A 56,764-nucleotide genomic window follows, 5' to 3' on the forward strand; every position below is an offset into this window, starting at 1 on the left:
GCGTCCGATACTTCATCTGCAACACTCCTTCTGCTCACGCAGGTTTTAGTGTGTTGCATCGACCGGTTGAATCCGCCACCCAAAGCGGAAATCCGAGGGGTCAAATCCAACTGCACAAAGCAGACATTGGATTGGGCGCGTTTAAGATGCTGGCGACCAAAGTCTTACCGCAGATAAGCTCCAACCGTTACCTGTGCAAGCAATCTCGATGCGCTTTATCCCTTACGCTGCTTGTACAAGCTCCAAAATGCCAATGCGGGTATCAGCAACCATTGCAATATGGGCGACAGACCGATTCCCCATAGCGTTGGCATCAACGGCGAATATGCCCACGCACGCGTTACAACGGTGTTGTTCCATTCACTGAATACCGTGTAGGACGCCCCAATAGCGGCAGCCACAAGCGCAACCTTCAAGTACCGTTCTTGCGGCCAACCTTTTCCCCCAAGCAAAACCAGAGCGACGGCGAGAGAGACCGTCGCGATGAGCACATCTCCCAGAGTGCAGTGCACCACCGCAAAGGCGATGGATGCGGGCGGGCTCTCACCCCACAGGGTATACAGGGGGAGCTGCAAAGTTTCCCAGACCAGGTTCAGCGCTGCTACCCGGGTGATGTAGCGAAGAAAGACCTTTCCTCGGACGAAAGAAGGCGACAGCGGAGTTTGATCACTCATGTTGATAAGGGTCAATATCGAAATCGCTGCAGTAAATACAGTACAGATATCGCAAAAGTTACTTTGTACTTAACATTCAACCCATGAAGGCTCTCTTCAGCCATCGGCACACACGATACACCGCTATCGTGATGCTGTTCGTATGGCTGATGACTTTGGGTATCGGTATTGCCAATGCGTGCTGGGTAAGCAACACCCACGGCCACGGCGGTTCAGCGCAAAACGTGCAAACGACTTCTCACTCCGAGGCAGACGAACACGCGCCAGAGAAGGCAATTTGCATCAAGGTGTGCGCTGCGGAACAAACCATTGCCATCAAAGTCAAGCCGCTCGATAGCGTCGCTGACGTGCATTTGGCTCCGCTTGCGTGGGCAACAGCTCTCACAATTGCAGTTGTCGATCTAAATGATCGAACTGCCCCCTTGGCAGTTGCCACCTGGCGCGAACCGCCAGTATCTATCCGCTTCCTGCGGCTCACCATTTAAATCATTTCTGTCAGGCAGTGTCCCAGCGCACAGACGTTGGGGAACTTGCCTGTTCCATTGGTTCTGACGTCTTGATTGGCTCTGTCGGAATGTCTTCCCATACCGCCTCGTTTCGTAACTCGTTTAATGGAGTTTTCTATGACCACGCTTCGCCACACCGTTTTTGCTATTGCAATAGCCGCGGCATCCTTCGGCACCTTTGCACAGACCGACGCAGAACACACACAACACCATGCGCCCACACAGGCCAAGAAAGCCATCAAAGCGCCAGCTACCAAATCACCATCCGTGCCCAATGAAGCCATGGTCGCGATGGATGGAAAGATCAAGGCCATGCGCGAGATGCACGAAAAAATGACGACCGCCAGGACGCCTGATGAGCGCAAAGCGCTGATGGCTGATCACATGAAAGTCATGCAAGACGGCATGTCCATGATGGAAAAAATGGACTCCATGGGCGATATGAAAGGTATGGCCTCTCAGGGGTCAGATGCCAAAAAAAATGGAATTTCCATGGACATGATGGAACACCACGACGCGATGCAAAAGCGCATGGAAATGATGACTACCATGATGAAAATGATGATGGATCGATTGCCAGCCTATTCGGCACAGTAGTCCGCTATACCAGCCTGCAAACCGCAGCGTGAAGCTAAGCAGAGGAGTTTCCAATGAACGATAGCCATGTGAATGGACATGCCTTCGACAACTCTGCGGCAAACCATTCATACTCGGATGCAGAGTTGAAGGATCCTGTATGCGGAATGGTCGTCACTGCGCGGTCCCTTCACCATTCAGAGCACATGGGGCGCAATTTCTTCTTTTGTGGGCCCAAGTGCAAAGCCAAGTTTGACGCCAGTCCGATGCAGTATATGGGCGAGCCAATCAGTAAGCCAGCGGCACCACCAGCCTCGGCTGGCACGGTGTACACCTGTCCCATGCATCCTGAGATACGGCAGGATCACCCAGGAAACTGCCCCAAATGCGGGATGACGCTGGAACCTGTGATGCCCGCCTTGGAGGAGGAAGAGAATCCGGAACTGCTGGATTTCCAGCATCGCTTTTGGGGGACGCTACCGCTCACCGGTATTGTTTTCGTGCTGGCCATGTTTGGTCATCGATTGCAGTGGATGGACATGGCGGTACAGAGCTGGGTGGAGTTCGCACTGGCCACTCCCATCGTGGTCTGGGCTGGGTGGCCGTTTTTCACTCGGGGTGCCCAATCCATCGTCAATCGCAGTCCCAACATGTGGACCTTGATAGGCCTTGGCACTGGTGCCGCGTATGTTTACAGCGTGGTGGCGACCGTTGCTCCGGGTGTATTTCCAGAGTCTTTTGTGTCCATGGGCCGTGTCGCGGTGTACTTCGAAGCGGCAGCCGTCATCATTTCCTTGACCCTGTTGGGGCAAATGCTGGAGCTCAAGGCACGATCCCAGACTTCTGCGGCCATCAAATCACTGCTCGGCCTGGCGCCAAAAACAGCGCGGCGTATCAAGCCAGATGGTAACGAAGAAGACATTGAACTGACCCATGTCCACCTGGGGGATCTGCTGAGGGTACGCCCAGGCGAGAAGGTTCCCGTAGATGGCGTGGTCACAGAGGGTAGCAGTTCGGTGGACGAATCCATGCTGACTGGTGAGCCACTGCCAGTGACCAAGCGGGTGGGAGACAAGGTCATCGGCGCGACCATCAACTCCAGCGGCGCCCTAGTCATGAAATCAGAAAAAGTCGGATCAGAGACCGTGCTGTCCCAAATCGTGCAGATGGTGGCCCAGGCTCAGCGGTCCAGAGCGCCTATGCAACGCATGGCGGATGTCGTGGCGGGCTACTTTGTGGTCGCGGTGGTCAGCATTGCCATACTGACCCTTCTTGGTTGGGGCCTGTTTGGCCCTGAGCCCAGCTGGGTATACGGCCTGATCAATGCGGTAGCGGTATTGATCATTGCCTGCCCATGCGCGCTCGGGCTGGCTACCCCCATGTCCATCATGGTGGCTACTGGCAAAGGAGCGACACGGGGGGTGCTCTTTCGTGATGCGGCCGCAATTGAGAACTTGCGCAAGGTGGACACCCTCATCATCGACAAGACAGGCACTTTGACCGAAGGGCGTCCCACATTTGAGAAGGCGATTCCAGGCGACGGTTTTGACGCTGACGAGATTCTGCGTTTGGCGGCCAGCTTGGACCAAGGTAGTGAGCATCCTTTGGCCGTGGCCATTGTGTCTGCGGCACGTGAGCGCAAGCTGGTGCTGGACAAGCCAGAGAACTTTGAATCGGGATCCGGCATTGGCGTTCAAGGCCAGGTAGGGGGACGCCACCTGGTACTGGGCAATACGGCGCTCATGCAACAGATCAGCGTCTCCGTGGACGCCCTGAAATCCCAAGCCGAAGCCTTGCGTGCAGAAGGCGCCAGCGTCATGCACCTGGCCATTGACGGCAAATTGGCCGGTCTGCTGGCCGTTTCTGATCCGATCAAGGCCAGCACGATGGAAGCTTTGACCGCACTCAAAGCGTCTGGCCTGCGCATCGTGATGGCGACGGGTGATGGCATCACCACGGCTAAGGCCGTTGGCGCCAAGCTAGGAATCGAGGAAGTGCATGGCGAAGTCAAACCCCAGGACAAACTGACCTTGGTGGAGCAATTGCAGAAGGAAGGCCGAATCGTCGCCATGGCTGGTGACGGAATCAATGACGCACCTGCGCTGGCAAAAGCTAACGTAGGCATTGCCATGGGAACAGGCACTGATGTGGCGATGAACAGCGCCCAGGTCACCCTGGTGAAGGGGGACTTGCGTGGCATTTCCATCGCACTGGCGCTGTCCAACGCCACCGTGGGCAATATGAAGCAAAACCTGATGTTTGCCTTTTTGTACAACGCTTTAGGAATTCCGGTGGCAGCAGGGCTGCTCTACCCATTTACTGGTTGGCTGTTGTCGCCCATGATTGCCGCATTGGCCATGAGCTTCAGTTCAGCATCCGTCATTGGTAATGCGTTGCGTTTGCGCGGCAAAGCGTTATAGCTATCGAAAGCTGCAGTACTTGGACAACTCAAACTAAGCAGGAGCTGCTCATACCGGTCATTCGCCGATGACAGGTTCTGGCCCAGAGTTGCCAGGCAGTCACCATTGACGGCGGTATAAGTAATTTTCATGAAGGGTCCAGAATAGAGGCGCTCTTCGTCAGACTCAAGCTGGACGGCTAGCTTCAACTCGCGCGTCTGGAAACGCGCAGTAGGCTTAGCTCACCGGTCCCAGAGAGAACAAATCAACGAAGTGCGGCCTTGCCCTTGGTGTGAGCGAGAGCCAACGCTTTGTCTGTAAGGACAAAATCCACACTGTCGGAAAGGCGTTCAATAGCGAGCTCAATAAAGCGGCGAACGCGGGCGGGTTGCGCCGTGCGGCTACCGTAGTAGAGGTAGAGGCTGTAGGCATCACTGACGTGATCGACTAGCAGAGGCACCAGTCGCCCTGTGCGAATATGAGGAGCGGCGGTTGGTCCAGCCAGTTGGCCAATCACCGCACCAGCAAGAACGGTGCGCAGTTCGAAGTCTTCGTCGTTGGTGGAGAAGGCTGGTGTGACGTGCTGGTCCTGCACGCTTTCGCCTATCCGCACGCGCCAAGGCGCGATACGACCGTCCCCACTGCTGCGAAATGAGCTGCAGCGATGCTTGCTGAGATCGTGCAGACTTTGCGGAATGCCGTACTTGCGCAGATAGACGGGGCTGGCGCAAATGATCAGCTGAAGTGGGAATAAGCGGCGAGCGATCAGTCCCTCCTGGGGCGCATGTCCGAGCCGGAAGCCTACATCCACGCGATCCTCAACCCAGTTGCCCACGCGATCATCGAGTTGAACGTCCGGTTGAACCTCCGGATAAAGCCGACCGTACTCGTCGAGCACGGTTCCAATGATCGGCTGCAACACGGTACGTGGACCAACAATGCGTAGCGGTCCCGCAATCGTCTCTTTGCTTTGCCGAGCGTCCTGGAGGGCCTGCTGCAACCTCATCAGTGAAGGTTGCGCAGCTTCCAGAAAACGCTGACCTTCCTCGGTCAGGGCCATGCTGCGTGTAGTGCGGTGAAACAGGCGGCCCCCCAGATGGGACTCCAACTGGCCCAAGGCCTTGCTCGCGGCCTGTGGCGAGATTTGCTGCATTTCGGCCGCCTTGGTCAGGCTGCCCAGCTCCGCAGTTCGTACGAATGTAGTGATGGAACGCAGCTCATTGATCACATTCGCCTCCCGATATTTACATCATTTGGTTGTAAGTAATTCAGCAGTTTACACACTAGTAGGTTGACTATTCTTTGCATAAAGTTCGGCCCATCGACGCACCCCCGTGCAACTCCATGACACAAAGGACATTCAGATGGACAACTTCAATTTCTACAATCCGACCAAAATTGAGTTCGGCAAGGACAAGGAAAAACGGATCGGTGAGATCCTGGCCGAGTACGGTGTCAAGAAGGTGCTACTGGTTTACGGCAGTGAGCGCATCAAACACGACGGCTTGTTCGCAACGGTGACGAAGAGCCTTGGCGACAGGGCCATCGCGTTCGTCGAATTGGGGGGCATCGTTAGCAACCCGGTGATCTCCAAGGTCCGGGAGGCCATTGCACAAGCTCGCGAGCAGCAGGTCGACGCTGTTCTTAGTGTCGGTGGTGGTTCGGTGCTGGACAGCGCCAAGGCGATTGCTGCGGGCGCCCTCTATGACGGTGAGGTCTGGGATCTGTTCGTTGGCAAAAGTCAGATCAATGCGGCGCTTCCCGTGTTCGCGATCCTCACGCTGGCGGCAACTGGAAGTGAGATGAATCCGGGCGCGGTTGTCACGAACGAAGTGACAAAGGAAAAGTTCGCAATCAATTCGGTACACACCTTCCCCAAGGTGTCTATCGTCAACCCCGCACTGATGCAAACCGTGTCACGCGACTACCTCGTGTATTCGGCTGCCGACATCATTGCGCACTCGATCGAAGGCTACTTCACTGCCACTGTTCAACCGAAGATCCAGTCGCGACTTGTGGAGTCCGTTATCTCCACCGTGATTGAATCTACCGAAGCGCTGCTGGCAGACCCGCACCACTACGACGCGCGGGCTGAGTTCGCCTGGGCCGCCACGCTGGCGCTCAACGGCATCACCTATGCCGGGACTGCCGGGTTTGGCTATCCCAACCACATGATCGAGCACTCGCTTTCAGCCCTTTTTAATGTGCCGCATGGTGCGGGTCTATCGGTGGTGATGCCGGCCTGGATGAAGTGGTTCCATGCGCGCAACCCGGCGCAATTCCAACGCTTCGCTCAGCAGGTCTTTGGCCTTAAGACGGCCGAGGAAGGCATTTCCGCATTGGAGACATGGTTTGACAAGATCGGTACGCCAACCCGCCTGTCACAACTGGGCATCACTCAAGCCGACCTGCCTGCCATCTTGGAAAACCTCAAAGGCAACGCACAGTGGTTCGGACTTGCTGAAAGCTACACCCCAGCCGTGCTGATGGACATTCTGAACCGTGCCCTCTAAGGCAAACACCCGCCATCAAATCCAAAGAAATTTCATGAGCAAAGAAGTAATCGTCATTATTGGCGCCGGTGGTATCGGCGTCTCTATCGCCCGCCGTCAAGGCTTTGGCCGCACCGTGTTGTTGGCTGACTTCAACGAAACAACGCTAAGCAGTGCTGCGCAATCCATGCGAGAGGCCGGTTATGCCGTCCAAACGCAACCGGTGGATGTCACCTCGCGCGCTTCAGTCAAGGCCTTGGCGGCCAGGGCCAAAGAGCTCGGTAGTGTCGCTCAGGTGATTAACACAGCCGGTCTGTCGCCCAACATGGCACCTGTCGAAGATGTATTGAAAGTCGATCTGTACGGTTCAGCCGTGGTGTTTGATGAGTTTGAAAACGTCATCGCTCCTGGTGGCTCCGGCCTGATCATCTCCAGCATGGCTGGACATATGATGCCCGCGCTACCGCCTGAGCAGGATGCGGCGTTGATGCATACGCCCACCGAAGAATTGCTGGCCCTGCCATTCCTGCAAGCAAACGTTATCCCCAATACGGTGGTTGCCTACATGATCGCCAAGCGTGCCAACCATTTGCGCGTGCAAGCTTCTGCAATCAGTTGGGGCAAGCGGGGGGCAAGGGTCAACTCGATAAGCCCAGGCATCGTGGTCACGCCTTTGGCGTTGCACGAACTCAACTCGGAAATCGGTGGCATGTACCGCGCAATGGTCGACTCTTCACCGGCCAAACGTATGGCTCCGCCAGATGAAATTGCCGCTGCCGCGGCCTTCCTCCTTGGACTCGAGGCCTCGTTCATCACGGGCAGTGACTTGTTGATCGACGGTGGGGTCATCGCAGCGATGAAGACCGGCCAGCTCGCCACACCCGATTGATTCTCTATAAAAGGGCTGAGTGAGTCGCTGCGGCATTCACCTTCCTTCAATCGTCACCAGGAACGGTATCCATGACCCGCATTTTGATTCTCGGTGCCAACGGCCAACTTGCGCGCCACACCACAGCTGTCTTCCTCCAACAGGAGGATGTTGAACTCACGCTTTACCTGCGTCGCTCCCATCGCCTGAGCAATCCCGCTCCCAAGCGGGTGTCCATCGTAGATGGCGATGTGCTGGACCAAGATGCTTTGGCCGCCGCAATGCGCGGGCAGGACGTGGTCTATGCCAACCTCTCGGGTGACATGGCTGCGCAAGCGAAAACCATCATCGCAGCGATGTACGCGACCGGCTTGAAGCGACTGATTTTCATCAGCTCCATGGGTATTTACGGCGAGGTGCCGGGGGAGCGCTATCGCAGTGTGCTTGATCCGTACCGAGACTCAGCGGCACTTGTCGAAGCGTCGAACTTAGACTACACGATCTTGCGTCCGGGCTGGTTCACGCATGACAGGTCCATACGTTATCAAATCACCCAAAAAGGCGAACCTTTTCAGGGTCACGACGTGTCACTAAATAGTTTGTCTGACCTCATCGTAAAACTCGCGAGGGAGCCTAATTTTCAAGCCCGTCGCAGTCTGGGAGTCAGCCAACAATGACTACCTCCATTCGTACTGCAGGGTCTCGCAACGGGGTAGTTCTCGCCATCATCATGGCAAGCTACCTAATGCTTGTCATCGACATATCCATCGTACTCACCGGTTTGCCCAAGATCCAGCTTGCACTGGGCTTTACGCCGGCCGGTCTGTCATGGATCCAGAACGCATACACACTCGCATTCGGTGGCCTCTTGCTGATCGGCGCCCGTGCCGGCGACATCCTGGGCCGCCGCCGCATGTTCATCACAGGCCTTGGTATCTTCACCCTAGCTTCCTTGGCGATTGGTGCTGCCCAATCGCCAACCTGGATGATCACCTTTCGCGCCGTGCAGGGATTTGGTGCCGCAGTGCTCGCTCCGTCCACGCTGGCATTGATTTCCACCCATTTCGAGGAAGGGCATGAACGCAACCGGGCCCTGGCTTGGTACGCGGCAGCAGCTGGCATTGGTGCCACATTGGGCTTGGTGCTGGGTGGCCTGCTGACGGACCTGATCTCCTGGCGCGCCGGATTCTTGATCAATCTCCCTATCGGTGCGATGCTGATTGCAGGCACACTGCGCCACATCAAAGAGACAGCGCGTCAGGTTGGGCGATTTGACCTTGCTGGTGCGTTCACCTCCACCCTGGGAATGTGCTCCCTGGTTTTCGGCATTGTCGAAGCGGCGGAGGTTGGCTGGAGTGCCCCACTGACGCAAGCAACCATATTTGCGGGTCTGGCCTTGCTGGCTGTGTTCGTGTGGATTGAACGGCACGCGAAACAGCCCCTGTTGCCACTTGGACTGCTTACCAACGCACGACGCAACGGCGCCTACGCGGCACGGTTGCTGTTTCTCTCTGGCATGGCGGGATTCTGGTTTTTTATTGCGCAGTACCTGCAGGGTGCCTTGGGCTTTTCTCCCATGCAAGCTGGCTTGGCATTCATACCGGTGACGGTGCCGCAGTTTCTGGCCTCAGTGAGCGTGCCGCGCGTTTCCCAGCGCATAGGGCAGCGGCCCATGCTGCTCAGTGGATTGGCGATGTGCGTGCTGGGTTTAGCCATCCTCAGCTTTACCGCTGAGCAGACGTCCTACCTTGGTGGCGTGGTACTTCCCATGCTGCTGATCGGATTTGGCCAAGGCTGGGTGCTGGCACCACTTACTGTCGCGGGTGTTGCAGGGGTTGAGAGCCACAACGCTGGCGCTGCGTCGGGCATTGTCAATGTGGCACACCAGCTGGGAGCATCGTTGGGGCTAGCGGTTCTGGTCTTGGTGTATGCCGGCGGTCACGCCCCGGTGTTTGACGCGATGGGCATGGCTCGGCACACCGGGACAACGATGGGTGCTGCGGCGTTGTTATTGTCCATGGCTTTTCTTGTATCGGCCCGCACGATCCGCTTTGACGTAATTCGCCCATAAGCCAGTGCGGCGTTGAGTACTGCACTCGATATCCGTGCAGTATTGCCACTTTTCGAGCACCCAATGAATGCAAATTCACCCGAAGAGGGATGACTGACGGTCTTTGGTCAGCATTCCTCTCTTGCAGGATTCTTTGCAATCATTGCCTAATCCTGCTCAAGTGGCCTTGTACCAGGTGACGTTTGCATCAGAGTTGCCTATGCTTCGCCACATGTTGAAGTCTAGTGAATTGCGTCACGGTCTTGCTCCAAAGGATGAGCAGCTGCAAGTCACCGTCATGCGTGCCGAATTAGGCGCCTTGATTCGACGACTGACACCTGGCGGGGGAGTGTTTAAAGCCAAATATGCGCGCTTGACGCTGGGGAACGTACCTCATGTGGATCATCCAATCCGCATGGTCTATGAGCCCTCTTTGTGCGTCATTGCTCAAGGCATGAAACAGGTATTGCTTGGTGAGGACGTCTATGTTTGCGATCCACAACGCTACCTCGTGTTTGCCCAAAACCTGCCTGTGACGGGGCACGTATTGGGGGCCACGCCTGAGACACCACATTTGGCAATGCGCCTGGATTTCGACGTCAAAGACATCGCGGCCCTAGCGCTGAAAATGGATATCCCCTCCAAGCAAGGAGCACCGAGATCGGCTCGTGGCATTTTTACGGAAGACCTCTCTGTTTCTCTACTCGGACCACTTTTGCGCTTGCTCAAGCTGCAGGAAACACCAGAAGACATAGAGCATCTGGTGCCTTTGGTCGTGCAGGAGATCCTATATCGGTTGCTGAAATCCACAGATGGATGGAGATTGGCACAACTAGCCATGGCAGATAGTCATAGCCATCGTGTAGCGCAGGCCATCAGCTTGGTTCACAAGAGATTCAGAGAGCATCTGCGCATGGAAGAGCTAGCGAATGAAGTCAGTTGGAGTGTCTCGGCTTTGCACCACCATTTCAAGAGTGTCACAGCCATAAGCCCGCTGCAATACCAAAAGCAACTTCGTCTGCAGGAAGCCCGGCGAATCATGCTTAGTGAGCATGTTGATGCAGCGACCGCAGGACATCAGGTTGGTTATGAAAGTCAGTCCCAATTCAATCGCGAATACAGCCGATTCTTCGGTGAACCACCAGTGCGCGATATCAAACGCCTGCGGGAAATCCAGGCAAATACCGTCCAAGTACTGAGTACGGAAAAAACACGCATGGTCTGAGGGCGCCGGACCACAACTTTCTCAACGGATTCATTGTGGAGGCCATGGCAAATGGCCCCCAGGAAGGCGATCGTCCGTGGGCTTGATCCAGTGTCACCAAACAGATTGCAAGGATCGGAGTAAATCAAATGCAAAAACGACAACTCGGAGAAATCTGCCTTGAAGGCTCGGCGCACAGTTACTCCAGCAGTCCTCGGCCATATGCAACGCATCAGTTCAGTAATTACGGCTGGTGCCGCCATGCAAGCGCTGGCTTTGGTAACCGTATTGGTGTTTGTCAAGCACAAGCCGTTGTCGAAATGAACCTCACGCATCGCTTCTACTTTTACCGGGAGAAGTCGCGATGAACCAATAACCACTTCGCATCAAGTCGCCCACTGTTCAACCCAGAACCTTCGGCGCTAGAGAGATGCTAGCCATACACCTCAAATGTTCCAAGGGATAACGCCACACAGCTCCAAATTCGACATCTCCACTCATAGAAAAGACTGAACCATGAAATTGTTAACTACCGCATTCATTCTGGCAGCAAGCTTGACTGCCCATACATTCTCGACTGCAGAAAGTGCTCCCGCACCGACAGGTGAACAGATCACATTCCATGCGGACGAATCCTATCCCGAGAGTTTCGACTGGTCATACCGTCAGAAGGCTTTCTTTGTCGGTTCTCTTCGCAAGGGGGAAATTGGCAAAGTGACCATGGATGGGGCATACACCCCGTTTGCGAGCGATCCCTTAATGTTTGGATCCGGGGGTATCAAATACGACAAAAAGCGCAACATAGTTTGGGCAGCACTTTGCGACATCGGTGTTGCCACGAAAAGTACGCCAGCAATCCAGGGCAAGGTCGGTGCGATTATTGGCTTTGACGCCACCACGGGCAAGCGTAAGTATTTCGTTGATCTGGCCAAATTGGACAACGGTGCTCACTGTGCAAACGATCTGGCCTTTGACCCAGCCGGCAACATCTATGTCACAGACAGTTTCTCACCTGCGGTCTATGTGATCGATCGGAACATGAGGGCACGCGAACTGGTCCATAGCGAGCAATTCACAGGCAAGGACTTCAACCTCAATGGGATCGTGTATCACCCCGGTGGTTTCCTCCTGGTCGGGAAACACAATTCCGGCGAAGTATTCCGCATTTCGCTCAAGCCCAAGGTGGAAGTTCAGGCTGTGCAGCTCAACTCTGCAATTCCTGGTGCCGATGGCTTTGCGTTGGTCGACTGCGACACCATCGTCGTAGCACAAAACGCCGGTAATGATCGCGCAGTCAGTTTGAAGTCGAAAGATGGCTGGAAATCTGCGGAAGTGGTTGAGCTCGCAAAGAGCGGGGCGACGTTCCCTACTGCGGTGACTGTTGCCGGAAGCAAGGTGTACATGTTGAGCAATCGAGTTGATACCCTGTTTGACCCCAAGGCACAGAAGGTGAGCGACTACCTGCTGCAGCGCTTACCCGCAGCGCCGCAAGCGGCCAAGTAGAACTGGTTCATACGTAGCGATCAAGCGACCACAAGGGGCCTCCCTCCATGGAAACCTTCGAATGGATCATCGTGCTTCTCCTGGCGGTGGCAACACTTGCTGAGCTGGCGCGGCGATTTGATATACCTTACCCCACGTTGCTCGCACTTGGTGGTGCGGCGCTCGCGATCCTTCCTGGGGGCCAAAATGGAATCTGGATCCAGAGTTGGCTTTGGCCTTGTTTGTCGCTCCGGTGCTGCTGGACGCCGCCTACGACACCTCGCCCCGCGACTTACGCCAAAACTGGCGTCCTATCGCGGGGCTTGTAGTGGTGGCCGTCGGAACCACGGTGATTGGTGTTGCGCTGGTCTGTCGTTGGCTTGTACCTGATATGCCTTTGGCGGTGGCGATCGCCTTGGGAGCAATTGTTGCGCCGCCCGACGCTGCAGCATCCATGGCCGTGATGCGTCAGGTTGGCCTGCCGCATAGCGTACTCGCTATCCTGGAAGGTGAAAGCTTGCTGAACGACGCCAGCGCGCTGCTGATTTATCGTCTGGCGCTGATGTCCATGGTAGTTGGGCCTCTAGGAGCTGGAGACTATCTGCCAGTCTTTCTGTTGACTGTCTTTGGCAGTGTTTTTGTAGGGGTAGGCCTTGGATTTGTGTTGCGGCCATTGTTGAGTGCATCCCGGCACGTGCCAACCTCTCTGATCGTGCAGTTCGCCTTCACTTTTGGCGTATGGATTGCCGCAGAAAAAATTGGCTTGTCAGGCATCCTGACCATGGTCGCGTTTGCCATCACTTTGGCCCGTGGTGGTGGACCACGAATACCAGCTCACATGCGCGTTCCAATCTTTGCGTTTTGGGAGTCAGTGGTCTTCCTGTTGAACGCGCTAGCATTTGTGCTGATTGGTATGCAGCTACGCCCGATTTGGGAGCGTCTTGGCGATGCAACGACACGTACCGAGGCTTTGATTATTGCAACAGCGGTACTCATTGTTGTAGTCACCACGCGGTTCCTATGGGTCCTAGGGTACGGGATGTTTTCGAAACTGAAAATGTTTCAACGAGGAATAGTACGGCAAGCCTCATGGCGTGCGGCTATGGTTGTATCTTGGGCTGGAATGCGAGGCATTGTGACGCTTGCTGCAGCGTTTGCCATACCGGAAACACTACCAAACGGCCAGCCATTCCCATACCGGGATCTGGTTTTGCTGTGCGCTTTTGCGGTTGTATTTGGAACCCTGGTGCTTCAAGGACTCACGATGAAGCCGATCATCCGAAAACTGGCTTTTGCTGCCGATGACTCGCTGCATCGAGAGGTGCGTGCCGCACGTGGACTCGTTTACCAGGCTTTGCTGGATTCAATTCGATATGAGTCTTCGCATCACGCACAGGTGCTGAAGATGGAATACCAAGCAGTTATTGATCATGCAGCCGGTAGTAATCAAACGACTCCTTTGACGGAGGTTCCAGGTGGCCCTCTGCGCAGACGAGCTCTGGAGTCTGCTCGCGAGCGGGCCATTGAACTGCGCAATCGGGAGGTTATTGGAGAGCAGGCGTACCGTGTATTGATGCAGGAAATCGATATGTCAGAGATCTCTGCGGGTGGAAGCACGTCAGCATGAGCCACAAATTCAAACGAGGTTTCCTCAAATTCGCTGGCAGGTATATCCACCCAAGAAAGAATTCGAAATGCTGGAGATTGGAATGACAGAGCGGCTGATCATTGAGATGTATCGGCAAATGCACCGAGCTATGGTTTCTGCTGACATTCAAGTGCTCTCAACCTTGCTGGCTGATGACTTCCGACTCATCCACATGACCGGATATGACCAGTCGCGAAAAGAGTGGTTGGAACATATCAACGCTCGAAAATGCGTTATTTCAGTTCTTACGAACTGAAGGTCAACGTGAAGATGCAGGGGGAAGAGGCTCAATTGGTTGGCCAAAACTTTGTAAGAGCGAGCATATGGGGCGCACAAGGAACTTGGCCGTTGCAAATGGAGATAAAGGTCGTTCTGGTGGTCGACGTTTGGCAAATGAAAACCGCGCACGCCAGTACTTTTTTCGTTTAACGTTCCTTCGTTTTTAAATGATCACTATGAATATTTTGGTAAAAAATCGGTAGATCATTTCGAGCCATTTGCGGATGCAGATCCGCCATAGATTGCCCCCCATGCTTCTGGACGCGTTGCGACTTCAGACTTGGCGTAGTGTTCGGTTGTTCTCCCCGCTGAAATCGGAGATCACCGCGATTTCTTCACAACCGGAAAAAATCAGGCAGCTCCTTGATTTTCCCTACGGCGTGCGCAAACAAGTGCGAGAGGGGCGGAAACTCCGGCGTGATCACTGATCGTGTTGCCGCCGACCGAAAACTGCCCCCCAGGTGGTCCATATTGGATCGGCGCCGACATGCTGGATGCGCACAAGCGCCACGGACCGCTAGCAATTCAATCGACAAGGGAGTAACCGTGCTCCTTGTATGAATTCAATGGCTCCATCTCAACGATGGAGGTGCTGAGTGCATGCACTTGCAAGAAAATTTCGCGGAAGAGTTTCGCTTCTGATGCGCGGACTCGTGGAGAGACGATGCCATCGCCAGAGAGCGGTCATTCACCAACGACTACTCCTGGCCCGCAACTGCCTGATTTGCTTTGCCTCTTTGATCAGCCGAGCTCATCACTGCCTCTTGATTCCGATGAAAACTCTACTGCTTGTAGTCTTCACCAAGACAGCCCGCACTGATTGCTGTAGCTTTACCATCCGCTTCGTGAACTTTCTTCGGCGCAACGAACGGGGCATTAATTCCCAGTGCAGAGTTTCGAAGCCATTGGCTTCCCTTTTTTATAATCGTTACGTTGCCCCCGTCCGCGCACTTAGCTCTGACGTAACCTCCTGAGATCCCCCCGGGGGCTTTGTCGAAGATGGTGAAATTTCCTTTCCGAGCACCTAAGACTTTTTGAAGGGTTGTCAGCCCCTCAAGCTCAGAGCAGAACTCATTTTGGCGACTCGTTGGTGGACTAGGACGGTCAACTGGCCACAGAACAAAACAGACATAGTCGCGAGTCCCCTGCCTCGAAATTACGGGATCCCAAATTCTTTCGTACTCCATGTTCGGAGCACATAGGACATCTGATTCGCCCATGACTTCTAGCACCTCGAGAACAGTTTTATCTTTCCGGCGCGTGGCAAGTCTCTCAGCTCGCTCTAGACCATCGCAAGTGCCCGCCATAGGCTTCAAAAGATGTACTGGTTGACTAGACTCATCAGCAGCCTGAACTTGGAGACCTATCGCTAGAAGTGCCAGCGCAAGAATCGACCCACTCCAGATCGGTCCTCTATCAATACTTCTACTGAGCCTTTTCCAAGTAAGCCTGAAACCCATCCGCACCTCCTGATATTTCCGAACTTGGAAAGTTTGACTGCGCTGTAGTTTAGAAGTTATTTCCCCACAGCAGTCATCCGTCAACGACAGGAACTGGCCCAAACCTGATGCCGCTACCACCCTCAAAGCCCACAATTGGCGGAGTGATATCTGACTCTACTGCCAGACCGCGCCTTTCTGGGGCGTAGACGTGCCGCAAGTAGCACCCCATTTACTTCTCACGTCAGGTCACTCACTGCACAATGCCTCGATGATCTCAGCCAAGACACTCCGACAAGAAAATAACCAACAATGGGTCCAACTAGCAATTGCTTTCTATTCACTAGCTCACAACGACGAAAGACTCTGGAGAGAGTTGCCAGCGTTTCTGCACGAAACCGATGTTGGGATGATCTGTGAGGAATACTTCAAATCCAGAGACGACCAGTTGATCTTCAAAGCAGGCGAACTGCTGGCAGGAAAGCACTGGTTTACGGTGCTGGGACGGTCGCTATAAGGCAGTGTCCCGCTAGTTGGATCGTCAAACGACGGCTTCTAAATTGCAGCGGGATTTTTTCGCGAAACCAGGAGCCAGGAGTAGGATCAAATTCAAGTGCCGAAAGAAGTCATTCATAAATGCCAGCTTCTGGCCCTCACCCGCCCAGCAGTTTTTGAAGGGAGGGAAGTAGCTCGCGATAGCGGTTCACAAATCCATTGTTGCCGGAATGTCTAGAGGCTCGTGCAACGAAGAAGAGTTCGTTTCGTAACTCTGATAGCGAAGAGCGTCGCTGCTCGCGAGCTGCGGTGGCTGCGGCCTGAAATGAGCCGAATTCTTCGTAGCCGTTGAACGACATCGCAAACGCGAAGACAGCCTCTTCGTCGTCCGGACTTGGCAAGTCAGCCAACTTCAAGGTTGCTGTCTCTGACATTTAGTCACCTCTCATAGCCTACCGCCTGAAAGCAGACATTGTCCATTGACTGCAACTGGCCCACAGCCGAAGTCTGGCCTCCAGGCACGTCTGCTGACCTCAGCCAATTTGGCGTGGGCTTGCTTGCGGATTAATAAACCCGCAGCACCTCAAATTGCTGTCGGATTGGAGCGACCTGTATCCAAACCTCATCACCCTCACATTTACCCAGCATGGCCCTGCCCAAAGGGGCTTCGCTGCTGATGACCTGAACGAGCTGAGCGCCGCTGACCAACTTCATGCTGCCCCCATCCGGCCCGAGAAAGAGCAGTTGCTGCTTGTCATCGGAATCGACTAGGCAGACCAGCGCGCCGAGCTGTATACCTTTGCTAGCGTCGTAGGGGCGCGGGCGAAATTGGCGCCAATTGGCCATCGCCTGGCGGATGCCTTCGGCGCGCCGAGCCTGGCCGGTAGCCAGGTAGGCGGCCTCGAGTCCCAATGTGTCGTATTTGTTTTCGGCAATGTTTTCTTCGTGAGTCGCCGTTTCATGGGCCGCACGCACTGCCTGTTCGGCTTGCAGCAGATCTTCAGCGAGCCGCTCCAGCACCTGCTGCTGCAGCAAGAATTTATCCATGATGAAAGGTAGGCATCTCGAGAAGCGCGGGGCAGGTGTTGGTTATGAAGTGCTTTACCAGCCTTAGACGCTTCCGTTGGCTTCAGGCAAACTTCAGCTAGGCGGCTGCGTATCCCGCGGTGCGACAGTTGGGAGCGATTGTCTTCCAGAAAGCATTCACTGGCCAACTTCCGCAAGTGGCCCAAGACGGGCGCTATTCGATAGTTCAACATCCGTTTTACGGGTGCCGGTCCGCGATATGCGGGATGGTCAGGCGGAGCAAGAATTTGATAAAAACAGGCTCTAGCCCTCGTGGAATATGCGCGAGTAGCTCCTGAATCAGGAGCATTCTATTAGCCACATCACGCCAACAACACGGCCCCACTGCTTCCGCACATCCCCCGCATCTCCAAATGCTCCCGAGCGGCAATCCATCTCCACACGCCGTCCCAACGCCCGCCCTGCCATTGGGTCTGGCCCCAGCCGGTGCGCGATGCCGCAGACCCGCGGCGCTGATGAAACGCGCGCGTCAGGCTTTTTTCACAAACTCTGACTTGAGCTGCATCGCGCCAAAACCGTCAATCTTGCAGTCGATGTCGTGATCACCTTCGACCAGACGGATGTTCTTGACCTTGGTGCCGACCTTGATGGCGCTGGAAGATCCTTTGACCTTCAGGTCTTTGACGAGCACCACGGTGTCGCCGTCCTGCAGCACATTGCCGTTGGCGTCTTTCCAGACACGGGCCACCTCCTGCTGGACGGTGGCGCCAAGGCTCCATTCGTGGGCACACTCGGGGCAGACCAACACGGCGCCATCTTCATAGGTGTAGGCCGATTGGCACTGGGGGCACGGGGGCAAGGCGTTCAAGGTATTCTTTCAATGGCGCATGGACGCCTGTTTGAGAGCTTCCATCAGGAGGTCTGGCGAACCACCCTCGGACAGGTGCTGCTTGTACCAGACGCTCAAGATCGTGCTCACCACCGGACCGGGGTTGTGCTTGACCTTGGTGAAGTCCCAATCGTTGAGCTTGCAGATGCGCTCGACCAGATCCATATCAAGGTCGATGGCGTCGTCCGCGCAACGGCGCAGCTTCAGGTCTTCAAACATGGCGCCGTCGGGCAGCTTGAGCTTGAGGGTGGTGTCGTTGGGAGGGGCGACCATGGGGCTTATTCCATCCGGGTGATGCGGTTCGGCTTGAAGCCCAGGTCCGCCGCCTTGCCCTTGCGGCCACGCGCGGCGCGGGCGTTGTTCAGGCTGCGGATTTCCAGGGTTTCGTCGCGCTCCTTGCCGCCGCGGCCAATGCCGTCGATGCGGATGCTGCGGGTGTAGGCGGCAGCACCGGCCAGGGTGTCTTTGGCTTCCAGGTCGATCAGCATCAGGCCGCGGCCACCCTTCTCCATGGTCTTGAGTTCGGTGATCTCAAACGTGAGGATGCGCCCACCGGTGGACGCGCAGGCTACGTGGGTGGCAGGCGCCACCACCGTTGCAGGCGTGCCCGCCACCGTGACCTTGCCTTGCGCACCGGCTACAACGGACGGAGCGCACAGGGTTTCGCCCTCGCCCACTCCCACAAAGGCCTTACCGGCTTTTTGGCGGGAGGTCATGTTTTCCACCCCGGCGATAAAGCCGTAGCCGCCACTGCTGGACAGCAGCAACTGTGCGCTGGCGGGCCCGGCAAAGTAATACAGGATTTGCGTGCCGCTCTCCAGCTCCAGCAGCGTGGTGACCGGCTGGCCGTCGCCCCGCCCGCCGGGCAAGGCAGACACCGGCACGGTGTAGATGCGCCCGTTGGAACCGAACACCAGCAGCGTGTCCACCGTGCGGCATTCAAACGTGCCGTACAGGCCGTCACCCGCCTTGAAGGCGAAGGTGGAGGCCTCGTGGCCATGGCCGGTGCGGGCCCGCACCCAGCCTTTTTCGGACACCACCACAGTCACCGGCTCGTCCACCACCTTCACTTCAGCCACGGCCTTTTTCTCGGTCTGGATCAGGGTGCGGCGCGGGTCGGCAAACACTTTGGCGTCCGCCTCAATCTCTTTGACCATGAGGCGGCGCAACGCAGCGGGGCTGCCCAGAATTTCTTCCAGCTTGCCCTGTTCGGTGCGCAGCTCGGACAGCTCTTGCTCGATCTTGATGGCTTCCAGCCGCGCCAGTTGGCGCAGGCGGATTTCGAGGATGTCTTCGGCTTGGCGATCGCTCAGCTTGAAGCGGGCCATCAGCGCGGCCTTGGGCTCATCCGACTGGCGGATGATGGCGATGACTTCGTCGATGTTCAGCAGAACGGTCTGGCGGCCTTCCAGAATATGGATGCGGTCCAGCACCTTGCCCAGGCGGTGACGGCTACGCTTCTCGATGGTGGTCTGGCGGAAGCTGATCCACTCGGTCAGCATCTGCCGCAGCGATTTTTGCGTGGGCCGGCCATCCAGCCCCACCATGGTGAGGTTGATGGGCGAAGACGTTTCCAGGCTGGTGTGGGCCAAGAGCGCGGTGATCAGCTCTTGCTGCTCCACGGTGCGGGTCTTGGGCTCGAACACCAGGCGCACCAAGGCGTCTTTGTTCGATTCATCACGCACCACGTCCAGCACGTTCAAGATGCTGGCCTTGAGCTGGGTTTGCTCCTGACTCAGAGCCTTCTTGCCGGCCTTGACCTTGGGGTTGGTGAGTTCTTCAATTTCTTCCAGCACACGCTGGCTGCTCACGCCGGGCGGCAGCTCGGTCACCACCAGCTGCCACTGGCCGCGCGCCAGGTCTTCAATCTTCCAGCGCGCGCGCACCTTGAGGCTGCCACGGCCGGTGCGGTAGGCATCGGCAATGTCCTGGGCGGGGCTGATGATCTGGCCACCGCCGGGGAAGTCAGGGCCGGGGATCAGCGTATAGAGCTCGGCGTCTGCCAGCGCGGGCGTCTTGATCAGCGCCACGCAGGCGTCGGCAATCTCGCGCAGGTTGTGGCTGGGGATTTCGGTGGCCAAGCCGACCGCAATGCCACTGGCACCGTTCAACAGGCTGAACGGCAGGCGGGCCGGCAACTGGCAGGGCTCTTCGGTGGAGCCATCGTAGTTGGGCTGGAAGTCCACCGTGCCCATGTCGATCTCGTCGAGCAGCAGGCTGGTGATCTTGGCCAGGCGGGCCTCGGTGTAACGCATGGCCGCGGCGCCGTCGCCGTCACGGCTGCCGAAGTTCCCCTGGCCGTCCACCAGCGGGTAACGCTGCGAGAAATCTTGCGCCATGCGCACCAGCGCGTCATACGCCGACTGGTCGCCATGCGGGTGGAAGCGGCCCAGCACGTCGCCCACCACACGGGCGCTTTTGACGGGCTTGGCGCCCACATTGCCGTTGGTGCCACCAAAGCCCAGGCCCATGCGCGACATGCTGTACAGAATGCGGCGCTGCACGGGCTTGAGGCCGTCGCACACATCGGGCAGTGCACGCCCCTTGACGACGGAAAGTGCGTACTCCAGATAGGCGCGCTGCGCGTAGGTGGCCAGGTTGAGTTCGCTGTCATCGCCGGGGGCGGCGGGTTCGGGGATCAGATCGAGCGTGGTTTGGTCAGTCATGTTTCGTCAGTCAGCTATCGGGGTCTGCGGCACGGGCTGGCCCTGCAAGGGCGCCACCATATTGCCGCGGCCTGCAGCGCCGCCCAAGGCCATGGCCTGGGCAGCGCCGGGCGCTCTTAGTACATAGGGATCACGGGCGCCGGCCAGCACGTAGCCTTCGCCATAGGTGGCTTTCACACGGCCAGACGCCGTCTTGTTCACCTGGGCCACGGGCACGGGTTTGAGGGCGGCATACAGCTCGCCAACGGTGGCCACGTAGTTTTGGGTTTCTTTGTAGTTGGGCACCTTGTTGCCCGCGCGCTGCACCGCACCCTCGCCCGCGTTGTACGAGGCCAGCGCCAAGTCCAGCTTGCCGGGGAACATGTCGATCAGCAGGCGCAGGTAACGTGTGCCCAGGTTGATATTGGTCTTGGGGTCGGTCAGCTTGGACTCCACCGATCGCCGGCGATCGCCATCCACGCCAAAGCGGCGCGCAGTGTCGGGCATCACCTGCATGAGACCGACGGCGCCCTTGGGGGACACGGCCTCGGCGTCAAAGCCGGACTCCGTGGCCACCAGGGCCTGCAACAGCTCATAGTCCACGCGGTAACGCGCCGCTGCGTCTTTGAGCAACGGCTGGATCTTGCGATAGCGCGGCGAGGATTCGAAAAACTCGGCCAGCTTGGGGTTGACCTCAGGTGCGGCAGCCACTGCAGGTTCGGCCGTGCCCGGTGCCGTGGACTGCAAGGGCGCCCGATAAAACTGGCTGTAGCGCGCGTCCACCTGCTCGGCCGCAAAGTGGCTGTGGCCCTGCTCATCGACCCACACCCAAACGTCCGCTTGGGCATAAAAAGAGGCCATAGCCCCCGTCAACAGTGCGCAAGCAGCTACTATTTTCATAGCAATCAGACGTCGATCTCGACCGAGTCGCCGTGCAGCTCCATCAGCTCACGGCGCGCCGCGGCCTCGCCTTTGCCCATCAGCTTGGTGATCAGCGATTCGGTCGCGCCAAAGTCAATCGCGCCCAGCGCCACCGGTAGCAGGCGGCGGGTGTCGGGGTTGAGCGTGGTGTCCCACAGCTGTTCAGCATTCATCTCGCCCAGGCCTTTGAAGCGGCTGATGGACCAGGCGCCTTCGCGCACGCCTTCCTTGCGCAGCTTGTCCAGAATGGCCACCAGTTCACCTTCGTCTAGCGCATAGGCTTTGCTGGCGGGCTTTTTGCCACGGGCCGGTGCATCCACGCGGAACAGAGGCGGACGTGCCACAAACACGTGGCCCGTCTCGATGAGCTTGGGAAAATGGCGGAAGAACAGCGTGAGCAGCAGCACCTGGATGTGCGAGCCGTCCACGTCCGCATCACTCAGGATGCAGACCTTGCCATAGCGCAGGCCGCTCAGGTCGGGCGTGTCGTTGGGGCCATGCGGGTCCACTCCAATGGCGACCGAGATGTCGTGGATTTCGGTGTTGGCAAACAGGCGGTCGCGGTCCACCTCCCAGGTGTTGAGCACCTTGCCGCGCAGCGGCAGGATGGCTTGGTTTTCCTTGTCGCGGCCCATCTTGGCGCTGCCGCCGGCGGAGTCGCCTTCGACCAGAAACACTTCGTTGTAGGCAATGTCGCGGCTTTCGCAATCGGTGAGCTTGCCGGGCAACACGGCCACGCCGCTGCTCTTGCGTTTCTCGACCTTCTGGCCCGCTTTTTGCCGCGTCTGTGCGGCCTTGATGGCCAGCTCGGCCAGTTTTTTGCCGTAGTCCACATGCTGGTTCAGCCACAGCTCCAGCGTGGGGCGCACGAAGCTGCTGACCAGGCGCACCGCATCACGCGAGTTCAGGCGCTCCTTGATCTGGCCCTGGAACTGCGGGTCCAGAACCTTGGCACTCAGCACATAGCTGGCCCGGGCAAACACGTCTTCGGGCATCAGCTTCACGCCCTTGGGCAGCAGGCTGTGCAGTTCGATAAAGCTTTTGACCGCGGTGAACAGGCCATCGCGCAGGCCGCTCTCGTGCGTGCCACCGGCGCTGGTCGGGATCAGGTTGACATAACTCTCGCGCACCGGCTGGCCTTCTTCGGTAAAGGCCACGCACCAGCTGGCGCCCTCGCCTTCGGCGAAGTTGTCGCTCTGGCTGTCGGCAAAGCCCTCACCATCAAACATGGGGATGACCGGGTCGGCGGTGAGCGTCTGGCCCAGATAGTCTTTGAGGCCACCTTTGTAGAGCCAGTTTTGGCTCTCTTTGCTCTTTTCATTCACCAGCGTCACGCTGACGCCGGGCATCAGCACCGCCTTGCTGCGCAGCAGGTGAGTCAGCTCGCCCATGGGCAGTACGGCAGATTCGAAATATTTGGCATCGGGCCAGACACGCACCGTGGTGCCCTGCTTGCGGTCGCCCTCGCCGGCCTTGCGGATCTCCAGCGCCTCGGTCACGTCGCCGCCCTCAAACGCCAGACGGGCGACCGAGCCTTCGCGGTAGCTGGTGGCCTCCAGGCGCTTGCCCAGCGCGTTGGTCACACTCACGCCCACGCCGTGCAAGCCGCCGGAGAAGCTGTAGGCGCCGCCCTTGCCCTTGTCGAACTTGCCACCCGCGTGCAGGCGGGTGAACACCAGCTCGATCACGGGTGCTTTTTCTTCGGGGTGCATGCCAAACGGGATGCCGCGGCCATCGTCTTCCACGCTGACGGAGCCATCGGCATGCAGGGTGACTTTGATTTTTTTGCCGTGACCGGCCAGTGCCTCGTCGGCGGCATTGTCCAGCACTTCCTGGATGATGTGCAGCGGGTTGTCCGTGCGGGTGTACATGCCCGGGCGCTGTTTCACGGGCTCCAGGCCCTTGAGCACGCGGATCGACGATTCGGAATATTCGGGGGTGGGTTTCACTGCCATAGTGGGCGGATTGTAGTGGGCGCTGAGAAAACAACTGTATGCATATACAGAATACACCAGCATATGGGTTGCCAAGTTTGTCACAGCTGCTGCAGCAAGACCATGGCAAACGGGCTACATTTCAACGATGACTTCCTCCCACAAACCACTCTCCATCGTCCAGATCCTGGCCTGCGGAGCCACCATCGTCACCCTGTCCATGGGCATACGCCACGGCTTTGGCCTGTGGCTGCAGCCCATCACCCAAGCCCAGGGCTGGACACGCGAGACCTTTGCCTTCGCCATAGCCATCCAGAACCTGGTGTGGGGCCTGTCGGGCATATTTGCCGGCATGGCGGCCGACCGCTTTGGCGCCTTTCGCGTGATTGTGGGCGGCGCGGTGCTGTACGCACTGGGCTTGGTCGGCATGGCCTACGCCAACACGCCGCTGCTATTTTCGCTGTCCAGCGGCGTGCTGATCGGCATGGCGCAGGCCGGTACCACCTATGCGGTCATTTATGGCGTGATCGGGCGCAATGTGTCGCTGGAGAAGCGCTCCTGGGCCATGGGCGTGGCCGCGGCAGCGGGGTCATTTGGGCAGTTTTTGATGGTGCCGACCGAAGGATTCCTGATCGGCAGCCTGGGCTGGCAGGAGGCGCTGGTGGTGCTGGGCGCCGCCGCGTTGCTGATGATCCCGCTGGCCTGGGGGCTGCGGGAGCCCGGCTTTGGCGGAGCCACTGCGCCCAAGCGCGATCAATCCATTGGGCAAGCGCTGCGTGAAGCGTTCAAATACCCGAGCTTTCAGTTGCTGATGGCGGGCTACTTTGTTTGCGGCTTCCAGGTCGTGTTCATTGGCGTGCACATGCCCAGCTACCTCAAAGACAAGGGCCTGTCGCCCCAGGTGGCGAGCTACGCACTGGCGCTGATCGGCCTGTTCAATGTGTTTGGCACCTATGCCGCGGGTGTGTTGGGCCAGAAGATGGCCAAGAAAAACATCCTGGCGTTTATCTACCTGGCCCGCGCCGTGGCCATCAGTGTGTTTTTGCTGGTGCCGCTGTCTCCCGCCAGTGTCTACGTGTTTGCATCGGTCATGGGGCTGCTGTGGTTGTCCACCATCCCGCCCACCAATGCCACGGTGGCACAGATTTTTGGCGTCGCCCATCTGTCCATGTTGGGTGGTTTTGTGTTCTTCAGCCACCAGATTGGCTCTTTCATGGGCGTCTGGCTGGGCGGCTACCTCTATGACAAAACCGGCAGCTACGACATCGTCTGGTACATCGCCATTGCCTTGGGCGTGCTGGCCGCGCTGGTGAACCTGCCAGTGCGCGAAGCGCCCATCCAGCGCACGGCGCTGGCACACTGACGTGGTAACCCGCAACCGCCTGTTCATCTGGAGTGCCGTGGTCGCGGCGCTGCTGGGTGTGTTTTACCTGTACACCCAACCCGACTTTCTGGTCCAGCTGGCCAACCAGGTCTGGGCCTGTTTTTGATCACCCCCCCCAATGACCGATAGCCTGAACACCACCATCATCACGGGCGCCTCCGATGGCATTGGCGCCGAAATGGCGCGCCAGTTGGCCCGCCACCACGGGGGCAAAGCCGCGCTGGTGCTGGCGGCGCGCAACGTGGAGCTGCTCCACGCCGTAGCCGCCCAATGCCAAGCACTGGGCGCGCAAACCCTGGTCGTGCCCACGGATGTGTCCATAGAAGCCCAGTGCCGCGCCTTGGTGGACCAGACCATGCAGCGTTTTGGCCGGGTGGATGCACTGATCAACAACGCCGGCATCTCGGCGCAGGCCCTATTCAGCGATGTAAAGGCCGAAGACCTGAGCTGGTTCGAGCAGCTCATGCGCATCAACCTCTGGGGCAGTGTGTGGTGTACCCATGCCGCCCTGCCCCACCTCAAGGCCAGCCAGGGCCATATCGTGGCCGTGTCGTCGCTGGCCGGGCTGGTGGGCGTGCCAGGCCGCACTGCCTACAGCGCCTCCAAATTCGCCATGACCGGTTTCTTTGAGGCCCTGCGCACCGAGTTGCGCGGTGCGGGCGTGAGCGTCACCACCGCCTACCCCGGCGTGGTGCTGACGAATATCCGAAGCCGCGGCCTCAATGCTGCAGGCCAGGCCGCGGGGTCCAGCGGACTGAAAGAGGACGACGCGATGACAGTGGAGGAATGCGCGCGGCTGATTTTGGAAGGGATGGCCAAACGCGAACGAGAAGTGGTGATGACCACCAAGGGCAAGCTGGGCCGCTTCATCAAACTGCTGCTCCCCGGTGTGGTGGAAAAGATGGCACTGGCGGCACTCAAAGACCACGTCAAACCGCAATGAGCGCCAACGATACCGCCCACGGCAGCGGCGCCGCCTCTGCCTGGGTGCAGCGCTGGAGCCATTTGCTGCCCCCAGAAGCTCGCGTGCTGGATGTGGCCTGCGGTGTAGGTCGGCACTTGGCATGGTTTGCCCGGCGCGGCCATGCGGTCACAGGTATTGACCTGGACACCACCCAGGCGGCCCAGCGTGTACCGACAGCCACACTGGTCACCGCAGATGTTGAAAATGCGCCTTGGCCCCTGCTGCACGATGGCACCCCGCAGGCGTTTGGCGCCGTGGTGGTGACCAACTACCTGTGGCGCCCCCTGTTTCCCACCCTGCTGGACAGCGTGGCTCCCGGCGGAGTGTTACTGTATGAGACCTTTGCTGCTGGCAATGAAACCGTAGGGCGCCCCGGTCGCCCGGATTTTCTGCTGCGGCCCGGCGAACTCTTGGACGTGTGCGCAGCTTGGCATGTGGTCGCGTTTGAGCAGGGTTACCTGGACAATCCCGCCCGCTTTGTGCAGCGCATTGCCGCCTTACGTATCTTTACCCACCCGGACACTGGGGCTGTGTCGGCCCGACACGCACTCTAGTTAAAATGCCCGTTTACTGAATCCACCACACACCATGAACGCTTCCAAAGGTCCAATCAGGGGCAGCATCGTAGCCCTCATCACCCCGATGCTCGACGACGGCTCCGTGGACTACCCCGCGCTGCGCAAACTGATTGATTGGCACATTGCCGAAGGCACCGATTGCATCGGTGTGGTGGGTACCACCGGTGAGTCGCCCACGGTCAGTGTGGACGAGCATTGCGAAATCATCCGCGTGTCGGTCGAACAGGCCGCGGGCCGCGTACCCATCATGGCCGGTTGCGGCGGCAACTCCACCCGCGAGGCGATTGCCTTGGCCAGGTTTGCCAAAGGCGTGGGCGCCGATTGCCAGCTGCAGGTAGTGCCCTACTACAACAAGCCCACCCAAGAAGGCCAGTTCCAGCACTTCAAGGCCATTGCCGAAGCCACCGGTGATCTGCCCATCGTGCTCTACAACGTGCCCGGCCGCTCGGTCGCTGATATGGCACACGACACGGTGCTTCGCCTGGCTGAGGTGCCCGGCATTGTGGGCATCAAGGAAGCCACCGGCAATATCGAGCGCGCCCAGTGGTTGATCAAGGATGCCCCCAAACACTTCTCCATTTACAGCGGTGATGACCCTACCGCCGTAGCACTGATGCTGTGCGGTGGCCACGGCAACGTGAGCGTGACGGCCAACGTGGCCCCACGCCTGATGCATGAGCTGTGTGTGGCCGCCATGGCGGGCAACGTGACCCGTGCCATGGAGATTCAGCTGCAGCTGCTGCCACTGCACAAAGCCCTGTTTGTGGAGTCCAACCCCATCCCCGTGAAATGGGCGGTATCCCGCATGGGTCTGAGCAAGCAGGCGTTGCGCCTGCCCTTAACACCATTAACCGCGGCCAGTCAGCCCGTGCTCGAACGCGCGCTGAAGACCTGCGGATTGATCTGAGCTTTTACGCCACTGGAACCCTCTGTGAATTTCACCTCCAAAGCTGCCTTGATTGGCATCACCCTGGCCCTGGGCGCATGCGGCTCCCTGGAATCGGACAAGGTGGACTACCGGTCCACCGGCAAAGCACCTTCGCTGGACATCCCGCCAGACCTGACCCAACTCTCCAAAGACACCCGCTACACCGTGGTGGATGGAGCGATTTCTGCGTCAGGCTACCAAGCCAATCAGGCCGCAAATAACAAGGTTCCCGTGGCCACGTTGAGCGTGGGCGATGTTCGCATCGAACGTGCAGGCAACCAGCGCTGGCTGGTGGTGAACCGCCCGGCCGACAAGCTGTGGGAGCCAGTGAAAGACTTCTGGCAAGAGAACGGATTCTTGCTCGCGATGGACCAGAGCAATCTGGGCATCATGGAAACCGACTGGGCCGAAAACCGCGCCAAGATTCCGCAAGACGTCATCCGCGCCACCTTGGGCAAATTGCTGGATTCCCTGTACTCCACCGGCGAGCGGGACAAGTTCCGCACCCGCCTGGAACGTGATGCCAACGGCAACACAGAGATCTTCATCAGCCACCGCGGCATGGTCGAGGTTTACACCACCACCGGCGAAAAACAAACCATGTGGCAACCCCGCGCGGCCGACCCCGAGCTGGAAGCCGAGTTTCTGCGCCGCCTGATGGTGAAGTTGGGTGTCTCCCAAGAGCAATCCAAAGCCTTGGTGACCGCCAGCGCCCCCAAGGCTATTGCCGCCGTGACCACGGTGAACGGCCAACCGGCAGTCAAACTGGAAGAAGGTTTTGACCGCGCTTGGCGCCGCGTCGGTCTGGCACTGGACCGCACCGGTTTCACGGTGGAAGACCGTGACCGCAAGCAGGGCATTTACTTTGTCCGCTACGTGAGCACCACCTCCGAAAACTCGGAGCCCGGTTTCTTCAGCAAGCTGTTCAGCGGCTCCAGCAAAGGCACAGAGCCCACCAAGTACCAGATCGCCGTGCGCAGCACTGGCGAATCATCCAACGTGCTGGTGCTGAATACGAACGGACAAGCCGAAACTTCTGCCATCGCGCAGCGTATCGTGAAGGTACTGGCTGACGACATCAAGTAACACACTGCTGTATGTGGGGTCACGCCCACACGGTGCAGACGAAAAAAAACCACCTTGCGGTGGTTTTTTTTCGTCTGCAAGCAGATTACTGCTTGGCTGGCTCGGAAGCGGCAGCTGCGGGAGCAGCAGCAGGAGCTTCAGCAGCAGGAGCAGCAGCTGGTGCGGGAGCAGCAGCAGGAGCTTCAACGGCAGGAGCAGCAGCAGGAGCCTCTTCTTTTTTACCGCAAGCAGCCAGGGCAGCAGCAGCGATCAAAGCTGCCAAAACGAGAGATTTGTTCATTTTTAAGTTCAAAAGTGAGTTAACGAAACAATTTCCGGAAATTGCCTAGGTGGCAAGCCACCCAGCCCTGGCAAAAGCATTCGATCTCTTTCCCCAGAGCTCAAAATTATACAAGACCCAAAACAGTGCATAGGGGTAAACCCTTTTTATACACTCACAAACCCAAAATAGTGCTCGGAAACCCCGGAGAGCTCTGGCGTCGGCACTCCTCCAGTTCCTCTTTCAACAGCACGCGGCGTTGCGGTTCATACCCCGCAACACCGGTGCTGCGTTCCACGTCCAGGCGCCGCATGACCCAGTGCGGACTCCACAACGCGCTGGGAAATTCCGAAGCATCCAACTGTTTGCACACGCGGCATTCCACCAGGTGGTCCCACGTATTGCGCCATTGCACAAAGCGTGCGTGGTGGCGCTGCACCTCGTCAAACCGTTGCGCCAACAGCACCAGCCGACGGCCACTGCCAGACCAGGCATTCAGGGACTCGACCACGGCTTTCTCGCGCAGGGGCCAATCGAGAAAACTCGCATCGCTCCACACCATCTGCGACCAACCCTCCCGCGCAGCACACGCCAGCGCTTCGCGTACCAGTTGCGCAAATGCGGCAAGCCCCGCAAAACTCCCTTCGAAGAGAGGCGTGGAGGGCTGTGGCAACTCAGTCATCGGGATACAACCAGCCAACAGCGCACCAGTCATCCATCAGTGCACGTGCCCCAGCACTCAGGCGCTTGACATCTGCTGCGCCCAGGCAGCGCGTGTCAGCCAGTGCGCGCATGAGCTGTGCATCCTTGCCACCAGCGTTGAAGCTTTCGCCATTGATGAATACATGGTCAGCGTCATACAGCATGCGGGTCTTGCGGTCCAGGCGCACAGCGCCCTGCACCTCCGGCTCACCGCCATCAAACCAGACATTGGCCTTGGGCTCGCTCAGGTACTCGCCCACCGCGCGGGCGACGGCCTTGGGGTCCCGCAGGGCATCCTGCAAAGCGACATGGGCAAACTCCAGCAATGCCGCGGGCATGGCGGCACTGCGCTCCACGGCCTCCTGTTTGGGGTCACGGTACAAGCCGGGGCCCAGCTCATCCACCGCTTGTTCGGCCAGCCGCTGCAAAATTTCTTGCGCCAACTCAGCGCGATCCGGTGATCGAAACCCAATCGAGTAGGTCATGCACTCGCCCTCGGCAATGCCGTCGTGTGCGTACTTGGGCGGGAGGTACAGCATGTCACCGGGCTCCAGCACAAACTCTTCTTCGGGCTCAAAGTTCGCCAGGATCTTGAGTGGCATGTCGGGTTGCAGACTCAGATCCTTCTGGCGACCAATGCGCCAGCGCCGGCGGCCATGGGCTTGCAGCAAGAACACGTCGTAGCTGTCAAAGTGCGGCCCTACTCCGCCACCATCGGTGGCATAGCTGATCATCAGGTCATCCAGGCGCGCATCGGGCACAAAGCGGAACTGGTTCATCAGGGCGTGGAGGCGCTCGTCGTGCAGATCCACACCCTGTACCAGCATGGTCCAGCCGGCTTGTTTGAAGGGTGGCAATGCCTTGCGTGCAAACGGCCCGTGTTTGAAACGCCAGCCGGCACCGCCCTTGACAGAGGCCTGCACCACCAGCCGCGACTCCACGTCTTCTTGGGCCGCCAAATCCAGCAGCTCAGCCCGGTCCAGCAGCGGCGCAAAGCCCGGAATCGCCTGCCGGATCACCAGCGGCTTTTTCTGCCAGTGGCGTTGCATAAAGGTTTTTGGCGAGAGTCCGCCCAGCAGTTGCAATGGTTCTTGGATGTTCATGGGACAATTCTCCTATGGAAATCACACCGCAATGCGTCGTTGCCCTCACCTGGACGCTGAAAGACACTTTGGGCGAAGAACTGGACGTTTTGGACGATCCGGTGGAGTTTTTGTTGGGCGGCAACGACCTGTTGCCCCCGATTGAAGCCGCCCTGCAAGGCCATGTGGCGGGCGCCAAGCTGGACTTGCAAATTGAACCCGAGCAGGCCTTTGGCGACTTCAACGACCAACTGCTGTTTCTGGAACCACGCACCCTGTTTCCCGCAGAGTTGCAAGAAGGCCTAACCATGGAAGGCCACGCCCTGCCTACGGGCTGCAACCCGGATGCCCCCAAAGACGCGCTCTACACGATCACCGACATTTATCCCGAACACGTGGTGCTGGACGGCAACCACCCGCTGGCGGGTATCGCCATTCGCATCAGCCTCAAGGTGGAATCCGTGCGCGAAGCGACTGAAGAAGAAATCGGCCGCGGCACCGCCGGCACCGGCTTCTTCCGTATTCAGCCGGTCCACGCGTCTGCCCCCGGCAACGACACGCTGCACTAAAGCGGCGTTGGTATAGCTACGGCTCAGGCCTTGCCTGTGGAGCCGTAGCCGCCTTCGCCACGCTGCGAGGCCGGGAATTCAGTCACCACATTGAACTGCGCCTGCACCACTGGCACGATCATGAGCTGTGCAATGCGCTCCATGGGCTGGATGGTGAACTCCACGGCACTGCGGTTCCAGGCACTCACCATGAGCTGGCCCTGGTAGTCGCTGTCGATCAACCCCACCAGATTACCCAGAACGATGCCGTGTTTGTGGCCCAGGCCCGAGCGCGGCAGGATAAGCGCCGCATAGGCGGGGTCTTCCAGGTAAATGGCCATGCCGGTAGGCACCAGTTGCCAGGCATTGGGCGCCAGGGTCAGCGGAGCGTCCAGGCAGGCCCGCAAATCCAGTCCCGCGCTGCCGGGCGTGGCATACGTAGGCAGGTTCTCATTCAGGCGGCTGTCGAGGATCTTGACGTCAATTTTCATGGGATAGCTTCAATGGGTGGCACGTTGGCGCTTGGCAATTTCGGCAACCAGTTGCCGGGCCAAGGCCAGTTTGGAGTTGCGGGGGAGTTCTTGCGCACCCTGGGCATCTACCAGCAGCAACGCGTTGTCGTCTTGCCCAAAGGTGGCGGGACCGATGTTACCGACCAGCAGTGGCACCCCCTTGCGCGCGCGTTTGGCCGTCGCGTGTGCTAGCAGGTCATGACTTTCGGCAGCAAAGCCCACGCAGAACAAGGCGCCATTGGTGGCGCGTGGTGAATGGGCAATGTCTGCCAGGATGTCCGGGTTTTCGACAAAGCCCAGCACGGGCGTGTTGCCGGAGCCGTCTTTCTTGATCTTCTGGTCTGACGCCTGCGCGGGACGCCAATCGGCAACGGCTGCAGTTGCTATAAAAATAGTAGCTGCTTGTGCATATTCCACGCTGGCTACATGCATATTTTGTGCAGATTTCACATCCACACGCTGCACACCTCGCGGTGTGGACAGGGATACGGGACCGGCTACCAGGGTGACCTCTGCGCCCGCTTCGTGAGCCGCGCGAGCGATGGCAAAACCCATCTTGCCGCTGGACAGGTTGGTGATGCCACGCACCGGGTCAATCGCCTCGAAGGTGGGACCCGCGGTGACCAGCACGCGCTGGCCGGCCAGCACCTTGGGCTGAAAAAAGGCAATCACGTCTTCCAGCAGTTCCTGCGGCTCCAGCATGCGGCCATCACCGGTTTCACCACAGGCCTGAAAGCCGCTGCCCACGCCCAGCAAGGTCGCACCGTCAGCCTGCAGCTGCGCCAGGTTGCGCTGCGTGGCGGGGTGCGCCCACATTTCGCGGTTCATGGCGGGTGCAATCAATAGCGGCACGGATTCGATGGGACGGGCCAGGCACATCAGGCTCAGCAAATCGTCGGCGCGGCCATGCAGAAGTTTGGCCATGAAGTCGGCACTGCACGGGGCAATCAGGATGGCATCGGCCTCGCGACTCAGGTTGATGTGGGGCATGTTGTTGCGCTCCCGCGCGTCCCACTGCGAGTCGTACACGGGGCGGTTGCTGAGCGCCTGCATGGTCACCGGCGTGATGAACTGCGCGGCCGCCTCGGTCATCACCACTTGCACGGTGGCGCCCTGCTTGATCAACGCACGGCAGAGTTCGGCCGCCTTGTAGCAGGCGATGCCGCCGGTGAGCCCCAGAACGATGTGTTTGCCAGATAAATCCATGGAGTGCCTCTAGAGCCGAGGACCGCAATGTAGCAGACGCCTATAATCTCGCTTTACCACCTCATCGAACCCATAGGTTCGCCCCTGACATGACCAAATTTGTCTTCGTCACCGGCGGTGTGGTGTCTTCCCTTGGCAAGGGAATCGCCTCAGCCTCCTTAGCTGCGATTCTGGAATCGCGGGGCCTGACAGTCACCCTCATCAAGCTTGACCCCTACCTCAACGTAGACCCCGGCACCATGTCACCACTGCAGCACGGCGAGGTGTTTGTCACCGACGACGGCGCAGAAACCGATCTGGACTTGGGCCACTACGAGCGTTTCATCGAAACGCGCATGCGCAAGACCAACAACTTCACCACCGGCCAGATCTACAAGAGCGTGCTCGACAAAGAGCGCCGCGGTGACTACCTGGGCAAGACCGTGCAGGTCATTCCCCACGTCACCAACGAAATCCAGGAGTTTGTGAAGCGCGGCGCGCGCTTTGGCGAGCCGGATGCGGTGGATGTGGCGATTGTGGAAATCGGTGGCACCGTAGGTGACATCGAGTCCCTGCCCTTCCTTGAAGCGGTGCGCCAAATGAGCCTCAAGCTCGGCCCCAACAACAGCGCCTTTGTGCACTTGAGCTACCTGCCCTGGATTGCAGCAGCGGGTGAGTTGAAGACCAAACCCACCCAACACACCGCCAAGCAACTGCGTGAAATCGGCATTCAAGCCGATGCGTTGTTGTGCCGCGCTGACCGCCCGATCCCCGACGAAGAGCGCGCCAAGATCTCGCTGTTCTCCAACGTGCCTGAGTGGGGCGTGATCTCCATGTGGGACGTGGACACCATCTACAAGGTGCCGCGCATGCTGCACGAGCAGGGTTTGGATGGCCTGATCTGCGACAAGCTGCGCCTGAACACGCCCCCCGCCAACCTCAAGCGCTGGGACGAACTGGTCTACGAGACGGAGCACCCCAAGGGCGAAGTCACCATCGCCATGGTGGGCAAATATGTGGACCTGACGGACAGCTACAAATCGGTCAACGAAGCGCTGCGCCACGCCGGCATGAAAAACCATGTACGTGTGAAGATCGAACACGTGGATTCCGAAACGATTGACACCGCTAGCGTGAACCAGTTGGCCAAGTACGACGCCATTCTGGTGCCCGGCGGCTTCGGCAAGCGCGGTATTGAAGGCAAGATCAGCACCGCCCGCTTTGCCCGCGAAAACAAGGTCCCCTACCTGGGCATCTGCCTGGGCATGCAGGTCGCCACCATCGAGTTCGCCCGCAACGTGGCCGGCCTCGCCGACGCCAACAGCACCGAGTTCGAACCCGCCAGCCCCAACCCCGTGATCGCGCTGATCACCGAGTGGAAGGATGCAGACGGCACCATCAAGACGCGTGACGCCAACTCCGACCTGGGCGGGACCATGCGCCTGGGCGCACAAAGCTCCGATGTCGCCAAGGGCACGCTGGCCCACAAGATTTACGGCAACGTGGTGACCGAGCGCCACCGCCACCGCTACGAAGCCAACGTGAACTACCTGGACCAGCTGCGCGAAGCTGGCTTGGTGATTTCTGCACTGACCCAGCGCGAGCAACTCACGGAAATTGTGGAGTTGCCACAAACCGTGCATCCCTGGTTTGTCGGTGTGCAGTTCCACCCAGAATTCAAGTCTACGCCATGGAACGGCCATCCACTGTTCAATGCCTTCATCAAGGCTGCGGTGGACCACCAGTCCGAAGGCAAAAGTTTGAAAGCGGTCGCCTGATATGGAACTCTGTGGATTTGATATTGGCCTGGAGCACCGCTTCTTCCTGATCGCGGGCACCTGCTCCATCGAAGGCCTGGAAATGTCCATCGAAGTGGCGGGCCAGCTCAAGGAAGCCTGTACTGCCTTGGGCATCCCCCTGATCTACAAAGGCTCCTTCGACAAGGCCAACCGCTCCTCCGGCACCAGCAAACGCGGCGTCGGCCTGGACGCCGGACTGAAAATCCTGGACGAGGTACGCCGCCAGTTGCAATTGCCCATCCTGACGGATGTGCATGACGAATCCCATGTGGCCGAAGTCGCCAGTGTGGTGGACGTACTGCAGACCCCCGCCTTTCTGTGCCGCCAGACCGACTTCATCCGCGCCGTGGCGCAAAGCGGAAAACCGGTGAATATCAAAAAGGGCCAGTTCCTCGCCCCCTGGGACATGAAGAACGTGATCGACAAGGCCCGTGCTGCCGCCGAAGAGGCCGGGCTCTCAGCCGACCGCTTCCTGGCCTGCGAGCGCGGCGTGAGCTTTGGCTACAACAACCTCGTGGCCGACATGACCAGCCTGGCCGAGATGCGCAAGTCGGGAGCACCTGTCGTGTTCGACGTGACCCACTCGGTGCAAAAGCCCGGAGGTCTGGGTGGCAGCAGTGGTGGCGCGCGCGAGATGGTCCCCGTGCTGGCACGGGCCGGCGTGGCCGCGGGCGTGGCCGGGCTCTTCATGGAAACCCATCCCCGCCCCGCCGAAGCGTGGTCCGATGGTCCCAACGCCGTACCGTTGCGCCACATGAAGGCACTGCTGGAAACTTTGGTGGCACTCGATTCCGTAACCAAAAAAACCGCCTTGCTGGAAAACAATTTCCAGTGATCGTGGGCATGATGCCGTGTGCCGTTTTTGTTTGTGTGTTTTTGAACTTGAAAGAAACCAATGAGCGCAATTGTTGATATCGTCGGTCGCGAAATTCTGGACTCCCGCGGCAACCCCACCGTAGAGTGCGACGTGTTGCTGGAGTCGGGCACCATGGGTCGTGCAGCCGTGCCCTCTGGCGCATCCACCGGTTCGCGCGAGGCCATTGAGCTGCGCGACGGCGACAAGAAGCGTTACCTGGGCAAGGGCGTTCTGAAGGCTGTTGAACACATCAACACTGAAATCTCCGAAGCCGTGTTGGGCCTCGATGCCTCCGAACAAGCTTTCCTGGACAAGACCCTGATTGACCTGGACGGCACCGAGAACAAAAGCCGCTTGGGCGCCAACGCAATGTTGGCCGTGTCCATGGCCGTCGCCCGTGCAGCGGCCGAAGAAGCCGGCCTCCCCCTGTACCGTTACTTCGGCGGCATGGGCAGTGTGCAAATGCCCGTGCCCATGATGAACGTCATGAACGGAGGTGAGCACGCGAACAACAACCTCGACCTGCAAGAGTTGATGATCATCCCCGTGGGCGCGCCCAGCTTCCGCGAAGCCCTGCGCTGGGGTGCCGAAGTGTTCCACGCACTGAAAAAGATTCTGCATGACCAAGGTATCAGCACCGCCGTGGGTGATGAAGGTGGCTTTGCGCCCAACGTGGCCAACCACGAAGCTGCCATTCAAATGATCCTGCAAGCGATCGACAAGGCTGGCTATGTGGCCGGCGAACAAATCGCTTTGGGCCTGGACTGCGCCGCTTCCGAGTTCTACAAGGATGGCAAGTACGAGCTGGAAGGTGAAGGCCTGAGTCTGACTGCCCAAGAGTGGACCGACATGCTGGCGACTTGGGTCGACAAATACCCCATCATCTCCATTGAAGACGGCATGGCCGAAGGCGACTGGGATGGCTGGAAGGTCTTGACCGACCGCTTGGGCGCCAAAGTGCAAATCGTGGGTGACGATTTGTTCGTGACCAATACCAAGATCCTGAAAGAAGGTATCGACAAGGGCATTGCCAACTCGATCCTGATCAAGATCAACCAGATCGGTACGCTGTCTGAAACCTTCGCCGCCATTGAAATGGCCAAGCGTGCCGGTTACACCGCCGTGATCAGCCACCGTTCGGGCGAAACCGAAGACTCCACCATCTCCGACATCGCGGTGGGCACCAACGCTGGTCAAATCAAGACCGGCTCCTTGAGCCGCTCCGACCGCATGGCCAAGTACAACCAGCTGCTGCGCATCGAAGAGGACTTGGGTGATGTGGCGGTGTACCCCGGCCGCGCCGCGTTCTATAACCTGAAGTAAATGGCCCCCACGCTCACCTACTTCGTGTCCTTTGCTGCCCCCCACGGGGGCAGCGTTGCGCCTTGGGGCGGCCCGGCGGCGCAACCCGCCGCACGGAGTTGAGCATGGCCAATCGCCTTGTTCCCGCTGCATTGATCGCCTTGCTGGTGATCTTGCACGGGCAACTGTGGTTCGGGCGGGGCAGTGTGCCCAATGTGTCCAGATTGGCGGCACAGTTGGATGCACAAAAGCAGCACAACACCCAGGCCACCCAAGCCAATGAACGTTTGGCGGCTGAAATCAGTGACCTGCGCGAAGGTCTGGAAATCGTGGAAGAGAAAGCCCGCGCCGAGCTTGGCATGGTCAAGGTCAACGAAATTTACGTGCAGATCGCACGCTAACTTCGGCGTTCCTACATGAAGATTGGTATTGTGGGCGCCGAGTGCAGCGGCAAATCCACGCTGTCCCACGCGCTTCACACCGCGCTGCAACCCCGCTACGGCTCCGTCGAACTCATCCCGGAATATCTGCGCACGTGGAGCGCACAGCACGGACGCCCACCACAAGCCCACGAACAATCGCACGTCGCCGACACACAAGCTGCGCGCATTGCACAGGCCCGGGCTGCCTGCGTGGTGGCAGACACAACCCCCCTTGTCACCGCTGTGTACAGCGACATGCTATTCCAGGACAACAGCCTGTACGCCGCCGCAATCGCGCTTCAGCGCAGCCTCGACGTCACCCTGCTGGCATGCCTTGATTTGCCATGGGTAGCCGATGGCATCCAGCGCGACGGCGTGGCCATGCAACGGCGTGTGGATGCCCGGTTGCGCGAAGTGCTGCTCGCACAACGGCTGCCGTTTGCCACGGTCTACGGCCTGGGTCCGCTGCGATTACAGGCAGCACTGCAAGCCATCACGCATGCCGACGCCAGGCAACGCGCACAGCTGCCAAGCACTGCGGGCCCCGCATGGGTCTGGGTATGCGACACCTGCTCCGATGCGGACTGCGAGCACCGACTGTTCAGCCGGCTCACACCAACGACCTCAGTGCGCGTCTGAACCACCGTCTACACGCTGCACGGGATCGGTGAACAGCTGCGCTGCATCGATCGGGTCAAAGCGGTGCTGGGCCCCGCAGAACTCACAGGACACTTCAATGTCTGCGCGCTCCGACAAGATGCTCTCCACTTCCTCACGTCCCAGGCTAACGATCATTTTGGCCACGCGTTCGCGGCTGCAACTGCAAACAAAACGGGGGGCAGTCTCACCCACCAGTGGCTCGAAGCGCGTGACCTGCTCTTCCCAGAACAGGCGGCGCAAAATTGTGTCCACATCCAGCGTCAACAGCTCCTCACGTTTGAGGCTGGCCGCCAGGGTGGCAATACGGTTGTAGTGCTCGTTGAGGCCAATCGCATCCTCGTTCTCCTTGGACACCATGCTGCCTGACAAATTGCTCTCGCCTTGCATGGGCAGACGCTGGATCAACAGGCCTGCGGCAACCTTGTCATCTGCGGCCAGCACCAGGGTAGTGTCGAGCTGCTCACTCTGCAGCATGTAATGTTCCAGCACCGCGCTGAGTTTTTCAATCGGGCGGCCATGGTCATCAAACAGCGGTACCACGCCCTGGTAAGGCTGCTGCCCTGGGAACTTGGTCTTGGGGTCCAGCGTGATGGCACAGCGCCCCTGGTTACTCACATTCACCATCTGACTCAGCGACAAATCGGCAGCCACGTCACCCGCCACCGTAGCCGTCGCGCGCAGCTTCAAGTCGGATTGAACTTCCACCACGGCCACCTGCACAGGACCATCCCCAAAGATCTGCAGCACCAGGGCACCGTCGAACTTGATGTTGGACTGCATCAGCACCGCTGCGGCCGTCATTTCTCCCAACATGTTTTGCACTGGTGCGGGGTAGGCGCCTGTGTGGGAGTTGGACGCACGGCGGCGTAGAACTTCCACCCAGGCGTCAGTCAAGCGCACCACGGCGCCACGTACCGGCAATCCATCAAACAAAAACTTGTGCAACTCCGACATGCACGTCTCCCTTCAAGCCAGCCCATGCAGGGCCAGCGGTTAAGCAATCTTTTTCAATCCGTTTTTGAAGCGGCGCGCATTCTCGATGTAATGCAGCGCACTCAGGCGCAAGCCGGCCTGCTGTTCCGCAGACAACTCCCGCACCACTTTGGCCGGACTGCCCAGGATCATGGAACCATCAGGAAATTCCTTGCCTTCCGTCACCAGTGATCCAGCACCCACAATACAGCCCTTGCCGATCTTGGCCCCATTGAGCACGATGGCACCAATGCCGATCAGTGAACCATCACCAATGGTGCAGCCATGCAACATGACCTGGTGGCCCACCGTGACGTTCTCGCCAATCGTCAGCGGCTTGCCGATATCCGCATGCAGCACGCTGGCATCCTGGATGTTGGAGCCCTTGCCAATGCGGATGGTCTCGGTGTCGCCGCGCACCACCGCACCAAACCAGACACTGGCATCCTCCGCCACGTCCACATCGCCCATCACCTGGGCACTGTCTGCCACCCAGGCCGATGCCGCAAGGCGTGGCGCAATCTGGTCGAGTTCGTAAATAGCCATGTCCATCCCCAGATTGCTGAAAAACTAGAATTGTAGAGATGGAACTTCGACACTGTGCGCTGCAAGCCTTTGAAATCTGTGATCCTGCCGCCAAGGTGGCGGCGCTACAGCGATTTGGGTCCCAACAGGCTACGCTGAATGTGGACCGCCACCACACCTTTGTCTGGCCCGAGCGCCCTGGGCGCCCGGGCCTGCCGCTGCTGGTCGAACCCAAAGAGGTGCCCAGGCGCTCGCCCTTCACGCCGGATGGCCATGCCGCGCTGCTGCACTCCATCACGCACATTGAATTTAATGCCATCAACCTTGCGCTGGATGCCGTCTGGCGCTTTGCCAATATGCCCGAGGCCTACTACCGCGACTGGATGCAGGTGGCACTGGAGGAGTCGCAGCACTTCCAGTCCTTGCAAATCCACTTGCAGCGCTGTGGCTACACCTATGGCAGTTTTTCCGCCCACGACGGGCTGTGGACCATGTGCGAGAACACCCGCCACGATGTGGTGGCCCGCATGGCTCTGGTCCCGCGCACCCTGGAAGCCCGGGGCCTGGATGCCACACCCCTGATTCAGGCCAAGCTGCGCAAGGTCGGCACGCCCCAGGCCCTGGAGGCCTGCGACATTCTGGACACCATCCTGCGCGAAGAAGTGGGCCACGTCGCCATCGGCAACCAATGGTTCCACTGGCTCTGCCAGCGCGAAGGGCTGGAGCCGGCCCCCTTTTATGCCCAAGCGGCCTTGCAGCATGCGGCGCCACGCCCCAAACCGCCCTTCAACCTGCTGGCCCGCAAACGCGCAGGCTTCACCGATGCCGAACTGGCTGTCCTGCAAGCCAGTGGGTTGACGCAGGTCTAGAATGGTCCGAACCCCGCACACCACCATGCCGCCTGACACAGCCTCCCACGCCACCGCCCCTGCAGGCCCTCTGGTCGCCATCGCACGCCAGGCCATTCTCGACAGCCAGCGCAACATCTTTGGCTACGAACTGTTTGACCGCTCTGTGGCTGCAGAACAGCACACAGCCTCCAGCGATGCCCAATTGCTCTTCAACCTCCTGTCCATGGCTGACACCCAGGCTTTGATGGAGAAGAAGGCCCTGTTCATCAACTGCACCCATGACAGCCTCGCCGGCGGCCACTTGGAGTTGGTAGCACCGGAGCAGATCGTGCTGGAAATCCCACCACTGCCGGTGACGCAGGTGGAGCAGATCCAGACCCGGCTTCCCACCCTGCTGGCCATGCGCGAGCGCGGATTTCGTCTGGCCTTTGACTACTCGGTGCTCACCCGCTCGTACGAGACCTGGCTGCCCCTGGCCTCCTTCATCAAGTTCGATCTGTCCGTACTCAAGCCCGCATCCATCAGTTCTTTCATCAAACTGGCACAGTCCAAATCGAGTGCACAGTTAGTGGCAGAAAAAGTAGAAACGTCACAGCAGTACGAGATGCTGCAGGAGCTGGGCGTGCAATTGTTTCAGGGCTACTGGTTTGCCAAACCAGTGCTTCTGGAGGGCCAGACCATACGCCCCGCGCAAGCGACCATCTTGCAACTCATCAACTTGGTACGCCAACAAGCCAGCACGCACGAAATTGAGGAAGTACTCAAGCGTGACCCCACGCTGTCCTTCAATCTGCTGCGCTTTATGAATTCGGCCAGCTTTGGCCTGCGCACCGAGGTGACCTCGTTCAAGCACGCGGTGATGTTGCTGGGCCTGAAGAAACTCTTCAAGTGGGCCGCCCTGCTTCTTACCACCTCGCAGACCGGTGAAGTGCCCCCTGCGGTGGGCAATACCGCCGTAGTGCGCGGCCGCCTGATGGAGTTGTTGACCACAGACTCCTTGCCGCCCGAGGAAAGTGACAACGCCTTCGTGGTGGGCATTTTCTCTCTGCTGGACACCTTGCTGGGCGTACCCATGCCGGCCGCCCTGGCCACACTAAGCCTGCCAGACACGGTGACCAACGCCCTGCTGTATGGCACCGGCCCCCTGGCGCCCTACCTGGCACTGGCCCAGGCCTGCGAGTCCGGTGACGACGAGACCTTTGCCAGCACATCGGTCGCACTGGGCCTGAGCAGCAACCAGGTCAACTGGGCACACTTGCAAGCTCTGGCCTGGGCCGAAACCCTGCTCGCCTAGGCGTCGTTGTCAGCCACGCGGGTGGTGCTGGGCGTGCAACGCCGCCAGGCGCTCCCGCGCTACATGCGTGTAGATGGTGGTTGTGGAGATGTCGGCATGGCCCAGCAGCATTTGCACCGAACGCAAATCGGCCCCGTGGTTGAGCAAGTGCGTTGCAAAAGCATGGCGCAGGGTATGTGGTGACATCGGCGCGCGAATGCCCGCATGCAAGGCATAACGCTTCACCAGCGCCCAAAACATCACACGCGTCATCGCCGTGCCAGCCTTGCTGCCGCGCACGGTCACAAACAGGTCCTGCGTTTGCTTGGGGCCCAGCAACTCTGGGCGAGCCTGCCCCAGGTAACGTTGCAACCAAACACCAGCCACTTCCCCAAAGGGCACCAAGCGCTCTTTGGACCCTTTGCCCATCACACGCAACACACCTTCGTTGAGCCCCACATTCAGCACGCGCAACTCCACCAGTTCGCTCACGCGCAGGCCACTGGCATACATCAGCTCCAGCATGGTGCGGTCGCGTACGCCCAGTGCTTCGCTGGTGTCAGGCGCTGCCAGCAAAGCCTCGACCTGCGCCTCGGTCAGGGTTTTGGGGATACGTGGGGCCTGCTTGGCGGCATCCAGCTTGAGGGTCGGGTCCTGCTGGACCATGCCCTCGCGCAAGGCCCAACGGAAATAACGGCGAAAGACGGTCAACCGCCGGTTGGCGGTGGTGGCCTTGGTCTGCCCATGCTGGGCCGCAAAATAACCCTGGATATGCAGTTCCTGCGCCGCCACGAGGGGAGTGGCCTGCAGCCATTGTGCGAACAGCGTGAGATCACGGCGGTAGGCCTGAAGGGTGTTTTTGGACAGCCCTTCTTCCAGCCACAACGCGTCGATAAAGGTATCGATCGTGGAGGTGTCTACGCCGCCCGCCGTCATTCCAGACGCAATTTGGCGGACTCCACCACTTTTTTGTAGACCTCGAATTCGGCTTTGATTTGGGCCGAGAACTGCTCGGGGCTGTTGCCCTCGATCAAGGAGCCAGTTTCCTCAATACGCTTGCGCACGGCCGGGTCTTCCAGCACTTTGCGCACCGCCGCGTTCACCTTGTCCACCACCTCTTTGGGCAGACCCTTGGGACCGTAAATGCCATAGAAGGCCATGCGATTCACTGGCTCCAGCCCCACTTCCTTGAAGGTGGGCACATTGGGCAACTGGGCCAGCCGCTGGGGCGCAGACACCACGATGGGCACCAGGCGGCCACCCTGAATGAAAGGCAAGGCCGATGGCAGGTTGTCAAAAATCAGCGGCACCTGGCCCCCGACGGTGTCATTCAGGGCCGGGCCCGCACCGCGGTAGGGAATGTGGGTGATAAACACGCCCGCCAAGTTTTTGAACAACTCGGTCTGCATATGACCGATCCCCCCTGTGCCGGAGGAGGCATATGAGTACTTGCCGGGACTCTTTTTCAGCTCAGCTATAAAACCCTTGTAGTCCTTGGCAGGAAAACTCGGGTGCACGGCAATCACATTGGGCGTGGCCGCGATGTTGACGATGGGCGTGAAATCGGTGAGCGGGTTGTACGGGTTCTTGGGGTTGATCGCCGGGTTGGCCGCCACCGTGGACACCGTGGCAATGCCCAACGAATAGCCATCGGGCACGGACTTGGCCGTCTCGTTGGCACCGACCACGCCACCACCGCCGGCCTTGTTTTCCACAATCACACTCTGGCCCAGCACCTTGCCCAGCGGATCGGCAATCACGCGGGCAATGATGTCGGTCGTACCACCGGGTGCGAAGGGCACTTGCAGCTTGATGATTTTGTTGGGGTAGCCCTGGGCCAGCGCCGCGCTGGATGCGGCTAGCAAACCCACGGCAAACAGAACTCTACGGTGCATGGCAATCTCCTATGTATGCCGCGCATGGTACCCGCATGAAAGCCGACACGGGCTTACACGCCCACCCCGTGAAAACCCGAACCCGAGCCACCCGGCTGCTATCCTTCAAGGGTGAACTACGCCCAACTCCTTTTCCCCGATTTCTCTCTCATCCTGCTCGGGTACCTGGTCTGTCGCTACACCGCGCTGAATCGGCCGGTATGGGAACAGGTCGAGTCACTGGTGTACTACTTTTTGTTCCCGGTGCTGCTGTTTCACTCGATTGTGAAAAGCCCGCTGGACCTGGGCACTGCCTCCAGCCTCATCGGCGCGGGCTGGGCCACCGGCCTGATGGGTATCGCCATGGCCTACGCCCTGCCCCGCCTGCCCTGGCTGGGCAGCCACATCGACGCACGGGACCATGCCTCCAGCGCACAGATTGCCTTCCGCTTCAATTCGTTCATCGGATTGGCCATTGCAGACCGTTTGGCGGGGCCGCAGGGCTTGCAACTGATCGCCGTGCTGATCGGCGTGTGTGTGCCACTGTTCAATGTGGCTGCTGTGTGGCCCATGGCCAAACACGCACAACGCGGTTTTGCGCGTGAGCTGCTGCGCAATCCGCTGATCATCGCCACGGCATCGGGGCTGATAGCCAATCTCCTGGGCTTCAGCATCCCCGTCTGGCTGGAACCCACCGTCACGCGATTGGGTGCAGCTTCGCTGGCTTTGGGCCTGATGGCCGCTGGTGCTGGCATGCAGCTCAACGCACTGGCGCGTGGCAAAGCATTGGCCGTGTCGGTACTGGTGATTCGCCACGCACTCACGCCTGTCGCAGCTTTGGGCGTAGCCCTGCTCTTTGAACTCAACCCCACCCAAACCACCATGCTGCTGGCCTTCTCGGCCCTGCCCACCGCGTCGAGCTGTTATGTGCTGGCCGCCCGGATGGGCTATGACGGTGCCTTTGTTGCCGGCCTGGTCACCCTGTCCACCCTGTTTGGCATGGCCAGCCTGCCATTTGCACTGGGCGTGCTGCGATACCTCTAGGCACACTCAGTACCAATGCTGCAAGGCCTCGGCGTGCAGTGCATGGCGTTGCTTGTCCTGGGGCACCCAAGACTCCGCACTGCAGGCCGCACGGGTCAGAAAATCCAGCATCCACAGGTGGCGACGCAACACACGTTCCTGCCGGTGCCCGATCAGCGGGTTGAAGATGCCATGGCGGCTGAATAGCTGGCGCGGATTCTTTTTGATCCACAGCCACGACCCCATCTCCAGCGTGAGCGGCAAAAACACCCGCTCGGGCACCACACGCGACTTCAGGTAAAGGTGGTCCCACAGGTCGCCATGGGCCAAGTACTGCAGGCTTTGCGGCTCAAACACATAGGGGTGGTGGTTGTAGGTCTGACGGAAGATGGCCTGCAGCGCATACATCTCGGCCAGATGGTGCAGCGCCTGACGGGTGTGGGCAAACGGAAACCACAGCCGGTCCTGCACGCCGAAGCCCGAATGGCAGTCCACCGACATGCTGAACGGCCGCGGCAGCAGCTCCTGCGCCACCACCTCACACACGGCCTGGTTTTCTTCTTCCATGGGGGCGCCCGCCATGCCACGGTACCAGGGCAGGCGCGCGCTCAGGCGCTGGCCGCCCACCAGTGCGGGCACCGGCTCCAGCGCATCCACCGGGGCGTTGCGCATCAGGTCCACACCACGCGGGTTGGCACGTGTGCCCAAGGCCATGCCACCGGGGTTGACCAGGGGCATGAACACCAAGCGCAAGGATTCGAGCTGGCGGTGCAAGGTGTGGTCCCAGGTCAGGCGCATCACGATGCTCTGCAGGTAGGCAATCACCACCTCGGCACCGATGCGCTCCAGGCCGTGCACACCGCCAAAAAAACCAATGGCTGGTACCTGCGGGTCCGGGTTGCCCAGGGCAATGGCGTAAACCGGCAAAGCAGTGCCATGGCAGTCCACCTCGCGTACCACACGGGTCTGCACGCGGCTGCCGGCCAGCTGCAGAATGCGTTCCAGTTCGGTCAGGGCATCGAGGGCGCGTGGTGACAAAGGCAAAGCTCCAGATAACGCGCCAGCATAGTGGGGCGCAGCCTTCGGTGCAGCCTGTTTGTGCGGGCTGATGCCATGCCACCACAGTGCCATCAAAGCGTCACATTCGCCACCTAGAGTGGCCACATCTGCAACCCGCCGGGAGCCTTCCATGATCCTCAAACTGCTTGGACTGCAACGTTTGCTCGACGAACTGTTCGAAGACAACTGGCTGGAGCCAGTGGCGCTGATCGAAGTCTGATGCGCCACCACTCCGCCCCCCGCCGCAACCACTTGCTGCCCTGGCTGGCCGTCACGCTAGCCCTGGTGCAGGGCATGGGCGAACTGCTGGCCCTGCAACGCACGCGACTGCCCCGCCCACGCCGCTGACCCTACACTGCGCGCATGAAATGGTTCAAGCGCCTGGCGGTGGTCATCCTGTTGGTCTTGGCCGTCGGCGCCGCCGTGCTGGCCTGGTTGCTCAGCCATCCACCCGGCCTGGACGGCCTGAGCGCCCTGCGCTGGCAGCCCCCCACACCCGCACAAACACCTTTGCGCGTGAGTTTTCTGGGTGTGGCCACGGTGTTGCTGGACGACGGTGAAACCGCGCTGCTGACCGACGGATTTTTCTCCCGCCCCGACAAACTCACCACCTTTGTGCGCCAGGTGGAACCCGATGTGGCCGGCATTGCGGCCGGCATGCAGCGCGCTGGCATTCCGGCGCGCACCGGCAAGCTGGCCGCGGTCATTCCCCTGCACTCCCATTACGACCACGCCATGGACGCGCCCGAGGTGGCCCAGCGCACCGGAGCGCTGCTGCTGGGCTCCGGCTCCACAGCCATGGTGGGCCGCGGCTGGGGCCTGCCCGAGGCGCAGATCCGCACCGCAGAGCTGCGCAAGCCCTACACATTTGGGCGCTTCACCGTCACGCTGTACCCGGCGGTGCACACGCCCACCGGCTTTACCGGCGGCGAAATCACGACGCCGCTGAAGCCCCCCGTACGCGCCACCGAGTACAAGGAAGGCCAGAGTTATGTGGCCCACATCACGCACGACGGGCGCAGCCTGCTGATCACTGGCACTGCTGGCTTTGTGCCCGCTGCGCTACAGGGGGTGAAAGCAGATGTGGTCTTGCTGGGCATAGGGGCCATGGGCCCGCGCAGTGCGGAGCACAAGGCCGCCTACTGGCAGGAGACCGTGGCCACGGTGGGGGCGCGGCGCGTCATTCCCATCCACTGGGACGATTTCTGGATTCCGTCCACCCTGCCCATGCAGCCCATGCCCAAACCGCTGGATGACTTTGAGGCGTCCATGCAGTTCCTGCAGCAGCGGGCCGCCCAGGACCAGGTGGATATCCGGCTGCCGCTGGAGTGGCAGCCCATGGACGTGTTTGCGGGCCTGCCGCCCCCGCTCAAGTAAGCGAATCCAGCGTGGTCGTGCGCAAGCCTGCCGCACGCGCCTGCGCCAGAAAGCCCTGGCCTGCCGCCTCAAAGCCGGTGACCGGGCTCATACAGTCAGTCAGCAGTACCGTGGCCTGCAAGCGCTCGGCCGGCAGTTCCGCCATCAGATCCCCCACCGAGGCAGCGACGCAGTGACTCAGCGCCTCACCCGCTACTAAAAGCGTAGCAACTTGCGTAGACAGGGTGCGTATCAGGGGCTTGTTGAGCAAGGTTCTTTCGTCGTCAGCGCGCGGCACTTCGGCCTTGAAGGCACTGTACTGTTCGGTCATGGGGTTCTGGCCCTTGAGCACCTTGTGGCAGTTGCGTCCGGTGCTCTGCTCCCAGTGCGCAATCGCTGCGCTGAGCCCGCTGTGGATGTTGTGGCCCCAGGTGCCCAGCACGCAGTGCACCGGCCAGACGATGAGCTGGCGCTGTCCCGTGGCCTCCAGCGCCTGCAGGTAGGCCAGTACTTCGGCCGTCTTGTCGGCATGGCGCGGGCGGAAGGTACCGGCCTGCACATCGGCCTCGCGAATCAGCGTGAACGGTGCCACCGTGCCGCCATCCGCCTGCTGCCAAAAGGTGGTGCGCTCCACGCCCACGCTGGCGTGGGAGTCCAGCGTGACGGTGAGGCTTTGCACCTGGGTCGCATGCGTGGTCAGCCAGGCGGCGAGCCGGTCCATGTCAGCATTGGCGCCGGGCACCGGCAAGGCTGCACCCGGAATGTCCAGAAAGTCGTTTTGCGGGTCAATGACCAGCAGGTCGTAAGGCGTCATGGTCGGGGTTCACTCGGGGTCGTCGGATTGCAAGGCCCACTGCACATGCTCTTGCACCAGTGGGTCCGGGTGGTTGGTACGGCGTTGCAAGGACTGGACCATGGTGGCGCGCTGCACCGCACTCAAGCCCGTGCCATGCAGCGCATTGCCCAGGGCCACCGCCACATTGCGCAACCAACGCACGTGGCCGATGCGGCGGATCGGGCTGCCTTCGGTGTGCTTCAAAAACGTGTCTTCGGTCCAATCCAGCAGCGTGGCCAGTTGCTCACCGGCCAGGCCCTCGCGGGCGTCAAAGTCGGGCAGGCTGCTGCGCTGGGCAAACTTGTTCCAGGGGCAGACCAGCTGGCAGTCGTCGCAGCCGTAAATACGGTTGCCGATCAGCACCCGCATCTCCAATGGAATCGGGCCGGCGTGCTCGATGGTCAGGTAGGAAATGCAACGCCGCGCATCGAGCCGGTGCGGCGCGAGGATGGCCTGCGTGGGGCAAGCGCTGATACAGGCGCTGCAGCTGCCGCAGTGCGGCTCTACCGGTGCGCTGGCGGGCAGCGCCACGTCCACATAGATCTCGCCCAAGAAGAACATGGAGCCGGCCTCGCGGTTGAGCAGCAGCGTGTGTTTGCCGCGCCAGCCCTGGCCGCTGCGCGAGGCCAGCTCGGCCTCCAGCACCGGGGCCGAATCGGTGAACACGCGGTAGCCCAACGGGCCCATGTGGGCCGACAGCTGGTCGGCCAGTTTTTGCAGGCGGTTGCGCAGCACCTTGTGGTAGTCCCGCCCCCGCGCATAGAGCGACACAATACCCTCACCGGGGCGCTGCAGGCGCGCCAGCTCGGTGTCCTGCCAGCCCGGCTCGGTGGCCTGTGGCAGGTAGTCCATGCGCGCGGTGATGACGCTCACCGTGCCGGGCACCAGCTCGGCCGGGCGGGCGCGTTTGAGGCCGTGTTGGGCCATATAGCCCATGTCACCGTGGAAACCGTGCGACAACCAGGCCAATAAACCGGCCTCGGCGGACGACAAATCCACACCGGCCACGCCAATTTGGGAGAATCCAAGTTCCCGGGCCCAGGCCCGCACCTGCGCCACCAGCTGGTCGCCACTGAATTGAGCCTTGTCTTGCACGCTGTTGATCGTCACCACCCCATTGTAGAAAGCGCCACCCTGGTGTGGCCGGACGAAGCCGCTACCCAATCCTTTGCGCAGCACTGGGCCACGCAGCCTGCGCTGGCCAATGCCTTTGTGGCCCTGCATGGTGACCTGGGCGCTGGCAAGACCACACTGGTGCGCCACCTGCTGCAGGCGCTGGGCGTGACGGGCCGCATCAAGAGCCCCACCTACACCGTGGTGGAACCCTACGAGCTGGATGCGCTCAACATCTGGCACTTTGACTTCTACCGCTTCAACGACCCGCGCGAGTGGGAGGAAGCGGGCTTTCGTGACATCTTTGCCAGCCCTGGCCTGAAACTGGCCGAGTGGCCCGAAAAAGCCGCCGGTGTGCTTCCGGTGGCCGATGTGGACCTGCACATCCGCACACGGGACGACAGCAGCCGCAGCGTCACGCTGCAGGCCCACACCGCAGCGGGGCAGGCATTGCTGCAAGGGTTGCCGGGGGCAACCGCATGAAACGACGCACCCTGTTGCAAGCTGGCAGCGTGGTGCTCACGCTCGGTGCGGCCCACCTGGCGCGCGGCGCCACCATCATGACAGTGCGCGTGTGGCCCGCGCCCGAGTACTCGCGCGTCACCATCGAATCCGACGCGGCCTTGACCGCCAAACAAACCTTTGTGCCCAGCCCGCCACGCCTGGCAGTGGACATTGAAGGCATTACGCTCAACCCCGCGCTCAAGGAACTGGTGGCCAAGGTCAAGGCCGACGACCCCAATATTGCGGGCATCCGCGTGGGGCAGTTCACGCCCACGGTGGTGCGCCTGGTGGTGGACCTCAAGCACCCTATCAGGCCCCAGGTGTTTTCGCTCGCACCGGTGGCGGCCTACCAGCACCGGTTGGTGTTTGACCTCTACCCGGTGGACGAAGTGGACCCGCTGGAAGGCCTGATTGCTGACCGACTCAAGGACACGGCACCCAAGCCCGCCGCCGCCGCAAGCAAGCCTGCCGCCGACCCGCTGGATGCGCTGATTGCCCAGCACACACAGCGCCCCGCCTCCAGTGCGGCGGTGGCAGCAGGCCCCAACGCTCCTAAAACAGGAGCTACTCGCGCAGATTCCACGGGGGCTACAGGCCTAAATGGCACTAAACCGCCAGCACCTGCCGCCCCCGGAAGCGCCACCGAACGCCTGATCATCATTGCCCTGGACCCCGGCCATGGCGGCGAAGACCCCGGCGCGGTGGGGCCTGGCGGCACCAAAGAAAAAGACGTGGTGCTCAAACTGGCCCACCTGCTACGCGAGCGCATCAACAACGCCACCGTGAACGGCAGCGCCATGCGCGCCTACCTGACGCGCGATGCCGACTTCTTTGTGCCACTTGGCACGCGCGTGCAGAAGGCGCGTCGCGTGCAGGCCGACCTGTTTGTGAGCCTGCATGCCGACGCCTTCTTCACCCCCGACCCGCAGGGTGCCAGCGTGTTTGCACTGAGCCAGGGCGGTGCATCCAGCAGCGCCGCGCGCTGGATGGCGGCCAAGGAAAACAAGGCGGATTTGATTGGCGGCCTGAACGTGAAGGCCAAGGACGCTACCGTGCAGCGCGCCCTGCTGGACATGAGCACCACCGCCCAGATCAACGACAGCCTCAAGCTCGGCAGCAACCTGCTGGGCGAAATCAAACGCGTGGGCAAGCTGCACAAGCCCAAAGTGGAGCAAGCGTCTTTTGCCGTCCTCAAGGCCCCCGACATCCCCAGCGTGCTGGTGGAGGCCGCCTTCATCAGCAACCCCAGTGAAGAGGTCAAACTCAACAGCGAGGCCTACCAGAACCAGCTGGCCGATGCGCTGATGCGCGGCATCCTGGCTTACTTCGCCAAGAACCCGCCGTTGGCGCGCAACCGGACGACGAGTTGAAGGAGCGCCTCGGCCAGAATCGAAATGGCTGTCAAATCACCGCTTGATTGGGCCATTGAACCTAAGGACTAACCCTAGACTGGTTGTTTCATCAACGCAGCGGAAGGGAGGTCGTCATGGTCCAGGCAGGGGGTATAGAAACACCGGTCGTTCATTCTGAGAATTTGCCATTTCGGGTGGAGATTGCATCCGACGCACACATGGACGGCGTGATCCAGCTGCGCGCAGCCTCCTACGGCAAACACCTCCCCGAACTCGGCGCCAAGCTGCGCGAAGCGGAGGCCGCCGACTTTGAGGTGGGCTGCGAAGTGTTCGTCGCCACGTCCAAGCTCGACGGCAGCGTACTCGGCACCTTGCGCACCCATGCCAACATCATGAAGGCTCTGCCACTGCAACACTCGCTGCAGCTGCCCACTCGCTTTAGCGCAAGCCGCATGGTGGAGACCACGCGCCTGTGCATCAAGGGCAACCCCCATTCTTCCGTGGTGCGCAGCGCCCTGTTCAAGGCTTTGCACCGCTATTGCCTGGACCAAAACGTGGACTGGATGATGGCCGCAGGCCGCCGGCCCGTGGACCGGATTTACGACAGCCTGCACTTCCAGGATGTGGGCGTGGCCCGCAGCTTTTACCCCATGGCCCATGCCAACGGGGTGCCCCACCGCGTGATGTGCCTGGACCCGCAAGACGTCCAGCCCCTGTGGCTGGAGTCGCAGCACAACCTGTACCGCTTCTTCTTTGAAACGCAGCATCCGGATATCGACCTGTCAGGGGCCAAGTCCATCCGCTTCAACTGGCAATGCCCCGCGGTGCAGGCCGCACCCGCTTCGACCGTCCCCTCGCACGGTGGCGTTCCCGCCAACCAAAACTGGGCCAAGGGAGCGGCCTTGGCCCACTGAAGACACACCAGCACCAAGCGCTGCTCAATGCCGATCGTCGCGCCGCGAGTCCTGGAACAGGGACAGCGTGGCGTCTGCTTGGGTTTGCAGTTGTTTAACAAAAGCCAGGATCTCCGGATCCTGGATGAAGTCGGCACCGCTGCTGGCAGCCAGGATTTTTTCTGGCTCCACCGGTTTGCTGATGCCATAGCCTTGGGCATAGTCGATGCCGGCGTCTACCAGCGCGCGGATGGTGAGCAGGTCTTCGGCAAACTCACCGACAGACTTCATGCCCAGGCTGTTCACCAACCCGCCGATTGCCATGATGATGGCCATGCCGGACTGGCTGCGCGCGGCATCCCGTACCAGTGAACCGTCCAGCTTGAGGGCATCCACCGAGAGGCCTTTGAGGTAGCCGAACGAAGAATATCCGGCTCCAAAATCGTCCAACCCCACCTTGGCCCCCATGGAGCGCACGCGGTCGATAAAGCGCTGCATATTGCGCATATCGGTGATGGCCACGGTTTCGGTGATTTCGATGCAGATTTTGGAGAGCGCCTGCGGGTGCTGCTCGAACAGGGCGAACAGCTCGGCCGTGAAAAACTCGTCGTTGAGCGAGCCCCCCGAGAGGTTGACTCCGACAAAGTGGGTGCGCTCCAGGTTCTGGGCGTTGCGCTCCAGCCAATCGATGGCGGTGGTTACCACCCAACGGTCAATGATGGCCGTTTTGCCATGCGCCTCGGCCGCTTCGATGATGGTGGCTGCGGGCACCACCGAGCCATCGGGTTTGCGCAGGCGCACCAGAATCTCGAAGTTCAGCGAGTCAAAGGGGCGACTCAGGGACAACTCCGGCTGCATCACCAAAAACAAACCCTGGGGCGTCTCGCCACGCTCCAGGCAGTTGATCAGGTCTAGCTCGTCCTGGTGCTGCTGGAAGAAGCGGTCACCCGACTCCATCACCACCAGGCGCTGAGTGCTGCGCTTCTTGGCCATGCGACACAGGGTGTCGGCAGCAGACACCACGTCTTTCAGCGGTGACTGCCCAAAACGCGCCATGCCCACCAGCCCCCCGGACACATCCAGCGAAAAACTCTGGTTGTCGATCTGAAACGGCGTGGAGCCGATCAACATGGCAATGCTGTTGCAGCTGGCCTCGCTGTCTTCCATGCTGGCGCGGGAGAACACGATCACAAACTCGTCTCCGCCAATCCGGGCCAATTTATCCTTGCGCTGCAGCACACTGCCCATGCGCTCGGCCACCTGCTTCAGCACATTATCTCCGGCCGTATGCCCGTACAGGTCATTGATGAGCTTGAAGCGGTCCAGGTCAAAGTAGGCCAAGGCGCTGGGCTGGTAGTCCGGCTTTTCAGCTTCCAGCGCCAGGCCGCGCAGGTTCAGGCAGCCCGTCAACGGGTCGTGGCTGGCCAGGTACTCCAGGCGCTGCGTGGCCAACACGCGTTCTGTGATGTCCTGCAAGGAGCATTCGATGGTGTTGCCATCCACCGTCGACGCATTGATGGCAAACCAGCTCGGCTCCCCGGCGCGCGGCAGCAAGGTCTGCGTTTGCAGGTCCACCGAGGTGCTGTGCCGAGCGCTGTGCAGCGCCAGCACTTGCTCCACCACCGCCCCATCAAACCAGTCCTTCAAACCCATTGGCTCCACCTGGGCGGTGCGCCGCAACATGGCGTGGAAGGCCGGGTTGGCTTTGATGATTGTCTGGCCCCGCCCGATGGTGAACAGGCCCACCGGGGAGTCCTGGTACGCCGCCTCCAGCAGCTTCTGGGCGCGCTGGTTCTGCAAGCGGTGGAAACGCATGTGCTCGGCCACCGCCGCCGAGGCCAGCAGGGCCGAGGCAATCGCGGCGGTCACGCTGTTGAGCCCAGCCATCAAGGAGCGCTGCCCCGTGGCCGCAGCCACCACCTCGTTCATGCTGGCGACCAGCGTCACCGTGATGGAGGCGGCGTACCAGCCCGCCACGCGCGAATGGGTGTGGCGCAAAATCTTGACGAGATAAAAAATCATCACGACCACCACCGACACGGTGGCGGCCCAGAGGAGGGGCAGCGTGCGTTCAAACGAAAAGAATGCGCAGAAGACGATGACCAGCAGCGCGCTGAGCTGATGCAAGGTCAATGCCCAGCTCGCCTTGATTTCTTTCAGCTCGTCCTTGAACAAAAGACTGAACAAGCCGATCGTCATGGCGTAATACATGCACACGGTCCATTGACGTGCCAACACCAGATAGGCGGGCTGGATGGCATAGCCAAAAATCTCAAAATCGGTCCCAGCGGAAATGCCCGCCATACGCATATTGAGCAGCAACCAGCCGACGAAAGTCCAATACAAACCGCTGCGATTCACCAAAGCCGTGAGCAACATAAAAATTGCCAACACGCCAATACCCGCTTCCAGCATCACCCCCGTCTTCTTATGGGCCAATTGGGCTCCAGCTAAGGCGCCCGCCTCCCACAGGTCCGCCGAAATCCTGGCCGGACCGCGGTATGCCGACTGACAGACTAACGACAGGGAGTCCTCTCGCAACGGCAGGCGAAGCGCAAAGCCCGCACGACTGGCGCGCAACGCACCGCTCACAGCGAAACGATCCCCCTCACCCAGCAACTGTCCTGTCTGTCCATCCCAGCAAGCCAGCCGCATGGCATGACGGGATGGGAAATCAAGATCCGATACCTGACCTAGGGCCTGTGCCGGCAACTCCAGGGTGAACCAGAAATGCTGTAACGAAAGGCGCGTTTCAACGGCACTGGACTCCGACATTGCCGATAAACGCAGATGTATCTCCATCGGTGTTGCCGTGCCCAATGGCTGCGTTTCCTCCCATACACGCAAAGGTACCGGGTGTCCTTTGGTCGACTCGTTCCACCCCAGTTGCCAGAGCAGGGCAATGCCAGCAAGAGCCACCAGTACCGCCGGAAACACCCAAGTGACCAGGTAAACCAATAGATTTCCAACAACTTTTTTCACGACGTTTTTCTTGGTTAGTTAGACGCGAAACACTGGGATAGGCAGGGCTACAAGCTAGAAATGCGCCACCTCTGCCCCGATAGGCATTGCATCCGTCATACGGTCGATTTAACGCTCGATTTCAACACGCCTCCGATGACAAACAAACCCGGAATCAGAATCATCGCCCAGATAATTTTGTCCAAATTTTCCTTAACCCATGGGAAGCTGCCAAAAAAGTAACCTGCGGTGCAAATGCCTAGTACCCACAGCACCGCACCTGCAATATTGAACAGCGTAAATTTACTGCGACTCATCTGCGCCACGCCGCCCACAAAAGGCACAAAAGTACGCAAAAACGGCATAAACCGCGCCGCAATGATGGTGAAACCGCCGTGGGTTTCATAGAAGGCGTGCGCCTTGTCAAAGGCTGCCTTGTTGAAAAATCGAGACTGCTCCCACTGGAAGACCTTGGGCCCGAAATATCGCCCGATGGAGTAATTGCACTGGTCGCCAAACACCGCTGCAACCAACAGCACGCCCACAGCTAACGGAAAACTCATGAGCCCCACGCCACACATGGCACCCACGACAAACAGCAGCGAATCGCCAGGCAAGAAGGGCATGACCACCACGCCGGTTTCTACAAACACTATCAAAAATAGCAGCGCATAGACCCAAGCACCATAGTTCTGAACAAAGACCTCAAGGTATTTGTCCACATGCAAAATGAAGTCGAGAAGTGAGGTAATGAGTTCCATGGGCAGCCATTATGTCCGCGGCCTAAAATGCCTGCGTGAACGCCCCACTCCCACCCTCCTTGCGCCGCCCCATCCGCGAACTGCCCGACGAACTCATCAGCCAGATTGCGGCTGGCGAGGTGGTGGAGCGCCCCTCCAGCGTGGTGCGCGAGTTGGTAGACAACGCGCTGGACGCGGGCGCCACCCAGGTGACGCTGCGTCTGTTGGCCGGTGGCGTGCGCCTGATCAGTGTCGAGGACGATGGCCAAGGCATCCTGCGCGATGAACTGCCGATTGCCTTCAAGCGCCACGCCACCAGCAAGATCGGCAACCTGCACGACCTGGAGAGCGTGGCCACCATGGGCTTTCGCGGCGAAGCACTGGCCGCTATCAACTCCATAGCTGATTGCGCAATATTGTCGAGGGCTAGCGGCCTGAATGATGCCTATTTACTGGACGGCCGCACGGGCGAACTAAAGCCTGTGGCGCGCAGCCAGGGCACGACGGTCGAGGTGAAAGAGCTGTTCTACAGCACCCCGGCCCGTCGCAAATTCCTGAAAACCGATGCCACCGAACTGGCCCACTGCATCGAGGCTGTACGCCGCCACGCACTGGCCCGCCCCGATGTGGGCTTTGCCATCTGGCACGAGGGCAAGCTGGTGGAACAATGGCGCAAGTGTGAACACGCCGACCCGCTGGCCGCCCTCGACCAGCGCCTCTCCGACGTGCTGGGCCCCGAGTTTCTGGCGCAGAGCGTGCGCGTGGACTGGCACAGCAGCCAAGCCAACGAATACGGCCAGCCCGCGCTGCGCGTCTGGGGCCGTGCCGGCGTACCCGACGCCGCCCGCTCCCGCGCCGACCAGCAGTTCTGCTACGTAAACGGCCGCTTTGTGCGCGACAAGGTGCTGACCCATGCCGCGCGCAGCGCCTATGAAGACGTGCTGCACGGCAACCGCCAGCCGGTTTATGCGCTCTACGTGGCGATGGACCCCACGCGCGTGGACGTGAACGTGCACCCCACCAAGATCGAGGTGCGCTTCCGCGACAGCCGCGAAGTGCACCAAGCGGTGCGCCACGCGGTGGAAGACACCCTGGCGGCACCCCGCGCCGCTGCAGCGGTTGGCGCCACGGCTGGGCAGACGCAGGCTCCCAGCTTGTTTGGCAGCACCGGTGAGGCAACCACCCTGCCCGCACCGGTAATTTATGTGCCAAATAGGCCTGCAGCCCCCATGTACAGTGCGCAACCAGCTATCAAATTTGAAGCAGATTCGGGTTTGATAGGCCACCGCGTCAGCGATGTAGGTGCCCTCTGGCAACGCCAGCCCACACCCCAAGAAGGCTGGGCGGCACAGGGCTTTGCGCAGGTAAAGGGGGAGCCCGCACAGCGAGCGGAGGACACGGAGCAAAGCCCTGTGCCGCCCAGCCGTCCAGCGAGCGAAAACCAAGTCTGGCCCCTAGGCCGCGCCATCGCCCAACTGCAAGGCGTCTACATCCTGGCCGAGAACACCCAAGGCCTGGTCATCGTGGACATGCACGCCGCCCATGAGCGCATCGTCTACGAACGCCTTAAAACGCAGATCAGCCTCACCGCACCCGATGGCTCGGTGCATCCGCTGGCCAGCCAACCACTCTTGATTCC

At 59.9% G+C, this 56,764-nt stretch carries 56 protein-coding genes (1 of these 56 cut by a window edge); 34 read left to right on the forward strand and 22 right to left on the reverse strand.

Going from position 1 to position 56,764, the window contains the following annotated elements; all coding sequences use genetic code 11:
- Positions 1-215 precede the first annotated feature (215 nt).
- On the reverse strand, positions 216-674 hold the full coding sequence (locus AC3WS7_RS14500) for a hypothetical protein (RefSeq protein WP_492656849.1): 459 nt from the start codon (positions 672-674) through the stop codon (positions 216-218).
- Between the two features lie 83 nt (positions 675-757).
- Between AC3WS7_RS14500 and AC3WS7_RS14505 the strand changes: the two genes are divergently transcribed.
- The 3 genes from AC3WS7_RS14505 (at position 758) to AC3WS7_RS14515 (ending at position 4,176) form a co-directional block, all read left to right on the forward strand.
- Positions 758-1,159 (forward strand): hypothetical protein, encoded by a 402-nt coding sequence (locus AC3WS7_RS14505; protein WP_492656850.1) that lies wholly within the window; start codon positions 758-760, stop codon positions 1,157-1,159.
- A 138-nt stretch (positions 1,160-1,297) separates the two neighbouring features.
- Entirely contained in the window at positions 1,298-1,777 is a 480-nt protein-coding gene (locus AC3WS7_RS14510; protein ID WP_492656851.1) for a hypothetical protein, read from the forward strand.
- Positions 1,778-1,830: 53 nt separating this feature from the next.
- Positions 1,831-4,176: a heavy metal translocating P-type ATPase gene (locus tag AC3WS7_RS14515; RefSeq protein WP_492656852.1), complete on the forward strand. Its 2,346-nt coding sequence runs from the start codon at positions 1,831-1,833 to the stop codon at positions 4,174-4,176.
- Between the two features lie 244 nt (positions 4,177-4,420).
- Here the strand turns inward: AC3WS7_RS14515 and AC3WS7_RS14520 are convergent, their stop codons facing one another.
- Positions 4,421-5,383 (reverse strand): LysR family transcriptional regulator, encoded by a 963-nt coding sequence (locus AC3WS7_RS14520; protein ID WP_492656853.1) that lies wholly within the window; start codon positions 5,381-5,383, stop codon positions 4,421-4,423.
- 136 nt (positions 5,384-5,519) lie between these two features.
- On the opposite strand from AC3WS7_RS14520, the gene AC3WS7_RS14525 reads away from it, so the two are divergent.
- The 9 genes from AC3WS7_RS14525 (at position 5,520) to AC3WS7_RS14565 (ending at position 14,345) form a co-directional block, all read left to right on the forward strand.
- The gene (locus tag AC3WS7_RS14525; RefSeq protein WP_492656854.1) at positions 5,520-6,668 is read left to right on the forward strand and encodes an iron-containing alcohol dehydrogenase; all 1,149 of its coding nucleotides are present in this window, start codon (positions 5,520-5,522) and stop codon (positions 6,666-6,668) included.
- Positions 6,669-6,702: 34 nt separating this feature from the next.
- Positions 6,703-7,536: an SDR family oxidoreductase gene (locus tag AC3WS7_RS14530; RefSeq protein ID WP_492656855.1), complete on the forward strand. Its 834-nt coding sequence runs from the start codon at positions 6,703-6,705 to the stop codon at positions 7,534-7,536.
- 71 nt (positions 7,537-7,607) lie between these two features.
- The gene (locus tag AC3WS7_RS14535) at positions 7,608-8,192 is read left to right on the forward strand and encodes an NAD(P)H-binding protein (protein WP_492656856.1); all 585 of its coding nucleotides are present in this window, start codon (positions 7,608-7,610) and stop codon (positions 8,190-8,192) included.
- Complete coding sequence (locus AC3WS7_RS14540; RefSeq protein WP_492656857.1) at positions 8,189-9,586, forward strand: MFS transporter; 1,398 nt, start codon at positions 8,189-8,191, stop codon at positions 9,584-9,586. Before AC3WS7_RS14535 ends, AC3WS7_RS14540 begins: the two co-directional genes overlap by 4 nt.
- Before the next feature lie 199 nt (positions 9,587-9,785).
- Positions 9,786-10,790, forward strand: coding sequence for an AraC family transcriptional regulator (locus AC3WS7_RS14545; protein WP_492656858.1), 1,005 nt, complete (start codon positions 9,786-9,788; stop codon positions 10,788-10,790).
- 495 nt (positions 10,791-11,285) lie between these two features.
- Positions 11,286-12,272: a hypothetical protein gene (locus tag AC3WS7_RS14550; protein ID WP_492656859.1), complete on the forward strand. Its 987-nt coding sequence runs from the start codon at positions 11,286-11,288 to the stop codon at positions 12,270-12,272.
- Between the two features lie 211 nt (positions 12,273-12,483).
- On the forward strand, positions 12,484-13,878 hold the full coding sequence (locus tag AC3WS7_RS14555; RefSeq protein ID WP_492656860.1) for a cation:proton antiporter: 1,395 nt from the start codon (positions 12,484-12,486) through the stop codon (positions 13,876-13,878).
- A gap of 118 nt (positions 13,879-13,996) precedes the next feature.
- Positions 13,997-14,155 carry a nuclear transport factor 2 family protein gene (locus AC3WS7_RS14560; RefSeq protein WP_492657038.1) on the forward strand — a complete coding sequence of 53 codons (159 nt, stop codon included), beginning with the start codon at positions 13,997-13,999 and terminating at the stop codon, positions 14,153-14,155.
- Positions 14,082-14,345 carry a hypothetical protein gene (locus AC3WS7_RS14565; RefSeq protein ID WP_492657045.1) on the forward strand — a complete coding sequence of 88 codons (264 nt, stop codon included), beginning with the start codon at positions 14,082-14,084 and terminating at the stop codon, positions 14,343-14,345. Before AC3WS7_RS14560 ends, AC3WS7_RS14565 begins: the two co-directional genes overlap by 74 nt.
- 1,925 nt (positions 14,346-16,270) lie before the next feature.
- On the opposite strand, the gene AC3WS7_RS14570 is transcribed toward AC3WS7_RS14565, so the two are convergent.
- From AC3WS7_RS14570 to AC3WS7_RS14600, 7 genes are all read right to left on the reverse strand, one after another.
- The gene (locus AC3WS7_RS14570) at positions 16,271-16,546 is read right to left on the reverse strand and encodes a hypothetical protein (protein ID WP_492656861.1); all 276 of its coding nucleotides are present in this window, start codon (positions 16,544-16,546) and stop codon (positions 16,271-16,273) included.
- A 130-nt stretch (positions 16,547-16,676) separates the two neighbouring features.
- Positions 16,677-17,159, reverse strand: a complete 483-nt coding sequence (locus tag AC3WS7_RS14575) for a GreA/GreB family elongation factor (protein WP_492656862.1) — start codon at positions 17,157-17,159, stop codon at positions 16,677-16,679.
- Between the two features lie 508 nt (positions 17,160-17,667).
- Positions 17,668-18,006: a zinc ribbon domain-containing protein YjdM gene (locus AC3WS7_RS14580; protein WP_492656863.1), complete on the reverse strand. Its 339-nt coding sequence runs from the start codon at positions 18,004-18,006 to the stop codon at positions 17,668-17,670.
- A gap of 9 nt (positions 18,007-18,015) precedes the next feature.
- A complete protein-coding gene (locus AC3WS7_RS14585; protein WP_296471671.1) occupies positions 18,016-18,300 on the reverse strand; it encodes a hypothetical protein in 285 nt (94 codons plus the stop codon).
- Positions 18,301-18,305: 5 nt separating this feature from the next.
- On the reverse strand, positions 18,306-20,693 hold the full coding sequence (parC, locus tag AC3WS7_RS14590) for a DNA topoisomerase IV subunit A (protein ID WP_492656864.1): 2,388 nt from the start codon (positions 20,691-20,693) through the stop codon (positions 18,306-18,308).
- Between the two features lie 6 nt (positions 20,694-20,699).
- Positions 20,700-21,533 carry a lytic transglycosylase domain-containing protein gene (locus AC3WS7_RS14595; protein ID WP_492656865.1) on the reverse strand — a complete coding sequence of 278 codons (834 nt, stop codon included), beginning with the start codon at positions 21,531-21,533 and terminating at the stop codon, positions 20,700-20,702.
- 44 nt (positions 21,534-21,577) lie between these two features.
- Positions 21,578-23,548 carry a DNA topoisomerase IV subunit B gene (locus AC3WS7_RS14600; RefSeq protein ID WP_296471677.1) on the reverse strand — a complete coding sequence of 657 codons (1,971 nt, stop codon included), beginning with the start codon at positions 23,546-23,548 and terminating at the stop codon, positions 21,578-21,580.
- Positions 23,549-23,675: 127 nt separating this feature from the next.
- On the opposite strand from AC3WS7_RS14600, the gene AC3WS7_RS14605 reads away from it, so the two are divergent.
- The 7 genes from AC3WS7_RS14605 to AC3WS7_RS14635 are packed head-to-tail and all read left to right on the forward strand — an operon-like array spanning position 23,676 to position 28,796.
- The gene (locus tag AC3WS7_RS14605; protein WP_296471680.1) at positions 23,676-24,890 is read left to right on the forward strand and encodes an MFS transporter; all 1,215 of its coding nucleotides are present in this window, start codon (positions 23,676-23,678) and stop codon (positions 24,888-24,890) included.
- A gap of 1 nt (position 24,891) precedes the next feature.
- Positions 24,892-25,017 (forward strand): hypothetical protein, encoded by a 126-nt coding sequence (locus AC3WS7_RS14610; protein ID WP_296471682.1) that lies wholly within the window; start codon positions 24,892-24,894, stop codon positions 25,015-25,017.
- A gap of 24 nt (positions 25,018-25,041) precedes the next feature.
- Complete coding sequence (locus AC3WS7_RS14615) at positions 25,042-25,854, forward strand: SDR family oxidoreductase (protein WP_492657039.1); 813 nt, start codon at positions 25,042-25,044, stop codon at positions 25,852-25,854.
- Positions 25,851-26,429 (forward strand): class I SAM-dependent methyltransferase, encoded by a 579-nt coding sequence (locus tag AC3WS7_RS14620; protein ID WP_492656866.1) that lies wholly within the window; start codon positions 25,851-25,853, stop codon positions 26,427-26,429. The genes AC3WS7_RS14615 and AC3WS7_RS14620 overlap by 4 nt, the downstream gene beginning before the upstream one ends.
- Positions 26,430-26,463: 34 nt before the next feature.
- On the forward strand, positions 26,464-27,360 hold the full coding sequence (gene dapA / locus AC3WS7_RS14625; protein ID WP_492656867.1) for a 4-hydroxy-tetrahydrodipicolinate synthase: 897 nt from the start codon (positions 26,464-26,466) through the stop codon (positions 27,358-27,360).
- 24 nt (positions 27,361-27,384) lie between these two features.
- A complete protein-coding gene (gene bamC / locus AC3WS7_RS14630) occupies positions 27,385-28,467 on the forward strand; it encodes an NlpB/DapX family lipoprotein (protein WP_492656868.1) in 1,083 nt (360 codons plus the stop codon).
- A 32-nt stretch (positions 28,468-28,499) separates the two neighbouring features.
- Positions 28,500-28,796 carry a hypothetical protein gene (locus tag AC3WS7_RS14635; RefSeq protein ID WP_492656869.1) on the forward strand — a complete coding sequence of 99 codons (297 nt, stop codon included), beginning with the start codon at positions 28,500-28,502 and terminating at the stop codon, positions 28,794-28,796.
- Between the two features lie 105 nt (positions 28,797-28,901).
- On the opposite strand, the gene AC3WS7_RS14640 is transcribed toward AC3WS7_RS14635, so the two are convergent.
- Positions 28,902-29,408 carry a hypothetical protein gene (locus AC3WS7_RS14640; RefSeq protein ID WP_492656870.1) on the reverse strand — a complete coding sequence of 169 codons (507 nt, stop codon included), beginning with the start codon at positions 29,406-29,408 and terminating at the stop codon, positions 28,902-28,904.
- Positions 29,401-30,531, reverse strand: a complete 1,131-nt coding sequence (locus AC3WS7_RS14645; protein ID WP_492656871.1) for a JmjC domain-containing protein — start codon at positions 30,529-30,531, stop codon at positions 29,401-29,403. Before AC3WS7_RS14645 ends, AC3WS7_RS14640 begins: the two co-directional genes overlap by 8 nt.
- 14 nt (positions 30,532-30,545) lie before the next feature.
- Here AC3WS7_RS14645 and AC3WS7_RS14650 point away from each other — a divergent pair, with 14 nt between their 5' ends.
- Complete coding sequence (locus AC3WS7_RS14650; RefSeq protein WP_492656872.1) at positions 30,546-31,079, forward strand: FKBP-type peptidyl-prolyl cis-trans isomerase; 534 nt, start codon at positions 30,546-30,548, stop codon at positions 31,077-31,079.
- A 23-nt stretch (positions 31,080-31,102) separates the two neighbouring features.
- Here AC3WS7_RS14650 and dut read toward each other — a convergent pair whose 3' ends face one another.
- Both dut and coaBC read right to left on the reverse strand, forming a co-directional pair.
- Entirely contained in the window at positions 31,103-31,549 is a 447-nt protein-coding gene (gene dut / locus AC3WS7_RS14655; RefSeq protein WP_492656873.1) for a dUTP diphosphatase, read from the reverse strand.
- A 9-nt stretch (positions 31,550-31,558) separates the two neighbouring features.
- On the reverse strand, positions 31,559-32,776 hold the full coding sequence (gene coaBC / locus AC3WS7_RS14660; RefSeq protein WP_296471698.1) for a bifunctional phosphopantothenoylcysteine decarboxylase/phosphopantothenate--cysteine ligase CoaBC: 1,218 nt from the start codon (positions 32,774-32,776) through the stop codon (positions 31,559-31,561).
- An 89-nt stretch (positions 32,777-32,865) separates the two neighbouring features.
- Between coaBC and pyrG the strand changes: the two genes are divergently transcribed.
- From pyrG to AC3WS7_RS14685, 5 genes are all read left to right on the forward strand, one after another.
- Complete coding sequence (gene pyrG / locus AC3WS7_RS14665) at positions 32,866-34,533, forward strand: CTP synthase (protein ID WP_296471700.1); 1,668 nt, start codon at positions 32,866-32,868, stop codon at positions 34,531-34,533.
- 1 nt (position 34,534) lies between these two features.
- Complete coding sequence (gene kdsA, locus AC3WS7_RS14670) at positions 34,535-35,389, forward strand: 3-deoxy-8-phosphooctulonate synthase (RefSeq protein ID WP_296471701.1); 855 nt, start codon at positions 34,535-34,537, stop codon at positions 35,387-35,389.
- A gap of 60 nt (positions 35,390-35,449) precedes the next feature.
- On the forward strand, positions 35,450-36,733 hold the full coding sequence (eno, locus tag AC3WS7_RS14675; protein WP_296471702.1) for a phosphopyruvate hydratase: 1,284 nt from the start codon (positions 35,450-35,452) through the stop codon (positions 36,731-36,733).
- 104 nt (positions 36,734-36,837) lie between these two features.
- Positions 36,838-37,113: a septum formation initiator family protein gene (locus AC3WS7_RS14680; RefSeq protein WP_492656874.1), complete on the forward strand. Its 276-nt coding sequence runs from the start codon at positions 36,838-36,840 to the stop codon at positions 37,111-37,113.
- A gap of 15 nt (positions 37,114-37,128) precedes the next feature.
- Positions 37,129-37,773 (forward strand): AAA family ATPase, encoded by a 645-nt coding sequence (locus AC3WS7_RS14685; RefSeq protein WP_492656875.1) that lies wholly within the window; start codon positions 37,129-37,131, stop codon positions 37,771-37,773.
- Here AC3WS7_RS14685 and hslO read toward each other — a convergent pair.
- Both hslO and AC3WS7_RS14695 read right to left on the reverse strand, forming a co-directional pair.
- On the reverse strand, positions 37,759-38,748 hold the full coding sequence (gene hslO / locus AC3WS7_RS14690) for an Hsp33 family molecular chaperone HslO (protein WP_296471707.1): 990 nt from the start codon (positions 38,746-38,748) through the stop codon (positions 37,759-37,761). The two genes, AC3WS7_RS14685 and hslO, sit on opposite strands and share 15 nt — an antisense overlap.
- Positions 38,749-38,787: 39 nt before the next feature.
- Positions 38,788-39,312: a gamma carbonic anhydrase family protein gene (locus AC3WS7_RS14695; protein WP_492656876.1), complete on the reverse strand. Its 525-nt coding sequence runs from the start codon at positions 39,310-39,312 to the stop codon at positions 38,788-38,790.
- A gap of 38 nt (positions 39,313-39,350) precedes the next feature.
- Between AC3WS7_RS14695 and AC3WS7_RS14700 the strand changes: the two genes are divergently transcribed.
- The gene (locus AC3WS7_RS14700) at positions 39,351-40,160 is read left to right on the forward strand and encodes a ferritin-like domain-containing protein (RefSeq protein WP_492656877.1); all 810 of its coding nucleotides are present in this window, start codon (positions 39,351-39,353) and stop codon (positions 40,158-40,160) included.
- A 25-nt stretch (positions 40,161-40,185) separates the two neighbouring features.
- Entirely contained in the window at positions 40,186-41,436 is a 1,251-nt protein-coding gene (locus tag AC3WS7_RS14705; protein ID WP_296471853.1) for an EAL and HDOD domain-containing protein, read from the forward strand.
- Positions 41,437-41,445: 9 nt separating this feature from the next.
- Here AC3WS7_RS14705 and xerD read toward each other — a convergent pair whose 3' ends face one another.
- Both xerD and AC3WS7_RS14715 read right to left on the reverse strand, forming a co-directional pair.
- Entirely contained in the window at positions 41,446-42,351 is a 906-nt protein-coding gene (gene xerD, locus AC3WS7_RS14710; protein ID WP_492656878.1) for a site-specific tyrosine recombinase XerD, read from the reverse strand.
- Positions 42,348-43,310: a tripartite tricarboxylate transporter substrate binding protein BugE gene (locus tag AC3WS7_RS14715; RefSeq protein ID WP_296471714.1), complete on the reverse strand. Its 963-nt coding sequence runs from the start codon at positions 43,308-43,310 to the stop codon at positions 42,348-42,350. Before AC3WS7_RS14715 ends, xerD begins: the two co-directional genes overlap by 4 nt.
- A gap of 111 nt (positions 43,311-43,421) precedes the next feature.
- On the opposite strand from AC3WS7_RS14715, the gene AC3WS7_RS14720 reads away from it, so the two are divergent.
- Complete coding sequence (locus tag AC3WS7_RS14720; protein ID WP_492656879.1) at positions 43,422-44,333, forward strand: AEC family transporter; 912 nt, start codon at positions 43,422-43,424, stop codon at positions 44,331-44,333.
- Positions 44,334-44,339: 6 nt separating this feature from the next.
- On the opposite strand, the gene AC3WS7_RS14725 is transcribed toward AC3WS7_RS14720, so the two are convergent.
- A complete protein-coding gene (locus tag AC3WS7_RS14725; protein WP_492656880.1) occupies positions 44,340-45,350 on the reverse strand; it encodes a M14 family zinc carboxypeptidase in 1,011 nt (336 codons plus the stop codon).
- A gap of 240 nt (positions 45,351-45,590) precedes the next feature.
- Between AC3WS7_RS14725 and AC3WS7_RS14730 the strand changes: the two genes are divergently transcribed.
- Both AC3WS7_RS14730 and AC3WS7_RS14735 read left to right on the forward strand, forming a co-directional pair.
- Positions 45,591-45,719, forward strand: a complete 129-nt coding sequence (locus AC3WS7_RS14730; RefSeq protein WP_296471720.1) for a hypothetical protein — start codon at positions 45,591-45,593, stop codon at positions 45,717-45,719.
- A gap of 15 nt (positions 45,720-45,734) precedes the next feature.
- Complete coding sequence (locus AC3WS7_RS14735; RefSeq protein ID WP_492656881.1) at positions 45,735-46,748, forward strand: MBL fold metallo-hydrolase; 1,014 nt, start codon at positions 45,735-45,737, stop codon at positions 46,746-46,748.
- Here AC3WS7_RS14735 and AC3WS7_RS14740 read toward each other — a convergent pair.
- Together AC3WS7_RS14740 and queG are read right to left on the reverse strand one after the other, a co-directional pair.
- Positions 46,741-47,541: a cysteine hydrolase family protein gene (locus AC3WS7_RS14740; RefSeq protein WP_492656882.1), complete on the reverse strand. Its 801-nt coding sequence runs from the start codon at positions 47,539-47,541 to the stop codon at positions 46,741-46,743. The two genes, AC3WS7_RS14735 and AC3WS7_RS14740, sit on opposite strands and share 8 nt — an antisense overlap.
- Positions 47,542-47,550: 9 nt before the next feature.
- Positions 47,551-48,612, reverse strand: coding sequence for a tRNA epoxyqueuosine(34) reductase QueG (gene queG, locus AC3WS7_RS14745; protein WP_492657040.1), 1,062 nt, complete (start codon positions 48,610-48,612; stop codon positions 47,551-47,553).
- A 39-nt stretch (positions 48,613-48,651) separates the two neighbouring features.
- Here queG and tsaE point away from each other — a divergent pair, with 39 nt between their 5' ends.
- The 3 genes from tsaE (at position 48,652) to AC3WS7_RS14760 (ending at position 51,445) form a co-directional block, all read left to right on the forward strand.
- Positions 48,652-49,158, forward strand: a complete 507-nt coding sequence (gene tsaE / locus AC3WS7_RS14750) for a tRNA (adenosine(37)-N6)-threonylcarbamoyltransferase complex ATPase subunit type 1 TsaE (protein WP_492656883.1) — start codon at positions 48,652-48,654, stop codon at positions 49,156-49,158.
- Positions 49,155-50,549: an N-acetylmuramoyl-L-alanine amidase gene (locus AC3WS7_RS14755; RefSeq protein WP_492656884.1), complete on the forward strand. Its 1,395-nt coding sequence runs from the start codon at positions 49,155-49,157 to the stop codon at positions 50,547-50,549. Before tsaE ends, AC3WS7_RS14755 begins: the two co-directional genes overlap by 4 nt.
- A gap of 200 nt (positions 50,550-50,749) precedes the next feature.
- Positions 50,750-51,445 (forward strand): N-acyl amino acid synthase FeeM domain-containing protein, encoded by a 696-nt coding sequence (locus AC3WS7_RS14760; protein ID WP_492656885.1) that lies wholly within the window; start codon positions 50,750-50,752, stop codon positions 51,443-51,445.
- 24 nt (positions 51,446-51,469) lie between these two features.
- Here the strand turns inward: AC3WS7_RS14760 and AC3WS7_RS14765 are convergent, their stop codons facing one another.
- Positions 51,470-53,863: an EAL domain-containing protein gene (locus AC3WS7_RS14765; RefSeq protein WP_492656886.1), complete on the reverse strand. Its 2,394-nt coding sequence runs from the start codon at positions 53,861-53,863 to the stop codon at positions 51,470-51,472.
- 638 nt (positions 53,864-54,501) lie between these two features.
- Entirely contained in the window at positions 54,502-55,146 is a 645-nt protein-coding gene (locus tag AC3WS7_RS14770; RefSeq protein ID WP_492656887.1) for a VTT domain-containing protein, read from the reverse strand.
- A 35-nt stretch (positions 55,147-55,181) separates the two neighbouring features.
- Here AC3WS7_RS14770 and mutL point away from each other — a divergent pair, with 35 nt between their 5' ends.
- A protein-coding gene (gene mutL / locus AC3WS7_RS14775; protein WP_492656888.1) for a DNA mismatch repair endonuclease MutL crosses the window boundary here: on the forward strand, positions 55,182-56,764 show its 5' portion. Its footprint extends 412 nt past the window's final position; 1,583 of the gene's 1,995 nt are visible here — the first part of the coding sequence; its start codon is at positions 55,182-55,184; the stop codon falls past the right edge of the window.

The organism is Rhodoferax sp. EU05-FHT12H12 (assembly GCF_058791215.1).

Bases quoted from the DNA above. Each gene is read 5' to 3' on its own strand.
- AC3WS7_RS14730 (WP_296471720.1), top strand. From the start codon at position 45,591: ATGCGCCACCACTCCGCCCCCCGCCGCAACCACTTGCTGCCCTGGCTG.
- parC (WP_492656864.1), bottom strand. From the start codon at position 20,693: ATGACTGACCAAACCACGCTCGATCTGATCCCCGAACCCGCCGCCCCC.
- AC3WS7_RS14550 (WP_492656859.1), top strand. From the start codon at position 11,286: ATGAAATTGTTAACTACCGCATTCATTCTGGCAGCAAGCTTGACTGCC.
- dapA (WP_492656867.1), top strand. From the start codon at position 26,464: ATGAACGCTTCCAAAGGTCCAATCAGGGGCAGCATCGTAGCCCTCATC.
- AC3WS7_RS14545 (WP_492656858.1), top strand. From the start codon at position 9,786: ATGCTTCGCCACATGTTGAAGTCTAGTGAATTGCGTCACGGTCTTGCT.
- AC3WS7_RS14680 (WP_492656874.1), top strand. From the start codon at position 36,838: ATGGCCAATCGCCTTGTTCCCGCTGCATTGATCGCCTTGCTGGTGATC.
- AC3WS7_RS14535 (WP_492656856.1), top strand. From the start codon at position 7,608: ATGACCCGCATTTTGATTCTCGGTGCCAACGGCCAACTTGCGCGCCAC.
- AC3WS7_RS14525 (WP_492656854.1), top strand. From the start codon at position 5,520: ATGGACAACTTCAATTTCTACAATCCGACCAAAATTGAGTTCGGCAAG.
- AC3WS7_RS14760 (WP_492656885.1), top strand. From the start codon at position 50,750: ATGGACGGCGTGATCCAGCTGCGCGCAGCCTCCTACGGCAAACACCTC.
- AC3WS7_RS14740 (WP_492656882.1), bottom strand. From the start codon at position 47,541: ATGACGCCTTACGACCTGCTGGTCATTGACCCGCAAAACGACTTTCTG.
- AC3WS7_RS14605 (WP_296471680.1), top strand. From the start codon at position 23,676: ATGACTTCCTCCCACAAACCACTCTCCATCGTCCAGATCCTGGCCTGC.
- AC3WS7_RS14505 (WP_492656850.1), top strand. From the start codon at position 758: ATGAAGGCTCTCTTCAGCCATCGGCACACACGATACACCGCTATCGTG.
- AC3WS7_RS14755 (WP_492656884.1), top strand. From the start codon at position 49,155: ATGAAACGACGCACCCTGTTGCAAGCTGGCAGCGTGGTGCTCACGCTC.
- pyrG (WP_296471700.1), top strand. From the start codon at position 32,866: ATGACCAAATTTGTCTTCGTCACCGGCGGTGTGGTGTCTTCCCTTGGC.
- AC3WS7_RS14685 (WP_492656875.1), top strand. From the start codon at position 37,129: ATGAAGATTGGTATTGTGGGCGCCGAGTGCAGCGGCAAATCCACGCTG.
- AC3WS7_RS14575 (WP_492656862.1), bottom strand. From the start codon at position 17,159: ATGGATAAATTCTTGCTGCAGCAGCAGGTGCTGGAGCGGCTCGCTGAA.
- AC3WS7_RS14570 (WP_492656861.1), bottom strand. From the start codon at position 16,546: ATGTCAGAGACAGCAACCTTGAAGTTGGCTGACTTGCCAAGTCCGGAC.
- AC3WS7_RS14600 (WP_296471677.1), bottom strand. From the start codon at position 23,548: ATGGCAGTGAAACCCACCCCCGAATATTCCGAATCGTCGATCCGCGTG.
- AC3WS7_RS14705 (WP_296471853.1), top strand. From the start codon at position 40,186: ATGCCGCCTGACACAGCCTCCCACGCCACCGCCCCTGCAGGCCCTCTG.
- dut (WP_492656873.1), bottom strand. From the start codon at position 31,549: ATGAAAATTGACGTCAAGATCCTCGACAGCCGCCTGAATGAGAACCTG.
- kdsA (WP_296471701.1), top strand. From the start codon at position 34,535: ATGGAACTCTGTGGATTTGATATTGGCCTGGAGCACCGCTTCTTCCTG.
- AC3WS7_RS14510 (WP_492656851.1), top strand. From the start codon at position 1,298: ATGACCACGCTTCGCCACACCGTTTTTGCTATTGCAATAGCCGCGGCA.
- AC3WS7_RS14700 (WP_492656877.1), top strand. From the start codon at position 39,351: ATGGAACTTCGACACTGTGCGCTGCAAGCCTTTGAAATCTGTGATCCT.
- AC3WS7_RS14565 (WP_492657045.1), top strand. From the start codon at position 14,082: ATGACCAGTCGCGAAAAGAGTGGTTGGAACATATCAACGCTCGAAAAT.
- eno (WP_296471702.1), top strand. From the start codon at position 35,450: ATGAGCGCAATTGTTGATATCGTCGGTCGCGAAATTCTGGACTCCCGC.
- coaBC (WP_296471698.1), bottom strand. From the start codon at position 32,776: ATGGATTTATCTGGCAAACACATCGTTCTGGGGCTCACCGGCGGCATC.
- AC3WS7_RS14645 (WP_492656871.1), bottom strand. From the start codon at position 30,531: ATGAACATCCAAGAACCATTGCAACTGCTGGGCGGACTCTCGCCAAAA.
- AC3WS7_RS14585 (WP_296471671.1), bottom strand. From the start codon at position 18,300: ATGGTCGCCCCTCCCAACGACACCACCCTCAAGCTCAAGCTGCCCGAC.
- AC3WS7_RS14530 (WP_492656855.1), top strand. From the start codon at position 6,703: ATGAGCAAAGAAGTAATCGTCATTATTGGCGCCGGTGGTATCGGCGTC.
- AC3WS7_RS14735 (WP_492656881.1), top strand. From the start codon at position 45,735: ATGAAATGGTTCAAGCGCCTGGCGGTGGTCATCCTGTTGGTCTTGGCC.
- xerD (WP_492656878.1), bottom strand. From the start codon at position 42,351: ATGACGGCGGGCGGCGTAGACACCTCCACGATCGATACCTTTATCGAC.
- AC3WS7_RS14500 (WP_492656849.1), bottom strand. From the start codon at position 674: ATGAGTGATCAAACTCCGCTGTCGCCTTCTTTCGTCCGAGGAAAGGTC.
- AC3WS7_RS14515 (WP_492656852.1), top strand. From the start codon at position 1,831: ATGAACGATAGCCATGTGAATGGACATGCCTTCGACAACTCTGCGGCA.
- AC3WS7_RS14770 (WP_492656887.1), bottom strand. From the start codon at position 55,146: ATGGAACTCATTACCTCACTTCTCGACTTCATTTTGCATGTGGACAAA.
- AC3WS7_RS14640 (WP_492656870.1), bottom strand. From the start codon at position 29,408: ATGACTGAGTTGCCACAGCCCTCCACGCCTCTCTTCGAAGGGAGTTTT.
- AC3WS7_RS14620 (WP_492656866.1), top strand. From the start codon at position 25,851: ATGAGCGCCAACGATACCGCCCACGGCAGCGGCGCCGCCTCTGCCTGG.
- AC3WS7_RS14650 (WP_492656872.1), top strand. From the start codon at position 30,546: ATGGAAATCACACCGCAATGCGTCGTTGCCCTCACCTGGACGCTGAAA.
- hslO (WP_296471707.1), bottom strand. From the start codon at position 38,748: ATGTCGGAGTTGCACAAGTTTTTGTTTGATGGATTGCCGGTACGTGGC.
- AC3WS7_RS14715 (WP_296471714.1), bottom strand. From the start codon at position 43,310: ATGCACCGTAGAGTTCTGTTTGCCGTGGGTTTGCTAGCCGCATCCAGC.
- AC3WS7_RS14695 (WP_492656876.1), bottom strand. From the start codon at position 39,312: ATGGCTATTTACGAACTCGACCAGATTGCGCCACGCCTTGCGGCATCG.
- AC3WS7_RS14595 (WP_492656865.1), bottom strand. From the start codon at position 21,533: ATGGCCTCTTTTTATGCCCAAGCGGACGTTTGGGTGTGGGTCGATGAG.
- AC3WS7_RS14540 (WP_492656857.1), top strand. From the start codon at position 8,189: ATGACTACCTCCATTCGTACTGCAGGGTCTCGCAACGGGGTAGTTCTC.
- AC3WS7_RS14560 (WP_492657038.1), top strand. From the start codon at position 13,997: ATGCACCGAGCTATGGTTTCTGCTGACATTCAAGTGCTCTCAACCTTG.